Source organism: Massilia sp. NBRC 108631, from assembly GCF_059704565.1.
Genome location: NZ_BAAKJE010000271.1, coordinates 1 through 57033 on the forward strand (window position 1 = coordinate 1; position 57033 = coordinate 57033).

Annotated in this window: 49 protein-coding genes and 1 tRNA gene; 21 read left to right on the plus strand and 29 right to left on the minus strand. The window is 65.3% G+C overall.

The features are described 5' to 3' along the window. The 3 genes from AC6H42_RS29925 to AC6H42_RS29935 form a co-directional block, all read left to right on the plus strand. On the plus strand, positions 1 to 477 hold a 477-nt coding region (locus tag AC6H42_RS29925), incomplete at its 5' end, for an FMN-dependent NADH-azoreductase (protein ID WP_497549617.1). A gap of 56 nt (positions 478 to 533) precedes the next feature. Further along, positions 534 to 1127 (plus strand): gamma-glutamylcyclotransferase, encoded by a 594-nt coding sequence (locus tag AC6H42_RS29930; RefSeq protein WP_497549618.1) that lies wholly within the window; start codon positions 534 to 536, stop codon positions 1125 to 1127. 109 nt (positions 1128 to 1236) lie between these two features. Next, entirely contained in the window at positions 1237 to 2259 is a 1023-nt protein-coding gene (locus AC6H42_RS29935; protein WP_229418204.1) for a sensor domain-containing diguanylate cyclase, read from the plus strand. 240 nt (positions 2260 to 2499) lie between these two features. Here the strand turns inward: AC6H42_RS29935 and AC6H42_RS29940 are convergent, their stop codons facing one another. Further along, positions 2500 to 3669, minus strand: a complete 1170-nt coding sequence (locus tag AC6H42_RS29940) for a PA0069 family radical SAM protein (protein ID WP_057155875.1) — start codon at positions 3667 to 3669, stop codon at positions 2500 to 2502. Between the two features lie 134 nt (positions 3670 to 3803). On the opposite strand from AC6H42_RS29940, the gene AC6H42_RS29945 reads away from it, so the two are divergent. From AC6H42_RS29945 to AC6H42_RS29960, 4 genes are all read left to right on the plus strand, one after another. Next, a complete protein-coding gene (locus AC6H42_RS29945) occupies positions 3804 to 5987 on the plus strand; it encodes a methyl-accepting chemotaxis protein (protein ID WP_082551860.1) in 2184 nt (727 codons plus the stop codon). Between the two features lie 248 nt (positions 5988 to 6235). After that, the gene (locus AC6H42_RS29950; RefSeq protein WP_497549619.1) at positions 6236 to 6871 is read left to right on the plus strand and encodes a DUF2760 domain-containing protein; all 636 of its coding nucleotides are present in this window, start codon (positions 6236 to 6238) and stop codon (positions 6869 to 6871) included. Beyond that, positions 6868 to 8754, plus strand: a complete 1887-nt coding sequence (locus tag AC6H42_RS29955; RefSeq protein ID WP_497549620.1) for an Hsp70 family protein — start codon at positions 6868 to 6870, stop codon at positions 8752 to 8754. Before AC6H42_RS29950 ends, AC6H42_RS29955 begins: the two co-directional genes overlap by 4 nt. Beyond that, entirely contained in the window at positions 8754 to 11690 is a 2937-nt protein-coding gene (locus tag AC6H42_RS29960) for an Hsp70 family protein (RefSeq protein WP_497549621.1), read from the plus strand. Before AC6H42_RS29955 ends, AC6H42_RS29960 begins: the two co-directional genes overlap by 1 nt. A 20-nt stretch (positions 11691 to 11710) precedes the next feature. Here AC6H42_RS29960 and AC6H42_RS29965 read toward each other — a convergent pair whose 3' ends face one another. From AC6H42_RS29965 to AC6H42_RS30005, 9 genes are all read right to left on the minus strand, one after another. Continuing rightward, positions 11711 to 12340, minus strand: a complete 630-nt coding sequence (locus tag AC6H42_RS29965; RefSeq protein WP_497549622.1) for a tRNA-uridine aminocarboxypropyltransferase — start codon at positions 12338 to 12340, stop codon at positions 11711 to 11713. Between the two features lie 30 nt (positions 12341 to 12370). Continuing rightward, on the minus strand, positions 12371 to 13999 hold the full coding sequence (locus tag AC6H42_RS29970; protein WP_057155878.1) for a methyl-accepting chemotaxis protein: 1629 nt from the start codon (positions 13997 to 13999) through the stop codon (positions 12371 to 12373). A 116-nt stretch (positions 14000 to 14115) separates the two neighbouring features. After that, on the minus strand, positions 14116 to 15180 hold the full coding sequence (gene tssA, locus AC6H42_RS29975; RefSeq protein ID WP_229418207.1) for a type VI secretion system protein TssA: 1065 nt from the start codon (positions 15178 to 15180) through the stop codon (positions 14116 to 14118). Between the two features lie 12 nt (positions 15181 to 15192). After that, on the minus strand, positions 15193 to 17820 hold the full coding sequence (gene tssH / locus AC6H42_RS29980; RefSeq protein ID WP_497549623.1) for a type VI secretion system ATPase TssH: 2628 nt from the start codon (positions 17818 to 17820) through the stop codon (positions 15193 to 15195). Next, positions 17817 to 18281 carry a type VI secretion system baseplate subunit TssE gene (gene tssE / locus AC6H42_RS29985; protein ID WP_057155880.1) on the minus strand — a complete coding sequence of 155 codons (465 nt, stop codon included), beginning with the start codon at positions 18279 to 18281 and terminating at the stop codon, positions 17817 to 17819. Before tssE ends, tssH begins: the two co-directional genes overlap by 4 nt. Before the next feature lie 64 nt (positions 18282 to 18345). Next, complete coding sequence (locus AC6H42_RS29990) at positions 18346 to 18837, minus strand: Hcp family type VI secretion system effector (protein ID WP_057155881.1); 492 nt, start codon at positions 18835 to 18837, stop codon at positions 18346 to 18348. A gap of 20 nt (positions 18838 to 18857) precedes the next feature. Then, positions 18858 to 20348, minus strand: coding sequence for a type VI secretion system contractile sheath large subunit (gene tssC, locus AC6H42_RS29995; RefSeq protein WP_057155882.1), 1491 nt, complete (start codon positions 20346 to 20348; stop codon positions 18858 to 18860). 1 nt (position 20349) lies between these two features. Then, a complete protein-coding gene (gene tssB, locus AC6H42_RS30000; RefSeq protein ID WP_057155883.1) occupies positions 20350 to 20853 on the minus strand; it encodes a type VI secretion system contractile sheath small subunit in 504 nt (167 codons plus the stop codon). Positions 20854 to 20871: 18 nt separating this feature from the next. Continuing rightward, positions 20872 to 21450, minus strand: a complete 579-nt coding sequence (locus tag AC6H42_RS30005; protein ID WP_307188282.1) for a hypothetical protein — start codon at positions 21448 to 21450, stop codon at positions 20872 to 20874. A 189-nt stretch (positions 21451 to 21639) separates the two neighbouring features. Between AC6H42_RS30005 and tssJ the strand changes: the two genes are divergently transcribed. From tssJ to AC6H42_RS30020, 3 genes are read left to right on the plus strand one after another with little or no spacing between them, the layout of a single operon-like run. Beyond that, positions 21640 to 22191, plus strand: coding sequence for a type VI secretion system lipoprotein TssJ (tssJ, locus tag AC6H42_RS30010; RefSeq protein WP_057155885.1), 552 nt, complete (start codon positions 21640 to 21642; stop codon positions 22189 to 22191). Between the two features lie 48 nt (positions 22192 to 22239). Then, positions 22240 to 23571, plus strand: a complete 1332-nt coding sequence (gene tssK, locus AC6H42_RS30015; RefSeq protein WP_057155886.1) for a type VI secretion system baseplate subunit TssK — start codon at positions 22240 to 22242, stop codon at positions 23569 to 23571. After that, a complete protein-coding gene (locus tag AC6H42_RS30020) occupies positions 23568 to 24344 on the plus strand; it encodes a DotU family type IV/VI secretion system protein (protein ID WP_497549624.1) in 777 nt (258 codons plus the stop codon). The genes tssK and AC6H42_RS30020 overlap by 4 nt, the downstream gene beginning before the upstream one ends. 20 nt (positions 24345 to 24364) lie before the next feature. Here the strand turns inward: AC6H42_RS30020 and AC6H42_RS30025 are convergent, their stop codons facing one another. From AC6H42_RS30025 to AC6H42_RS30040, 4 genes are all read right to left on the minus strand, one after another. Continuing rightward, entirely contained in the window at positions 24365 to 25150 is a 786-nt protein-coding gene (locus AC6H42_RS30025; protein WP_497549625.1) for an OmpA family protein, read from the minus strand. Positions 25151 to 25160: 10 nt separating this feature from the next. Further along, positions 25161 to 26156 (minus strand): type VI secretion system-associated protein TagF, encoded by a 996-nt coding sequence (gene tagF / locus AC6H42_RS30030; RefSeq protein WP_497549626.1) that lies wholly within the window; start codon positions 26154 to 26156, stop codon positions 25161 to 25163. Further along, positions 26153 to 29926 carry a type VI secretion system membrane subunit TssM gene (gene tssM, locus AC6H42_RS30035; protein WP_497549627.1) on the minus strand — a complete coding sequence of 1258 codons (3774 nt, stop codon included), beginning with the start codon at positions 29924 to 29926 and terminating at the stop codon, positions 26153 to 26155. The genes tagF and tssM overlap by 4 nt, the downstream gene beginning before the upstream one ends. An 83-nt stretch (positions 29927 to 30009) precedes the next feature. After that, positions 30010 to 30762, minus strand: a complete 753-nt coding sequence (locus tag AC6H42_RS30040) for a M15 family metallopeptidase (RefSeq protein ID WP_497549628.1) — start codon at positions 30760 to 30762, stop codon at positions 30010 to 30012. 127 nt (positions 30763 to 30889) lie between these two features. On the opposite strand from AC6H42_RS30040, the gene AC6H42_RS30045 reads away from it, so the two are divergent. After that, positions 30890 to 31633: a hypothetical protein gene (locus AC6H42_RS30045; protein WP_497549629.1), complete on the plus strand. Its 744-nt coding sequence runs from the start codon at positions 30890 to 30892 to the stop codon at positions 31631 to 31633. A 22-nt stretch (positions 31634 to 31655) separates the two neighbouring features. Here AC6H42_RS30045 and AC6H42_RS30050 read toward each other — a convergent pair whose 3' ends face one another. Genes AC6H42_RS30050 through AC6H42_RS30060 form a run of 3 tightly spaced genes read right to left on the minus strand, consistent with a single transcriptional unit; the run spans position 31656 to position 34102 of the window. After that, a complete protein-coding gene (locus AC6H42_RS30050; RefSeq protein WP_057155892.1) occupies positions 31656 to 32033 on the minus strand; it encodes a VOC family protein in 378 nt (125 codons plus the stop codon). Then, positions 32030 to 32800: an alpha/beta fold hydrolase gene (locus tag AC6H42_RS30055; protein ID WP_497549649.1), complete on the minus strand. Its 771-nt coding sequence runs from the start codon at positions 32798 to 32800 to the stop codon at positions 32030 to 32032. Before AC6H42_RS30055 ends, AC6H42_RS30050 begins: the two co-directional genes overlap by 4 nt. A gap of 30 nt (positions 32801 to 32830) precedes the next feature. Further along, positions 32831 to 34102, minus strand: a complete 1272-nt coding sequence (locus tag AC6H42_RS30060; protein ID WP_497549630.1) for an MFS transporter — start codon at positions 34100 to 34102, stop codon at positions 32831 to 32833. Positions 34103 to 34193: 91 nt separating this feature from the next. On the opposite strand from AC6H42_RS30060, the gene AC6H42_RS30065 reads away from it, so the two are divergent. Next, on the plus strand, positions 34194 to 35402 hold the full coding sequence (locus tag AC6H42_RS30065) for a citrate synthase family protein (RefSeq protein WP_497549631.1): 1209 nt from the start codon (positions 34194 to 34196) through the stop codon (positions 35400 to 35402). Positions 35403 to 35414: 12 nt separating this feature from the next. Here AC6H42_RS30065 and AC6H42_RS30070 read toward each other — a convergent pair whose 3' ends face one another. The 3 genes from AC6H42_RS30070 to AC6H42_RS30080 all read right to left on the minus strand — a co-directional run bounded on the left by AC6H42_RS30070 (position 35415) and on the right by AC6H42_RS30080 (position 38975). Then, positions 35415 to 36218 carry a ParA family protein gene (locus AC6H42_RS30070; RefSeq protein WP_057155896.1) on the minus strand — a complete coding sequence of 268 codons (804 nt, stop codon included), beginning with the start codon at positions 36216 to 36218 and terminating at the stop codon, positions 35415 to 35417. Between the two features lie 65 nt (positions 36219 to 36283). After that, complete coding sequence (locus tag AC6H42_RS30075) at positions 36284 to 38194, minus strand: DUF6351 family protein (RefSeq protein WP_497549632.1); 1911 nt, start codon at positions 38192 to 38194, stop codon at positions 36284 to 36286. Positions 38195 to 38219: 25 nt separating this feature from the next. Then, entirely contained in the window at positions 38220 to 38975 is a 756-nt protein-coding gene (locus AC6H42_RS30080) for a substrate-binding periplasmic protein (protein WP_157200961.1), read from the minus strand. Between the two features lie 162 nt (positions 38976 to 39137). On the opposite strand from AC6H42_RS30080, the gene AC6H42_RS30085 reads away from it, so the two are divergent. Then, the gene (locus tag AC6H42_RS30085) at positions 39138 to 39692 is read left to right on the plus strand and encodes a YdeI/OmpD-associated family protein (protein WP_229418209.1); all 555 of its coding nucleotides are present in this window, start codon (positions 39138 to 39140) and stop codon (positions 39690 to 39692) included. A 13-nt stretch (positions 39693 to 39705) separates the two neighbouring features. On the opposite strand, the gene AC6H42_RS30090 is transcribed toward AC6H42_RS30085, so the two are convergent. From AC6H42_RS30090 to AC6H42_RS30110, 5 genes are all read right to left on the minus strand, one after another. Continuing rightward, positions 39706 to 39939 (minus strand): hypothetical protein, encoded by a 234-nt coding sequence (locus tag AC6H42_RS30090; protein ID WP_057155900.1) that lies wholly within the window; start codon positions 39937 to 39939, stop codon positions 39706 to 39708. A gap of 46 nt (positions 39940 to 39985) precedes the next feature. Then, positions 39986 to 41503, minus strand: coding sequence for a S8 family serine peptidase (locus tag AC6H42_RS30095; protein WP_497549633.1), 1518 nt, complete (start codon positions 41501 to 41503; stop codon positions 39986 to 39988). 147 nt (positions 41504 to 41650) lie between these two features. Beyond that, positions 41651 to 42748 (minus strand): S41 family peptidase, encoded by a 1098-nt coding sequence (locus tag AC6H42_RS30100; protein WP_497549634.1) that lies wholly within the window; start codon positions 42746 to 42748, stop codon positions 41651 to 41653. 136 nt (positions 42749 to 42884) lie between these two features. Further along, positions 42885 to 43637: a LytR/AlgR family response regulator transcription factor gene (locus tag AC6H42_RS30105; protein ID WP_057155903.1), complete on the minus strand. Its 753-nt coding sequence runs from the start codon at positions 43635 to 43637 to the stop codon at positions 42885 to 42887. Continuing rightward, positions 43637 to 44968 carry a sensor histidine kinase gene (locus tag AC6H42_RS30110; protein ID WP_497549635.1) on the minus strand — a complete coding sequence of 444 codons (1332 nt, stop codon included), beginning with the start codon at positions 44966 to 44968 and terminating at the stop codon, positions 43637 to 43639. Before AC6H42_RS30110 ends, AC6H42_RS30105 begins: the two co-directional genes overlap by 1 nt. A 485-nt stretch (positions 44969 to 45453) precedes the next feature. Here AC6H42_RS30110 and AC6H42_RS30115 point away from each other — a divergent pair, with 485 nt between their 5' ends. The 6 genes from AC6H42_RS30115 (at position 45454) to AC6H42_RS30140 (ending at position 48273) form a co-directional block, all read left to right on the plus strand. Beyond that, a complete protein-coding gene (locus AC6H42_RS30115) occupies positions 45454 to 45912 on the plus strand; it encodes a hypothetical protein (protein ID WP_497549636.1) in 459 nt (152 codons plus the stop codon). A gap of 168 nt (positions 45913 to 46080) precedes the next feature. Then, positions 46081 to 46503 carry a DUF695 domain-containing protein gene (locus AC6H42_RS30120; RefSeq protein ID WP_497549637.1) on the plus strand — a complete coding sequence of 141 codons (423 nt, stop codon included), beginning with the start codon at positions 46081 to 46083 and terminating at the stop codon, positions 46501 to 46503. A 97-nt stretch (positions 46504 to 46600) separates the two neighbouring features. Further along, the gene (locus tag AC6H42_RS30125) at positions 46601 to 46984 is read left to right on the plus strand and encodes a DUF2314 domain-containing protein (RefSeq protein ID WP_497549638.1); all 384 of its coding nucleotides are present in this window, start codon (positions 46601 to 46603) and stop codon (positions 46982 to 46984) included. 4 nt (positions 46985 to 46988) lie between these two features. Then, complete coding sequence (locus tag AC6H42_RS30130; RefSeq protein WP_497549639.1) at positions 46989 to 47084, plus strand: hypothetical protein; 96 nt, start codon at positions 46989 to 46991, stop codon at positions 47082 to 47084. An 86-nt stretch (positions 47085 to 47170) separates the two neighbouring features. Further along, positions 47171 to 47641 (plus strand): DUF4844 domain-containing protein, encoded by a 471-nt coding sequence (locus tag AC6H42_RS30135; RefSeq protein WP_497549640.1) that lies wholly within the window; start codon positions 47171 to 47173, stop codon positions 47639 to 47641. Between the two features lie 176 nt (positions 47642 to 47817). Then, the gene (locus tag AC6H42_RS30140) at positions 47818 to 48273 is read left to right on the plus strand and encodes a hypothetical protein (protein WP_497549641.1); all 456 of its coding nucleotides are present in this window, start codon (positions 47818 to 47820) and stop codon (positions 48271 to 48273) included. Positions 48274 to 48756: 483 nt separating this feature from the next. Here AC6H42_RS30140 and AC6H42_RS30145 read toward each other — a convergent pair. From AC6H42_RS30145 to AC6H42_RS30155, 3 genes are all read right to left on the minus strand, one after another. Then, positions 48757 to 48832, minus strand: a tRNA-Asn gene (locus tag AC6H42_RS30145). 87 nt (positions 48833 to 48919) lie between these two features. Beyond that, positions 48920 to 51139: a TonB-dependent receptor gene (locus AC6H42_RS30150; protein ID WP_497549642.1), complete on the minus strand. Its 2220-nt coding sequence runs from the start codon at positions 51137 to 51139 to the stop codon at positions 48920 to 48922. 206 nt (positions 51140 to 51345) lie between these two features. Further along, positions 51346 to 54687: a DUF748 domain-containing protein gene (locus AC6H42_RS30155; RefSeq protein WP_497549643.1), complete on the minus strand. Its 3342-nt coding sequence runs from the start codon at positions 54685 to 54687 to the stop codon at positions 51346 to 51348. Between the two features lie 83 nt (positions 54688 to 54770). On the opposite strand from AC6H42_RS30155, the gene AC6H42_RS30160 reads away from it, so the two are divergent. Beyond that, complete coding sequence (locus tag AC6H42_RS30160) at positions 54771 to 55688, plus strand: transporter substrate-binding domain-containing protein (protein ID WP_157200963.1); 918 nt, start codon at positions 54771 to 54773, stop codon at positions 55686 to 55688. A gap of 15 nt (positions 55689 to 55703) precedes the next feature. Here AC6H42_RS30160 and AC6H42_RS30165 read toward each other — a convergent pair whose 3' ends face one another. Then, positions 55704 to 56390 (minus strand): DUF3334 family protein, encoded by a 687-nt coding sequence (locus AC6H42_RS30165; RefSeq protein WP_057156114.1) that lies wholly within the window; start codon positions 56388 to 56390, stop codon positions 55704 to 55706. A 308-nt stretch (positions 56391 to 56698) separates the two neighbouring features. Between AC6H42_RS30165 and AC6H42_RS30170 the strand changes: the two genes are divergently transcribed. Then, entirely contained in the window at positions 56699 to 57028 is a 330-nt protein-coding gene (locus AC6H42_RS30170) for a DUF2322 family protein (protein ID WP_057155907.1), read from the plus strand. Positions 57029 to 57033 lie beyond the last annotated feature (5 nt).

Genomic DNA, 57033 nt, shown 5'->3' on the forward strand with positions numbered 1-57033 from the left:
TCGCACGTGAACGGCCCGCTGATGCAAGTGATGCGCTCCGAATGGAACACGGCGCTGCCGATGAACGCCGAGCTCAGCGCGGAAGCGCTGCTGACCGAGTCGCTGCTGGCCGAGTTCATGGCCGCCGACGTGCTGGTGCTGGGCGCGCCCATGTTCAACCTGTCGGTGCCGTCCACGCTGAAGGCCTGGCTGGACCGCGTGCTGCTGCAGGGCCGCACCTATGACGTGGGGCCGGACGGCCGCACCGTCGGGCTGGCGACGGGCAAGCGCGTGGTGCTGGTCTCGACCCGTGGCGGCCAGCCGCACGAGATGCTGGCAGACCACCAGGAGTCCTACCTGAAGGCCGTGTTCGCCATCATGGGCGTGGCGCAGGTGGACGTGGTGCGCGCCGAAGGCATTGCGCTGGGTGCGGAACTGCGCGCGCAAGCCATCCAGGGCGCGCTGCGGCAGGCTGCCCAATTGCGTGTGGCGGGATAGCACGCCGGCGTCCCGCAGCGGCTGCCGCGCGCGGCGCTGTTCGCTATAATTTGCCCATGTCAGCCAACACTATCGAGATCAACCGGCAGATGGACAAGTTCGCCGGACACCACAGCGTGTGGGTGTTCGGCTATGGCTCGCTGATCTACAAGGCGGACTTCCCCTATCTGCAGCGGCGCCCGGCCAGCATCGCCGGCTGGTCGCGGCGCTTCTGGCAAGGCTCGCACGACCATCGCGGCACGCCCGCCGCGCCGGGCCGGGTGGTCACCATCATCCCCGAGGCCGGCGCCATCTGCCATGGCATGGCTTACCTGATCACGCCGGCCGTGTTCGAGCACCTGGACTACCGGGAAAAGAACGGCTACTTGCGGGTGGCGGTGGAGATGGCGTTCGACGACGCGGCGACGGCGGGTGCGGCCGACGCCGCCGAAGGCGTGGTGTACGTGGCGCGCGAGGACAACGAAGCCTTCCTGGGCGAAGCGAGCGAAGAGGAAATCGCCCGCCACATCGCCCGTTCCGCCGGCCCCAGCGGTCCCAACAGCGACTACCTGACCCACCTTGCCATCGCCCTGCGCGAACTCGGCAAGCACGACGCCCACGTCTTCACCATCGAGCAATACCTGCTGGAACTCATCGCCAGCAACACCTAGCACGCGGCGGGCAACCGACCGGCGGCAGCGTGAGAATGTGTGCATTTTCCATGTATACAAGCTGATATTCTCTCGTTACCGGCCAGGCTAGGCCATCTGAGGGCGCGCGATGAAACTACCTCCCCTGACCCACGGTATTGCGCAGCTGAGCGTTCATGAACTCGTGCAAGCCATGCAATGCATGCCCGTGGGCGTGACCATCATCGACAGCGCTTTGACGATGCGTTTCTGGAACGATGCCTTCTGCCGTCTGCTGAACTTTACGGCAGACGTCATGCGTCCCGGCGTAACGCTGCCGGACTTGTTTTACTTTAACGCCCGGCGCGGCGAATTCGGGCCGGGCGATCCGGAACGGCAAGTCGAGGAGCGCATTCAGCTCAGCAAACAATTCCAGCCCCATCATTTCACCCGCACGCGCCCCGACGGCACGGTGCTCGACATCACCGGCAGCGTCATCCACGACGAGAACGGCGAGGCCCAGGGTTTCGTCACGATCTATCAGAACGTGACGCTGGAACACCAGCACGAGCAGCGTCTGCTTGCCGCCAACCAGGAACTGCAGATTGCCTATGACGACTTGAAGCAGGCGCAAATCGGCTACGCGGAGATGGAGGAGGACAGGCGCCGCTATTATCAGCTGGCGGCGCGCGATCCGCTGACCGGTTTGTTTACGCGCTACTACATGGAAGATGCGGCGGCCCGCATGATCGAATTGCACGAGCGCGAGGAGTCAGCGCGGCTGGCCTTATTACTGTTCGATATAGACCATTTCAAAGACATCAACGACGCGTGCGGGCACCTGAGCGGCGATGTCGTGCTGCGCCGCGTGGGCCAGCTGCTGGGCGGCTTGTCGCGCCGGGCCGATGTCGCGGTGCGCTACGGCGGCGACGAATTTGCCATCTTCCAGTCCGGCGTCAGCGCCAACGATTGCCTGGCCTTCGCCGAGCGGTTCCGCGAAGCGGTGCAGGCACTTCGCTTCGACGGCAACCTGGCCGGGCGCCGGCTCTCCATCAGCGCCGGCGTCGCCGAGCACCGCATCGGCGAATCCATGAACGACCTGATCGAGCGCGCCGACGCCGCGCTGTACGTGGCAAAGCGCGCCGGCCGCAATTGCTCGCGCAAGGCGCCGTAAGCCCTTAACGCATCGAAACCAGTACCACCGGCAAACCACCCCAGGCGATAGCTATCCCGTTCAACTTGCCTGCCGTACCGCTCGGCAGAGCACGATCACACGGATCACACGGGTGTGATCGCGCAATTTCGTACAGGGCCGATGCGCAGAATCCGATTGCCACCCAGCAGAGCTGGCCATCGGCGCTAGCAGCGGCAGGATGATACTGATCCATCGCCAGCCCATCTATCCTCCCCTTGCTCAGAACAGGTCCATCTGCCCCGCCGCCGCTGCGGTCCTGGCTTTGGCGCCCAGCGCCGGGACCACCAGCGGGCGCTTGAACTGCGTGGCGTCGAGCTGGCTGAAGCGGCTGCCGCGCTTTTCCATGCCGAAGCGGCGGATGGCCTTCTCGGCGCGCTGCCGTATCAGCTCGGCCCACACGCCCTCGCCCTTCATGCGCTTGCCGAAATCGCTGTCGTAGTCCTTGCCGCCGCGCATGTCGCGCACGCGGTTCATGACGCGCTGGGCGCGGTCCGGGAAGTGCGCTTCCAGCCATTGCTGGAACAGCGGGTTCACTTCCCACGGCAGCCGCAGCACGATGTAGTTGGCGTGCATGGCGCCAGCCTCGAAGGCCGCTTCCATCACCCGCTCCAGGTCCGGCTCGGTAACAAAGGGAATTACCGGCGCGATGCTGACGCCCACCGGTATGCCGGCCTCGGCCAGCATGCGGATGGTGCGCAGGCGCCGCGCCGGGGCCGCCGCGCGCGGCTCGAGCGTGCGGGCGATGGCCGGGTCCAGCGTGGTGATGGTGATGGCGGCCGAGGCCTGCCCCCTGGCCGCCATGGCCGCCAGCAGGTCGATGTCGCGCTCGATCAGCGCGGACTTGGTGATCAGCCCCACCGGATGCCCGCATTCGTGCAGCACCTCCAGCACGCGCCGCGTGATGCGCAGGCTGCGCTCGCAGGGCTGGTAGGCGTCCGTGTTGACGCCCAGCGCGATTGGCTCCGGCACGTAGGCCGGCCGCGCCAGCTCCTGCCGCAGCAGCTCGGGCGCGTTCACCTTGGCGAAGATCTTGCTCTCGAAGTCCATGCCGGGCGACAAGCCCAGGTAGCTGTGCGTGGGCCGCGCAAAACAATAGATGCAGCCGTGCTCGCAGCCCCGGTAAGGGTTGAGCGACACGCTGAACGGAATGTCCGGCGAGCTGTTGCGGGTAAGTATGGACTTGGCCACTTCGTCCGTGACGTGCGTCTTCCACACGCGCGGAGCGGCGGGGTCGTCCTCCTCGTGTTCCCAGCCGTCGTCGAACTGCTCGCGCCCGTAGGCCTCGTAGCGGCCCTGCAGATTGCTGAGCGCGCCGCGCCCCTTCTGCGCGCGCAGCGGCGCCGGCGGCAGCATGGCTTGCCCTTCAAAGTCGTCTTCATCCATGGCCATTCCAATACTGTATGCATATACAGCATTCTATGCCGCATGGCGCGTCCGCGCAACAGTGATTATTGGAGAGATTTCCCCTCCGGACGGCAGCGCATAATCACCGAGGTCACTCGATTATCCGACAGGGAATTCCCATGCTGAAAAACCTGAAGATCGCCACCCGCCTGGGTTTCGGCTTTGGCAGCGTCGTTTTGCTGCTGCTCATTTTGTCCATCATAAGTGTCCAGCGCCTGGGCACCATCAACGAAAGCACGCGCGTCATCTACGAGGAACACTACGCCAAGGTAGTGCTGATCAACGGCGTGCTGACCAACAGCATGGACAACGCGCGCCAGATGCGCAACATCCTGCTCTCCACCAGCGATGCCGAAGTCGAAAAATACCGGCGCCTGGTCGATGCCAACCGCAGCGAAATGACGGACGGCCTGGGCAAGGTGCAAAAACTGCTGAGCACGGACGCCGGCAAGCAGATGTACAAGAACATCATCGACAAGCGCGAACTGGTGGCCGCCAAGTACGAGCCCTTCTACGCGCTCGTGAAGAGCGACCGCAAAGCCGCCATCGACTTCCTGAAGACCGATTTCGTGCCCACCAACGACGTGTTCTGGGCCGCGCTGGAAGCGCTGGCCAAATCGCAGGGCGAGCTGATGGACAAGGCCGCCAGCGAGGCCGCCGCCACCTACGAGTCGACCCGCACGCTGGTGATCGCGCTGGCGGCGCTGGCCATCATCCTGGCGGTGGCCATCGCGGCCTGGATCACGCTCAGCATCGTGCGCCCGATCCGGCAAGCGGTGCAGGTGGCCGAACGGCTCGAAGCGGGCGACTTGTCGATTGAAATCAACGACAGCTCCAAGGACGAAACCGGTCAGCTGCTGCGCGCCATGCGCAACCTGGTGGCCAAGCTGAACCAGGTGATTTCCGGCCAGAAGCGCGCCGTCGAGGCCGCCAACCGGGGCAACTTCGACAGCCGCATCGACCTGAACGGGCTGCAAGGCTTCCAGAAGGACTTGGGCGAAGGCCTGAACCAGCTGATGGTGACCACCGGCGCCAGCATCGACGACGTGGTGCGCGTGATGGGCGCGCTGTCGGAAGGCGACCTGAGCAAGACCATCACCAAACCCTACGAGGGCGCGTTCGACGACCTGAAGCGCTACGCCAACAACACGGTGGAGAAGCTGGGGCTGGTGATCGACGGCCAGCAGCGCGTGGTGGCGGCCGCCAACCGGGGCGACTTCCAGGCGCGCGTGGAACTGGCGGGGCTGCAAGGCTTCCAAAAGGAACTGGGCGAAGGCCTGAACCGCCTGATGGTGACCACCGGCGCCAGCATTGCCGACGTGGTGCGCGTGATGGGCGCGCTGGCGGACGGCGACCTGAGCAAGACGATCGACAAGCAGTACGAAGGCAGCTTTGCCGAGCTGAAGGAATACGCCAACAACACCATGGCCAAGCTGCTGCAGGTGGTGACGGAAGTCAATTCCGGCGCCCAGTCGCTGGCCAGCGCGTCCGAGCAAGTGAGCGCCACGGCGCAGGCGCTGTCGCAGGCTTCCAGCGAACAGGCCGCCAGCGTGGAGGAAACCAGCGCCTCCATCGAGCAGATGACCTCCTCCATCGCCCAGAACACCGACAACGCCAAGGCCACCGACGGCATGGCGGCCAAGGCTTCGCAGGAAGCCAGCGAGGGCGGCGAGGCGGTGGACGCCACCGTGGCGGCCATGAAGCAGATCGCGCGCAAGATCGGCATCATCGACGATATCGCCTACCAGACCAATCTGCTGGCGCTGAACGCGGCCATCGAGGCGGCGCGGGCCGGCGAGCACGGCAAGGGCTTCGCGGTGGTGGCGGCCGAAGTGCGCAAGCTGGCCGAGCGCAGCCAGGTGGCGGCGCAGGAGATCGGCGAAGTGGCCACCAGCAGCGTGGAACTGGCCGAGCGGGCCGGCGTGCTGCTGGAACAGATGGTTCCCAACATCAAGAAGACGTCGGGACTGGTGCAGGAGATCGCCGCCGCGTCCGAGGAGCAGTCGGCCGGCGTGGCGCAGATCAACTCGGCGGTCAACCAGCTCAGCCAGACCACGCAGCAGAATGCCAGCAGCTCGGAGGAGCTGGCCGCCACGGCCGAGGAGATGAGCAGCCAGGCCGAACAGCTGCAGCAGACCATGGGCTTCTTCAAGGTGAACGCGGCGCCGCAGGCGCCGCGCCGGCAGGCCCAGGCGCCGATGCGCAAGCCGACCGCCGTCAAGATGGTGCGCAACCGCGACCTGTACGCGTCGGCGGCGCCGGCCGGCGAAGAGCTCGACGAGGCCGAGTTCGTGCGATTCTGAGCGGCCCCGCCCTGACGCGGGGCCGCTCCGTCCTGCGTTTTCCGCTGCGTTTTCCCTTGCCCGCCCCGCCACGCAGCGGGGCGGGAGCTTCGCTGCCGGGCCGCTAGCTGGTATCATGCGCACTGTCCCAGGTGCCGTGCGCCCGGCGCCGATGCGCCGCGCACGCTATCCGATGTCACCAACACCGCCAGCCCATGGCCGCGCTCCCTGCTGCGGCGGGCTGCTTTTTGACCCGAATCGACCACAACATGACCAATACGAACAACAATCTGCCTTCGCTTGGCGCCCGCATCGCGCTCGCCTTCGGCACCTTCTTCCGCACGCTGTCGGACCCGCAGTTCGCCGCCCGCCTGCAGCGCATCAACTCGCGCGTGGCCGGCGCCACCGCAGCAGCGCCCACCGCCGCGCCCACTGCCGCGCCCACTGCCGCACCGACCGCCGCCCCCACCCCGGCGCCAACGGCCGCGCCCACCGCGCCGCCGGCCCCCGTCATCCTGCGCGAAGCCACGCCGGACGCCGCCTTGCAGCTGCTTAGCCTGCTGCAGCGCGAAGCGCGCCTGATCGACTTCACCCAGGAAAACCTGAGCGCCTACGCCGACGCCGATATCGGCGCCGCCGCGCGCGTGGTGCACGAAGGCTGCGCCAAGGTGCTGCGCGAGCACTTCACCATCGAACCGGTGCGCGCCGAAGCCGAAGGCACGCGCGTCACGCTGGAGGAAGGCTTCGATGCGGCCGCCGTGCGCCTGACCGGCAACGTGGTCGGCAAGGCCCCGTTCAAGGGCAGCTTGAGCCATCGCGGCTGGCGCGCCACCAGCGTGCGCCTGCCGAAGCTGGCCGAGGCGCATGACGCCAAGGTACTGGCACCTGCGGAGGTGGAACTGTGAGCGAGAATCTGAATAACAACGCGCACACCCCGCGCTACGCCATCGGCATCGACCTTGGCACCACCCACAGCGCGCTGTCCTATGTGGACCTGCAGGCCAGCGACGGCGAGAAGACCGCGCAATCGGTGCTCGGCGTGCCGCAGCTGACCGCGCCAGGCACGGTGGAAGAACTGCCGCTGCTGCCCTCCTTCCTGTATCTGCCGCACCCGGACGAAATGGCGCCGGGCCAGTTGGCGCTGCCATGGCAGGCCGACGGCGAAGGCGAGGCACCCACCGCCGTGGCGGGCGAAATGGCGCGCAGCCGCGGCGCCACCACGCCGATCCGCCTGGTGTCCAGCGCCAAAAGCTGGCTGTGCCACCCCGGCGTGGACCGCCGCGCCGCCATCCTGCCGAACGACGCGCCGGAAGAAGTGACGCGCGTGTCGCCGCTGGAAGCGTCCACGCGCTACCTGTCGCACCTGCGCCAGGCATGGGACGCCGCCCATCCGGATGCCCCGTTCACGGAGCAAGCCGTCACCGTCACCATCCCGGCCTCGTTCGACCCGGCCGCGCGCGAGCTCACGGCCGACGCGGCCAAGGCCGCGGGCTACCAGGCATTGACCTTGCTGGAGGAGCCGCAAGCGGCCCTGTACAGCTGGATCCAGGGCAGCGAAGGCCGCTGGCGCAAGGAAGTCAAACCCGGCGACATCATCCTGGTGGTGGACGTGGGCGGCGGCACCAGCGACTTCTCGCTGATCGCCGTGCTGGAACGGGACGGCGTGCTGGAACCGCACCGCGTGGCCGTGGGCGACCATATCCTGCTGGGCGGCGACAATATGGATCTGGCGCTGGCCCACCTGGTGGCGCGCAAGCTGGCCGCCAACGGCACCCAGCTGGACGCCTGGCAGCTGCGCGCGCTCACCTACGGCTGCCGCGCCGCCAAGGAAGCCCTGCTGGCCGACGCCAGCGTGGAAAGCTGGCCTATCGTGGTGCCGAGCCGCGGCTCGAAACTGATCGGCGGCTCGATCCGCACCGAGCTGACGCGCGCCGAAGTGAGCACCTTCATCCTGGACGGCTTCTTCCCGCAGGTGGAAGCCTCGGCCCGCCCTGCCGTGCGCACCCGCGCCGGCTTGACGCAGCTGGGCTTGCCGTATGCGCAGGACGCCGCCGTCACGCGCCACCTGGCGTCCTTCCTGGCGCGCCAGCTGGGCGCCACCAGCGAACTGCAAGGCTATGAAGGCAGGCAGAGCGCCGATGCCACGTTCCTGCACCCGACCGCCGTGCTGTTCAACGGCGGCGTGTTCAAATCCGAACTGCTGGCCAAGCGCGTGATGGACACCATCAACGACTGGCTGTACCTGGAAGGCGCCGAACCGGCCCGCATGCTGGGCGGCGCGGACCTGGACCTGGCGGTGGCGCGCGGCGCGGCCTACTACAGCTACGTGCGCCGTGGCAGCGGCGTGCGCATTCGCGGCGGCACGGCGCGCTCGTACTACGTGGCGGTGGAATCGTCGATGCCGGCCATCCCCGGCATGGAGCCGCCGATCCAGGCGCTGTGCGTGGCGCCGTTCGGCATGGAGGAAGGCAGCGAGATGGAACTGCCGGGCCAGGAATTCGGCCTGGTGGTCGGCGAGCCGGTGGACTTCCGCTTCTTCGGTTCCTCCACCCGCCGCCAGGACCAGATCGGCGACATGCTGGACTTCTGGGGCCCTGAGGAACTGCAGGAGCTGAACGCGATCCAGATGACGCTGTCGCCGGAAGGCCGCCAGCCGGGCGACGTGGTGCAGGTGCGCCTGCACGCCCAGGCAACGGAGTCGGGCACGCTGGAGCTGCTGGCGGTTTCCAACGACAATGGCCAGCGCTGGAAGGTGGAGTTCGACGTCCGCGCAACCGTCGGCGAGTAATGAAGCCTTACCTCGTCAGCATCGACCTGGGCACCACCAACACGGTGCTGGCCTACTGCGAGCCCGGCTCGGACGAGGTCAAGCTGTTCGACATCGACCAGTTGGTGGCGCCCGGCGAGATAGGCACGGCGCCGCTGCTGCCGTCGCTGCGCTACCACCCGGCCGAGGGTGAGCTGGCGGCGGGCGAGCTGCAGCTGCCGTGGCGTGAGCCCGACGTGGCCGGCGTGGCCGAGGTGGCTAGCGGGCGCCTGGCGCGCAAGCTGGGCGCGCAGGTGCCGGGCCGGCTGGTGGCCAGCGCCAAGAGCTGGCTATCGCATCCCAATGTGGACCGCATGGCGGCCATCCTGCCGTGGGGCGCGGAGCCCGACGTGGCCAAGGTGTCGCCGGTGGCGGCCAGCGCCGGCTACCTGGCGCATCTGCGCGCGGCGTGGAACCAGCGTTTCCCCAAGCAGCCGCTGGAACAGCAGCAGATCGTGCTGACGATACCGGCCTCCTTCGACGAGGGCGCGCGCGCGCTGACGCTGGAGGCGGCGCGCATGGCGGGCCTGCCCAAGCTGCGGCTGCTGGAAGAGCCGCAGGCCGCATTCTACGACTGGCTGTACCGCCACCGCGCCACGCTGGCGCAGGACCTGGCGCAAACGCGGCTGGTGCTGGTGTGCGACGTGGGCGGCGGCACCACGGATTTCAGCCTGATCAAGGTGGAACTGCCCGCCGGCGGCGGCGATCCCCTGCTGACGCGCATCGGGGTGGGCAACCACCTGATACTCGGCGGCGACAATATGGACCTGGCGCTGGCGCGGCGGGTTGAAGCCCGCCTGGCCGGCAGCGACGCGGGCAGCACGCCTGCGGTGCGCCTGTCGGCGACGCGCATGGCGCAGCTCACGGAGCGCTGCCGCGCCGCCAAGGAACAGCTGTTGGCGGCCGATGCGCCGGACAGCGTGGCCGTGACGATGCTGGGCTCGGGCTCCAAGCTGGTCGGCGGCTCGCGCTCGGTCGAGCTGACGCGCGAGGAAGTCGAGGCCATGGTGGTGGACGGCTTCTTCCCGCTGGGCGCGGCGGACGAGGAAGCCAGGCGCACGCGCGGCGGCATCGTGGAGTTCGGCCTGCCCTACGCCAGCGACCCTGCCATCACGCGCCACCTGTCCAGCTTCCTGCACCAGCACGCGGCCGCCGCACGCGCGGCCTTGGGCGCGGCGCCGCACGCCAGCCTTGCGGTGCCGGACACCCTGCTGCTGAACGGCGGCGTATTCAGGGCCGACGCGCTGGCGGCGCGGCTGGAGGCCACGCTGTCCGCCTGGCGCGGCGCGCCGGTGCAAGTGCTGCACAACGATAATCCGGACGTGGCTGTCGCGCGCGGCGGCGTCGCTTACGCCATCGGCAAGCAAGGCCGCGCCCCCACCATTGGCGGCGGGTCCCCGCGTTCCTACTTCCTGCTGCTCGACAGCGATGCCGCCAGCAACGGCGCAGCAAGCGGCGCAGGCGCGGCCGCTGCGGACGCGCCCGCTGCGGCCGATGCCGGAGACGATGCCGGGGCGCTCGTGCGCCACGCACGCCGGGCCGTCTGCATCCTGCCGCGCGGCGCGCAGACCGGCAGCGAAGTCCGTCTTGCGGAACGCACCTTCGCGCTGCGCCTTGGCCGGCCGGTACGCTTCCACATCGTCTCATCGACCGCCGATTCGGGCGCCGCGCCGGGCGCGGGGGAGCTGGTTGAACTCGATCCATCCTCCTATGTGCGCCTGCCGCCCATCGCCACCGTGCTGCGCGACAGCGGCGACGCGGCGGCACGCAAGGAAATCCCGGTCCAACTGGCCGCGTCGCTGAGCGAAGTGGGCACGCTGGAAGTGCATTGCGTAGCCAGCGAAGGCGGCAAGCCACAGCGCTGGCTGCTCGAATTCCAGCTGCGCGCCCACGGCGCCCCCGCGGCCGAAGATGGCGCCGATGAGATCACCCTGCCGCCCCGCTACAAGGACGCGCTGGAGAGAATCGAGCGCATCTTCGGCAGCCGCGCGCAGCAGGTGGACAGCAAGGAAGTGCGCCAGCTGGGCCGCCAGCTCGACCACTTGCTGGGCGCGCGCGAGTCCTGGCCCACGCCGCTGCTGCGCCACCTGTTCGACGCGTTGCTGCAGCGGGCCAAGGGCCGCCGCCGCTCTGCCGAGCATGAACGCGCCTGGCTCAACCTGGCCGGCTATTGCCTGCGGCCCGGCTTCGGCCATACGCTGGATGCCTGGCGCATCGAGCAGCTGTGGGCCATGTTCGACAGCGGCCTGCAGCACCACAAGGACAGCCAGGCCTGCTCGGAATGGTGGACCTTGTGGCGCCGCGTCTCCGGCGGGCTGGACGCCACGCAGCAACTGCGGCTGCTGGACGATTTCGCCTTCAACCTGCAGGCCGACGAGCAGGAGCGCGGCCGCCGTCCCGTCACGCTGGTCAACGGCAGCGAGGAAGACATGCTGCGCCTGGGCGCATCGCTGGAACGCATCCCGTCGGCCTACAAGGGCGAGATCGGCGAATGGCTGCTGGGCCAGGTGCAGCAGCTTGCCACGGCGTCTGCAGCCAAAGCCGACAAGGCCGAAGCGGCGCTGGGCCGCTTCCTGTGGGCACTGGGCCGGGTGGGCTCGCGCCAGCCTTTCCACGGCAGCGCGCACGACGTGGCGCCGGTGGAAACGGTTGAGCAGTGGCTGGCGGCGCTGCTGACGCTGGACTGGAAGAAGGTGGAACCGGCAGGCTTCGCCGCCGCCCACCTGGCGCGCATGACGGGCGACCGCACGCGCGACATCAGCGAAGAACTGCGCGCGCAGATCCTGCAGCGCATGGAAGCGACGCGCGCGCCGGCCGCCTGGAGCGCCATGGTGCGCGAGGTGGTGCAGCTCGACCAGGCCATGGAGAAGCGCATGCTGGGCGAGGCGCTGCCGCCGGGGCTGAAACTGCTCAGTTGATCGCCGGCCCGGCTGATGCTCTACTCAACCGGGCGCCCCGCCCGGACGTAGCCTTGCTGCTGCGCCACGAACCCGTCGAACGCCGCGATCAGCGGCGCGAACTTTTCCTCGTCGCCTTCCAGCTGCGCCAGCGCGTACGCCGTGGCTTCCAGCGTGGACAGCTGGTCCGGCGCGTGCGCCTTGCGGATCAGGTAGTGCGACGCCGGGACCTCGCGCAGCGGCAAGCGCGGCAGGCGCTGCAAGGCCGGGTTCAGATAAAGCATCTTGCGGCTCTTGCGCCAGGTGGCGTCCAGCACCACCAGCTTCAGGGAGGCCGGCTCGCCGGCCCAGGCCGGATCGAACGGCGGCGCGGGGGCGATGCCCAGCGAGGCGCCGCCCGGCGTTTCAGGATACAGCAGCAGCGCACGGCGCGCGCCGCCCAGCAAGGCGTCGAGCCGCTCCGGCTCGAAACTCTCGCCCACTTCCAGGCGGCTGTCCGGCAGGGACAGATGCAGCAGCCGCGCGCTGTTCTTGGCATTGGCCACTTCCAACGGATGCTGGAGTATCAGCACTTCGGCGGCGCTGGCGAGCGGCGCAATCCAGCGGCAGATGCAGCCCGATTGCGGCCGCAGGCAGGCCGCGCACATGGGACGTTTGTTTGAGGAAGACATGTGCGATTGTAGCGCATGCCCTCCCGGCGGCTAAGTCAGCCGCGCCAGTTCGCGCCCGGCCACCGCGCGCCGCGCATGCCGTCCCGGCAGCGCCGCGCCGGCCAGGCCGCCAGTCTGCGATTCGGACAATTTGAACACGCTGACCGACTGCGCCAGCTGCGCCGACTGCTCCTGCATGGCCGCTGCCGCAGCGGCAGCCTGCTCCACCAGCGCCGCATTCTGCTGCGTCACCTGGTCCATCTGCGTGATGGCGAAGTTGACCTGCTCGATGCCGACGCGCTGCTCCTCGCTGGCGTCCGCGATCTCGGTCATGATGCCGGACACCTTGGCAATGCTGGCGACGATATCGTCCATGGTGCGCCCCGCCTTGTCCACCAGTCCGGTGCCCGCCTCCACCTGGTGCACCGAGGTGTCGATCAGCTGCTTGATTTCCTTGGCCGCCGAGGCGGAACGCTGCGCCAGCGTACGCACTTCGGACGCCACCACCGCGAAGCCCCGGCCCTGCTCACCGGCGCGCGCCGCTTCCACGGCCGCGTTCAGCGCCAGGATGTTGGTCTGGAAGGCGATCCCGTCGATGACGCTGATAATGTCGACGATCTTGCGCGACGAATCGTTGATCGAGCCCATCGTCGCCACCACTTCCGACACCACCGCGCCGCCGTGGCTGGCGATCTCGGACGCCTCTACTGCCAGCTGGCAGGCCTGGCGCGCGTTCTCGGCGTTGATCTTGACGGTCGCCGTCAGCTGCTCCATCGAGGACGCCGTCTCCTCCAGCGAGCTGGCCTGTTCTTCGGTGCGGGCCGACAGGTCCAGGTTGCCGGCCGCGATTTCGCTCGACGCTTCAGCCATATTGTCGGTGCCGCCCCGCACCTGGCCGACAATATTGACCAGGTTGGTGTTCATATTCTTCAGCGCGTGCATCAGCTGGCCCGTTTCGTCATTGGACGCCACCACGATGTCGCTGGTCAGATCGCCGGCGGACACCGATTCGGCCACCTTCACCGCTTCGCTGATCGGCCGCGTGATGGTGTGCGTGATGTACCAGGCAAAGCCCACCCCCAGCGCCACCGCGGCCAGGCCCAGCATGATGAGCATATTGCGCCCGCTCTCATAACCCTGCTGGATTTTGGCCGCCATCTCGTCGAGCTGGCGCTTCTGCGTGTCGGCCAGCTTCTGCAGCGCGGCCAGGTAGACGATGCGGTTGCGCTCCATGTCCTGCTCGAAGATGCGCTTGCCCAGTTCCAGGTCGCCGTCCGCCTTGGCCTTGAAGACCACCTTGCGCGCATCCACGTAGGCCTTGCGCGCCGCCAGGATGGCGGCGTGTTCAGCCTTGCCGTCCGGGTCCTGCAGGATGGTGCCGAGCGCGTCCTGCAATTCGGTGGCGCGGCCCGAGGCCTGTGCCATCTGCTGTTCAAAGCCTTTCTGGTCGGCCGCGTCCTGCACCTTCCAGGCGGCCGTGGTGCGGGCGGCGTTCACTTCCACCACCTTCTGCCACTCGGCCACCATGCGCTCCACCCGCACGTGGTCGCGCAGCAGCGCATCGGTCATGGCGCTGGCCTGTTGCATGCGCACGATGCCGACCAGGGTCAGCGCCGTCAGCAACAGCAGCACGACAGTGAAAGCCAATCCCAGCCGGACCCCGATCTTCAGATTCTTCATCCCAGTCTCCTCGTGCCAAGTTTTAGTGTCTTTTAGGCAGTCTGAGCGCATTTCTATTGGAATGCAACAATTAACTGAAAGCAATTTTTCCAGATTGACCAGGACAAAGACGCAAACTAGGCTGGCGGCGGGACGGTGCCCAGCAGTTCGTCCATGTGTGCAAGGACGCCGGGGTCCTTCAGCACCGCGCGCAGCCACAGGTGCAGCGGCAGGTCGCCCCAGCCGGCGGCCTTCTCGGCCAGGTACGCCACCGGGCTGTGCGGCTCGGTCTGACGGAAGAACGCCGCCACCTGCCGCAGCTGGGCCAGCGCTTGCGCGCGGTCCAGGGGTGGGCCGCCGGCTTGCGCGCCGTGCGCGCTGCCCGGCGTGCCGGCCGCGTTTGCGGCGGCCTGCACGCCGGCACCGGCTGCGGGTGTGGCCAAGGGCGCGACAAAGTCGATGGCGTTGAGCAGCGCCTCGCGCGCGGCGCCAAAGCCCGGCCCGTCCGCGCCCAGTTGCGTCTCCACCACGCGTTCCAGTTCCTGCAACGAGGCCAGGCAGTAGCGCGCGTCGGCCAGCAGGGCGTCGTTGAACCGGGGCCGGTTGCGGCGCCGCTCCGCATCCAGTTCGGCCAGGCCCGGCCCGGCCGGCGCCGCCAGCGCCCGGGGGCTCCAGCCGGCATGCTCGGCGCCGGCCGCGCAGGCGGCGTTCAGGCGCTGGCGCGCCGCATCGAAGCTGGCCATGCACACGGCGCCGTCTTCGGTCACCGCGATCTCTTGCACCAGCTGCGGCGTGCGCGCCAACAGCCAGTGCAGGTTGCCGGCGCGCTGTTCGGTGTCGCCATCCTCGATGGCGGGATGCAGAGCGTCCCAGTAGCGCTGGCACAGGCCGGCCAGCAAGGCATAGCCGTCGCCCAGGCCCCGAAAGCCGCGCGTGCGCGCGTGCGCCTCCGCCAGCCACACGGCCAGCCGCAGGTCCTTGCTGCGGCACTCGATCAGCGCGGCGCAGCGCACAGCCACGAAGGGCCAGTCGGCCTCTTTCAGCGCCGTCACCCACTCGCCCTGGTCCAGGGTGGGATCGTCCGCCAGCCGCGCCCTGACGATGTCGTCCACTTCGCTGCTGAAGGAAATGTCTTCGCCGCAGGCTTGCGACGTGCTGATGGGTTGCAGTAGTTGCGCGAGGTTGAACACAGGCGTCGGCATGGCGCGCTCCCTTTACTTGATGATGTATTTGAACTGGCCCTGGCGCGTGGCGCCGGCCTTGATGCCGGTGATCGCCACGCCGTCCGCCATGCGCGCCAGCACCGCCTCCGCCAGCGCCGGCAACAAGGCGCCGTTCAGGATGTGGTCTACATTGCGGGCGCCGGAATCGACTTCGGTGCAGCGCGCCAGCACCGCTTCGACCAGCGCCTGGTCGTAGCTGAATTCGGCCTTGTGGCTGCTGCGGATGCGCTGCCCGATGCGCTCGAGCTTGAGCGCGACTATGCGGCCCAGCACCTCGTCGGCGATCGGGTAGAAGGGCACCAGCTGCATGCGCCCCAGGAAGGCCGGCTTGAAGTGCTTCATCAGCTGCGGCCGGGCCAGCAGCTCCAGCTCGGCCGGGGCGGGCCGCTCCGCAAGCGGCTTGTTCAGGCACGCCTGCATGATGGCCGCCGACGCCACATTGGAGGTGGCGATGATGATGGTGTTGCGGAAGTCGATTTCGCGTCCCTCCGCGTCATCCAGCACGCCCTTGTCGAACACCTGGTAGAACAGCTCGGCCACGTCCGGATGGGCCTTTTCGATTTCGTCGAGCAGCACCACGCTGTAGGGCGCGCGCCGCACCGCCTCGGTCAGCACGCCGCCTTCGCCATAGCCCACATAGCCGGGCGGCGAGCCTTTCAGGCCCGACACGCTGTGCGCTTCCTGGTACTCGCTCATATTGATGGTGATGAGCTTGCGCTCGCCGCCGTACAGCAGGTCGGCCAGCGCCAGCGCCATCTCGGTCTTGCCCACCCCGGACGGGCCGGTGAATAAAAACACGCCCTTGGGCTGGTCCGGATCGGCCAGGTTGGCGCGCGCGGTGCGCACGCGCTGCGCCACCGCGGCGACCGCTTGCGGCTGGCCGAGAATGCGCGCCTGCAGTGCCTGTTCCAGTTTCTGCACCGCCCGGATCTCGTCGCGCACCATTTTTCCGAGCGGGATGCCGGTCCAGGCGGACACGATGGCGGCCACCGTATGCGCGTCCACCTGCCGCGGCACCATCGGTTCGCCGCCCTGCAAGGCCAGCAGCTCTGCCTCCAGCGCGGCCATGGGAACGCCGCCGCCCACCGGTGGATGGCTGTTGCGCTGCACCTCCATGGCCGCGTGCAGCGCCTTCTCGCGCTCCCAGCGCTCGCTGTGCTTGCGGTATTCCTGCTGCAGCGTTTCGCGCGCCACGCGCAGTTCGCGCAGGCGGGCGCCATGCCTGCCATCCTTGCCTGCATCCCCGTCCTCGCGCTCCAGGGCGGCGATCTCGTAGCCGATACGCTCGACGCGCCGCTGCGCCTGCTCCACCAGTTGCGGCGCCGCGTTCTGGCCCAGCGCCACGCGGGCGCAGGCTGTGTCGAGCACGCTGACCGCCTTGTCCGGCAACTGGCGGCCGCTGATGTAGCGGTGCGACAGGCTGACCGCCGCCACCACGGCGTCGTCGCAGATGCGGATGTTGAAGTGCTTTTCCATCAGCGGCGCCACAGCGCGCAGCATGGCGCAGGCGGTGTCCTCGGCAGGTTCCTCCACCTTCACCACCTGGAAGCGGCGCGCCAGCGCGGCATCCTTCTCGAAGTACTTCTTGTACTCGCTCCAGGTGGTGGCGGCGATGGTGCGCAGCTCGCCGCGCGCCAGCGCCGGCTTGAGCAGGTTGGCCGCATCGCCCTGGCCGGCCGGGCCGCCGGCCCCTATCATGGCGTGCGCCTCGTCGATGAACAGCACGATGGCATGCGGGCTTTTGCGCACCTCGGCGATGACGTCCTTGAGCCGGTTCTCGAACTCGCCCTTGACGCTGGCGCCGGCCTGCAGCAGGCCCAGGTCCAGCGCGCGGATTTCCACGCCGCGCAGCACCTCGGGGACGTCGCCCGCCGCGATGCGCAGCGCCAGGCCTTCCACCACGGCGGTCTTGCCCACGCCGGCCTCGCCGGTCAGGATGGGATTATTCTGGCGCCGCCGCATCAGTATATCCATGGCCTGGCGAATCTCTGATTCGCGTCCGATCACGGGATCGAGCTTGCCGTCACGCGCCTGCTGCGTCAGGCTGGTGGTGTACTGGTCCAGCGCGGGCGTGGTCACGTTCAGCTGGCGCACCTGGTCGCCGCCGGCTGCCTCCGCGTGGGGCGCCTCGGCGCGGCCCTCCTCCTGCGAGCCGCGGGTGTACTTGTCCATATTGTGCTTGAGCTCATCGACCGGGAACCGCGCGAACAGCTTCGAGCCGCGTGCCGCCAGCTGCGCCAGGTCCGGCTCGGTCAGCAATGCCAGCAGCAGGTGGCCGCTGCGTATCAAGTCCGGCTGCGGCAGCGACAGCGAGGCAATCAGCCAGGCATGTTCCAGCAACACCGGCAAGTGCCTGGAAAACACCGGCGTGCGCGCGCTGCCGTTCTTGAAGCGCGCAATCTCGCTGCGCAGATCGCCGTCCAGCGCCTCCAGGCTGATGCCGCATTTGCGCGCGATCAGCACGAAGTCGCTCTGATCCTGTTCAAGCAGCGCCAGGAACAGATGTTCGATGTCGACTTCGTACTGCCCCAGGCCGACACAGATGCTGGCGGCGCGGGTGGCCGCCAGGCGCGTGGTGTCGTTCAGTTTTGCGATCAGGGTTTTCAGGTTGATGCTCATGCATGTGCTCCGCTGTGGTGGATGGCGTAGTGCAGCGTGGACGGCTGCAGCACGGCGTCGAAGTTGACCTGTTCGAAAGCGGGAGAGACCGCCAGCACGCCGCTGATGACGAAGTTGACCCGGTTGATGCTGCCGGCCTGCAGTTCGATGCGCGTCCGCACCTGCCCCAGGCGCGGCTCGTGGCGCTCGATCGCCGCCTTCAGGCTGGCGCAGATGCGAGCCCGGTCGTCGCTGCTGCTCAGGCACATGCCGGCAAAATCGACCAGGCCGTAGTTGATGATGGAGGCGGCGCACTCCGGATAGTCTTCCAGCAGCGACTCCGGCAGCGCGGCGCGCGTGTTCAGCAAGTCCTCCAGGTCGCGCGCGACGGCCTCCTTCAGTTGGCCGGCCGCAGCACCGGCCGCCGCCTGGCTGCGCGCGCCCATCAAGCGGTCCATCAGGCCGGGAACATGGGTACCCATGGCTGCTCCTCTCAAAAAAAAATACCGCAGTGGCTTGCACTGCGGCGTTGCGCTTGCCAGGCGCTCAGGCGATGCGGTTGGCGGACAGGTCCCAGCCGCCGGACGTGTTGCCGCCCGCGCCGCCGGTGATTTTCTGCTGCGTGTATTTCCAGCGCACCTTGGAGAACTTGAAGCCGACTTGCTCGGTCAGGATGTCGCCTTCTTCCACCGATGGCGCCACTGCGCCGATCAGCACGTTCTCGATCTCGATCTCGAAGTACTTCACGCGCTCGCCCTGCGCGTCGGCCCGCATGAACTCGAACTTGGCCTTGGGGATGGTGCGGCCGGCCGAGCAGGTTTGCAGCAGGATGGGCGAGGCCAGGTCGGCCAGTTTGGAGATCACGATGTCGCGGTGCTCGCAGCGCTCGGCCGTATGGCCGCCGCCGGTGGAGGCGGTGGCGGACTTGGGCTGCTCGACACCGAAATTGACCGACTTGCATTCGATCCAGTCCTTGTGGCGGTCATCCGCCGATTCGCCCTTGATGCCATCAATGTACAGATAGACGTCGATTGCCATTGCATGCTCCTAGGTGAGGTTTAGGTGTTGGTCGATTGAGGCAACTCCGCGACCAGTCGGAGGGAAACGGAGAGTTCGTCAAGCTGGAAATGCGGCCGCAGGAAGGACACCGCGCGGTACACGCCGGGCCGCCCAGGCACTTCATGCACCTGCACCGACGCCTCGCGCAGCGGGAAGCGCGCCTTCTGGTCCTGGCTGGCGCTGTCGTCCAGCAGCACATACTTCATCAGCCAGCGGTTCAGGAAATCCTCCACGTTGGAGGCGGCGGCAAAGCTGCCGACCTTGTCGCGCATCATGGCTTTCATGTAGTGGGCGATGCGCGACACGGCGAAGATGTACTGCAGCTGGGACGACAGTACGGCGTTGGCGTTGGCCGCATCGGAGCTGTACTTGCGCGCCTTCTGCGCCGACTGCGCGCCGAAAAAGGCGGCATAGGCGGTGTTCTTGCAGTGCACCAGGGAGATGAAACCAAGGTCGCTCAGCTCCTTCTCGCGGCGGTCCGTGATCGCCACCTCGGCCGGGCACTTCAGGGCGACCTCCCCCTCGTCGGTCTTGAAGGTGTGGGTCGGCAGGTCGTCCACCAGGCCGCCGCCTTCCACCCCGCGGATGGCGGCGCACCAGCCGTAATCGGCAAAAGCACTGGTCAGCTTGGCGCCGAAGGCGTAGGCCGCGTTGCACCACAGGTATTTGTGATGGTCGGTGCCGTCCACTTCCTCGACGAAATTGAAGCCTTCCACCGTATTGCCGTCGACCGGGTTAAATGGCAGGCGGCCCAGGAAGCGCGGCAGGGTCAGGCCCACGTAGCGCGCATCTTCGGATTCGCGGAACGCTTTCCACTTGGCGTATTCCACCGTATCGAATACCTTGGCGAGGTCGCGCGGCCGCCCCAGTTCGCCATAGCTTTCCAGCCCGAACAGCTCGGGCGAGGCGGCGCTGACGAAGGGGGCGTGCGCGGCGGCGGCCACGTGCGACATCTGCTCGACGAAGTAGATGTCCTCTGGCTGGCGCGAGATTTCGAAGTCGCCCAGCAGGGCGGCGTATGGCGCGCCGCCGAAGGTACCGAATTCTTCCTCGTAGACCTTCTTGAACATGCTGCTCTGGTCAAACTCCAGCGCGCCCTGGAAGTCCTTCACCAGTTCGCGCTTGGTGGCGTTGAGCATGCGGATCTTCAGGTTCTGGCCGGTGGTGGAGTTCTTCACCAGGTAATGCAGGCCGGTCCAGCTCTGCTCCAGCTTCTGGAACGCCGGCGCATGCATGATGGCACTGAGCTGCCTGGAAATCATCGCGTCCAGTTCCGCCACGCGCGCGTCCAGTGTGCCGCTCAGGTTGTGCGATACCGGCATGCTGCCTTCCAGTACCTGGTTCACCAGCTCGGCGATGATGTCCTTGGCGCGTTCGTGTTCCACGCTGGACTTGGCCACCTTGCTTTGCTCGACGATCTCGTCGAGCAGGCCGGCGCTGTGTCCCGCGCCCGTTGGCGCGCCCTGCGGCTGCTGCAGTTGTGCCGACATGTCATTCCCCCTTGTCCGCAGGCGCGGCCAGGCTGTTGAGCTGGTCCGTGTTATTCAGCACATTGTTCAGGATGTCTTCCAGCCTGTCGTTGCCGGCCAGTTTGTTGCGCAGGTCGGCCAGCTTGCTGCGTGCGTCCAGCAGCCGGCTTAACGAGGGCACCTGCCGCACCACCGATTCGGGACGGAAGTCCGCCATGGCGTGGAATTGCAGCTCGACCGGGAAGTAGCCGCCGCCGGCCAGCTCGTTGGCCACCTGGAAGCGCGCCACCGGCGCCACGCCGGCCAGCACCTCGTCGAAGTTGTCGGCATCGATGTTGACGAACTTGCGCTCCTTCAGGCGCTTTGGCCCGGCCCCGGCGCTGCCGCCGAAATCGCCCACCACGCCAACCACGAAGGGCAGCTCCTTGTGCTCGATCGCGTCGCCGATCTCGACGTCGTAACTCATCTGCACGCGCGGTGCGCGCACCTTGCCCAGCCGTTTCTGGACGCTGTCGCCACTAGCCATTTTGGTTCTCCTTCAGGGTTATTTGAGCGCGCCGAACGGATCGGCAGCGTTGGATGCGGCCGGTTTCGCCGCCGGCTGCGCGCGCCGCGCCGGCGCCGCCACCGGCCTGCGCGGAGCGGCAGCCGGCGGCACCAGCACTTCCTCGCCCAGGCTGGTGCGCAGCAGGCGCGCCAGGTCCTTGGCCTCGGTGCGCAGCGAGCCGCTCAGGTTGTTCTGCTGGCTCAGATCCGCCAGCGCCTTGGTCGACAGGCGCAAGCCGCTGACGGCGATGATGCTGTTGCCAAGCTGGTCGCCGGGGTCGCGCTGCAGCGCTTCCTGCGCGTCCAGGATGGCTTCGCCGTAGCTGGCGCGGTCGAACTTCATCTGCGCCATCGACAGCCACGGCCCTTTTTCAGCCGGATAGCTGCCGGCCGCGCTGCGCAGCAGGCTCAGTGCCTTGTCCTGCTGGCCGGAGGCGGCCACGCGGCTCGCTTCGGTCAGCGCGCCGGCCAGCGTGGCGGCGGCAGGTGGGTCGGGTCGCAGCGGCGGCCCCTCGGCGGCGCAGGCGGACAGCAGCAGCGCGCATGCAAGACTGGGGAGTGTCGTTCCGGGCTTCAAGATGGTCTCCTTCGATGCTGGTGAAGGTCATTATTGAGGCAAGAATGACAACGGCGATTGCGATTGCGCAAGACCGGCGCCGGTCCATGGGAAGCGTGGCGGCGCGGCTTGCGCTGGCTCAAACACGCGTCGGCGCCGCTTGGTTTTAATGAATCCACGCCAAGCCCGCGCGCGCCAAAGGGAGTCCTCATGAAACACACCGCAGCAGCAGCGATCCTCTCCGCCCTGGCCTTGTCCGGTTGCGCCGCAGGCACGATAGCCGGCGCCGCCATGGAGCTGGCCGGACTGCGCAAGGCGCCCGAGCTGCCCGAGCTGCAAAAGCCGCCGCGCCAGGTGGCGATACGCCTGCATGCCAGCGGCAACCTCAACGCCGGAGGCGACGGCCAGCCGCTGGCGCTGTCGGCGCGCATCTACAAGCTGCGCCAGAGCGCCGCCTTCGAGCGCGCCAGCCTCCACGGTTTTCTCAACGCGCTGACCGAACGCGAGCTGCTGGGCGCGGACCTGGTCGAAGTGAAGGAAGTGCAGCTGATACCGGGCCAGCGCTACGAGGCGCTGGAAAGCGTGAGCCGCGAGGCGACGCGCATCGGCGTGGTGGCGCTGTTCCGCAAGCCGGCGCCGCAGCGCTGGCGCGCCGTCTTCTCTGCGGCGGAGGCGGAAAAGAGCGGCATCACCATCGGCCTGCACGCCTGCGCGCTGAGCGTGCCGGGCCAGCCGCTGGCGGGTACGCGCTGCCAGCCCTGACGCAATCTGTCACTTCATCCCGACAAAACCCATGAGCAAGGAGAACCTATGAGCACCGCGGCAAAAGTACTTTGGGGCGAAGGCCTGTTCCTACGCCCGCAGCACTTCCAGCAGCAGGACCGCTACCACGAGACGCGCTTGCAGCGCACCGCGCAGGCGCTGCAGCCCTACCTGTGGGGAGTGCTGGCGCTGGAATGGGACACGCCGGCGCTGCAAGCGAACCTGCTGCGGCTGCGCGCGCTGTCGGCCATCTTCCGCGACGGCGAGTTGAGCGACGCGCCCGCCAGCGACCCGCTGCCGCCGGCGGTGGACCTGGGCGCGCTGCCGCCCAGCGTGCAGGAAGTGACCTACTACGCCGCGCTGCCCTCGCTGGCGCCGGACAGCAGCAACTGCGCCCCTGCCGGGGCGCGCTACGCGCAAACGGAGCGCAGCACGGCCGATATCTACACCCAGGCGGCGCCGGCGGAGTTGAGCTATCTGCGCAAGGCGGTGCGCCTGGTGTCGGATCAGGAGCCGCGCGGCGGTTTCGAGTGCTTCCCGCTGATACGGCTGCGCCGTGTGGTTTCCGGCGTGTTCGAGCCCGATCCCGCATTCATCCCGCCCAGCCTGTCGGTAGCCGCCGCGCCGCGCCTGAAGATGCAGCTGGAACAGCTGATGGATGCGCTGCAGGCCAAGCTCAACGCGCTGCAGGGCCACATGCGGGAACCGAGCCGCAACGTGATCGAGTTCCGCTCCGGCGACGTCTCTGCCTTCTGGCTGCTGCATACCGTGAGCACCGCCAGCGCCACGCTGACGCACTACCTGCGCCATCCAGCGCTGCATCCCGAGCGCCTGTTCGAGGCCATGCTCGGACTGGCCGGGGCGCTGATGACCTATTCCAAGGCCTACACGCTGGCCAGCCTGCCAGCCTACCAGCATGACCATCCCGGCCCCTGTTTCGCGCAGCTGGACGGCATCGTGCGCGAGCTGCTCGACACGGTCATTTCGGCGCGCTACTTTTCGATCGCGCTGGACGAGGAAAAGCCCTGCTACCACCGGGGCAAACTCGACTCGGGCAAGATCGACCACAAGACCACGCTCTACTTGGCCATCGGCGCGGCCATGCCGGCCCTGGAGCTGGTGGAGGCGGCGCCGCTGCGCATCAAGGCTGGCGCGCCGGACGACGTGGACCAATGCGTACTGACCGCCATGCCCGGCGTGAAGCTGACGCACGCGCCGCAAGTGCCGGCCGCCATCCCGCTACGGCCGGACACCTGCTACTTCACGCTCGAGAACAAGGGTGTGCTGTACGAACAAATGCTGAAGGCGCAGTCGATTTCGATTTACGTCCCGGCCGGCATCCGCGAGCTGCGCCTCGAACTGATCGCGGTGACGGCATGAGCGCCCAGATCGAACGGCGTGCCGCACCGTCCCTGTTCGGCAATCGCGCAGGGCCGGCGGCCGGGCCGCGCATCGCATCCTTGCTGGACCTGATGCACGAGGGCTTCTACGTGCTGTTCATGCTGAAGAACGGCTCGGCTCCGCCCGGCGAGCAGGAGTTCGCGGAAAAGGTGCTGACTTTCCTGGCCGGCTTCGAGAACGAGGCGCGGCGCCTGCGCGCGCACGGAACCGACATCGAAGCGGCCAAGTATGCCTACTGCGCCGCGCTGGATGAGACCATCCTGGCATCGGGCTTCCCGATCCGCGGGCCGTGGGAGCGGCGCCCGCTGCAGTTGCGGGTGTTCGGCGACCAGCTGGCCGGCGAGCACTTCTTCGACCGGCTGGAGGATCTGCGCGCCAAGGGCGGCGTACGGCTGCAGGCGCTGCAAGTGTTCCATCTGTGCCTGCTGCTCGGCTTCAAGGGCAAGTATGCACTTGACAGCAGCGACAAGCTGGCCTGCCTGACCGCGCGCCTTGGCGACGAAATCTCCCACATCAAAGGCCGCAGCCGCGGTTTCGCGCCGCGCGCCGAGCGGCCGGACCAGGTGGCGCACAAGCTGCGCAGCGACGTGCCGCTGTGGACGCTGGCAGCGGTGTTCTCGCTGGCGGCGCTGGGGGTGTACGCCGGCATGAAGGCGTCGCTGGAGCATGCCACCCGGCAGGGCATGGCGGACTACGCTGGCCTGGTGAAGCTGGCGCCGCGCCAGGCCAGCCTCACCATCACCCTGCCCTGACCCAGGGCCGCTGCTCCGCACTACTGCGCAATCCGGAACTCGATGCGGCGGTTGCGGGCACGGCCCTCGCTGGCCGCATTGTCCGCCACCGGCCGGTCCGGCCCCAGGCCGGAGACGGCCACCATGCCAGGGCTGACGCCCTTCTGCGCCAGATAGGCCCGTACCGCCTCGGCGCGCGCCAGACTGAGCGCCAGGTTGGCGCCGCGCGGGCCGACATTGTCGGTGTGGCCGATCACTTCGACCATTTTCCCCGTCAGCTGGTGCAGCGCGCCGGCCATCTGGTCCAGGATCTCCCGGCCCGACGGCCGTATCGCCGCCTGCCCACTTTCAAATTCGATAATCCGTTTCGCCAGCGTCGCGTCCAGCAGCTCCTGCTCCGCCGTGCTCACGCGCAGGCCGTTGTTGACGGTGTAGGTCGGATTCAGGCTGGTGGCGGCATCGCTGGCGATCTGCTGCCGCAGCGCCTCGCTGGCCACCTCGCCGCGCAGGCTGACGCTAGTACCTTCCACTTTCAGCTCGCCCTTGCTGATCAGCTTCAGATTGGGGCCGATCAGCTTCTGCACATGGCCGCTCCAGTTGGGCGGCAGCGCCACGTTGCCGATGCCGATCTGGTCCACCACGTGCTCGGCGCCATACAGTTCGCGCAGGCGCCGCAGCATGGCCGCCTTGCTCGCCTCGTCCGGCAAGGTTCCGCTAACCCGCACCTGGCCGGATTTCGGCGCGGCCGGTTCGGCGGGCTGCGCATGCACCGGTCCGGCGCCTGCAATGGCGGCGCCGCACAGCAGCACGGCGGTAACGTAGCGCATGGCTTGCTCCTCAAGTGAAGGTTTCGTAAAACAGCGCGCAGGCAGATTCCAGCGTGAGCAGTTCCTGCTCCAGACAGGCCGACAGGCGCAGCACCTTGTGGTCGCCACGGATCATGTCGTCCACCCAGGCGGTGCTGTCGAAAGTGATCTGCTGCGTTTCCGCATATTGCGGGTCGATCACGCCGCGCAGCGTGGCCGGCGACGCGCCGGCAAAACCCAGCACCAGCGCGGGCCGGCCGGACAGCTCGCACATCAGCAGCGCCAGTTCCACGTCCACCTGGCGCAGGAAGGGCTCGGCCAGCGACAGCCACAGGGCCGCCACGGCCGGCCGGCAAAGCGGATCGCGCGGCAATGGCAGCGCCAGGCTGCGCTCCAGCCGCGTGCTGCCGCTCCAGCCGAAAGGCTGCAGCAGCAGTCCCATCGCAAGCATCGTCCGGCGCGCCGAGATGCTGCTACGCTCCCGCGTCAGCATCGCATCCAGGCCGGCCAGCGTGGTCCGCCCGAGGAAATCACTTAGCAAGGCAGCGTGCGCAGGGGCGTGCGGATCGATTTCCAGCGCGTTTGCAGACAAGGCATGCAACTGCGGTGCGGGATGCATGGCGGACGTCAGCGGCGCCATGCCGGCTGCCATCGCACTCCAGAATGGCCTTAGCACGATGGGACTGTGGCGCAGGAAGGCGGGGGCGTCATCAACCTCCAGCACGCTCATTGCCAGGAAAGGAAAGCGCCGCTGCGACTGGTCGCTGCTGGCCACCAGATGACCCGCGATGGCACGACTGCTGCGCGTGCCGACGAAAGCGAAATGCAGCGGGCGCATGGCGTCGTAGTGCAGCTTCCAGCGCGGCTCCGCAGTCAGCCCGGTCATGGTGTCGGCCAGCCAGCCGTCCAACAATTCGACCAGCGCATGGTTGTCGCCGGCTTTGATAAAGTCGCTGCGCGCCGGAATTTTGCCGAAGTAGCCGATGCGGGCCAGTTGCGGCGTGCGTAACGGAGCAAGGCGGCTCATCGCGCGCCTCCCTGCGGCAGCGCGGCCAGGGCGGCAGGTGCTGCCACCGCAGACGCTGTACCGACTATGGATTCCGGCAGCGTCATGCCGCGCATGCCTTGCTCCTGCGGCGCAGCGCCGTTACCGGCTTCAGGACTGCTGGTGATCTTCAGATCCAGCGCCACACTGATGCCAGCATTGGTCCAGCGCAGCTCGTGCACGCCCTCCTCCTTGCGCGTGCGCACCGCGGCGTCGATCATGCGTTTCAAGCCAAACTGGCCCGGCTCATTGAACAGCTCGACACTGCGGCCATCGAAGGCCACTGCCGTGATGCGCGCGCCCGGAATGCCTTGCGGGCCGGGGTGGACCATGCCGGTCCATTGCGCCGGCGTGTTCCGGTAGCGCAACTGCTGTCCGTCGATCTCCACCGTATATTCCAGCGTGCCCGGCGCGGGCAGCGGCTGGATCTGGAACACCGTTTGCGCGGCGGCGCTTGCGGCACCGACGCCGCCTGCGCCCAGCGGCGCTATCCAGCCTGGAAAGCGCGACACCGCCTGCGGCGACAGTGCAATGCCCATGTCGGCCCAGGTGCGCGGCGCCAGCGCGTCGCCGCGCCGCACCACCAGCGGTCCCATGGCCGTGGTGACGAATTTGGCCACCAGCCCATCGGGGCCAAAGAACTGGGCTATTTCCAGACTGCTGGCCTCTATTTTCGCGTCCGGCGAGAACGGATACTTGGCCGCCAGCGTGCGCTGGAACGGCTGGTACACCTGCGCCAACCAGGTCTGGTTGAGGTCCGCCTCGGCCGGCCCGATGATCACGGCGAAGGTCTGCATCAACGGCCGCACCAGCAACGGCCGTATGGCGAGTTTCTGCTCGTCGCCCATCCCGGTCAGCATCTGCTCATCGACAAAGCGCAGTGCATCGGCCAGTTCTGAGCCGGTGCCTTCCAGCGTCTGCTGCATGAACAGGCGCGCCCCTGGTCCGGGGTCGCCCTGGTTCTTCAGCGTGTTCAGGCGGGTGCGCAAGCGCGACAGCGCTTCCATGTAGCCACGCAGCAGCGTGGCGTTCTTGTCCCTGGCGGAGACCAGCCTGGCCACCGCCGCGAACGCGCGCCCCACCGTCCCCATCGGCCGCTCGAAACGGGCCGGGTCCAGCGGCACGGATACCGGCGCGGGCGCGCGGCGCAGCAGGGTATGCTCGACCCACTCGGTGAAGCCGCGCTGCGCCTTCCGCGCCTCCGCGTTCGCCAGCGTGGGGTTGTCCCACGAGGTCTGCTCGTTGATGGTGTTGAGCACCTTGACGATGGGCGAGGACTGCGGATCGCCCAGCCGGTTCATGGCCGCCACCGCGCCGTTGAAACCGTCCAGGTCCGTCACGGCCACACCCTGGACGAACTTTTTCCACGCCCTGGAGAAGTCGCTCTTGTACATTTCCACCAGGTGCTTCTCGATCTGCTCCGGGCTGCCCGCCAAGGTCAGGTCGTCCTTGCTGGCTGTCCTCAGCACCCAGTCCGTGCTTTGCAACTCGCCGCTGGCAGCCTCGCGGATGGCGCCCTGGATATACTTCTCCCATGCCTCGCGCGTGAACGCGCCGGGGACGGCATGGCTGCCCGCCATCAGCGCCTGGTCCTGCTCGCCGACGATACGCACCACCGTCATGGCGGGGAAACGCGTGCCGGCGCGGGCACGGATGTCAGCATACACGCGGTCGCGCGCTGGCATGCCGCGCACCACCCGCCGCAGGTTCTCGCGCGCCTGGTCCACCAGCGCCAGCTTCTGCTCGATGCGCGGCCAGGACGGATCGCCCGACTGCGCCAGGTAGAAGGTCAGCAGGCGCTCGGCGCTGCGTATCATCTGCTCACGCGGCATGGCGCCCCGGTTCGCTTCCAGCCAGCCGCGCCAGTAGCGCGTGAGCTGGTCGTTCAAATGCCCGGCCTCGGCACGCGGCGGGTCGGCCAGCATCAAATAAGTCTTGAGCGCGTTGTAGGCGTCGTCAACGTTGAGCGGATCGGCATCGGCATACTGGCGGGAGGCAGCAGGCGCAGCCGCTACGGCTGCGGGTGCGGGCGCAGCCGCCGGCTGCCCCGCCACCACAGGCGCCGCCAGTTGCTCCGCATTGGCGTTCATCTCGAACAACAGCGCTTCCAGCCTGGCCGCCACCGGCATGACCATCACCTCTTTCACGCCCGCGTAGTATTCCTGGCGCAGCTTGCGCTCCAGCAGGCCGCCCTGGTACAAGCCCATGCTGATAGCCCATGGCCGCTCGCGCGCGAACTTTTCCAGCTGTTCGATCCGGTCCTGCAGGATCTCCAGCGCCTCCAGGCGCGGCTGCAGGTCCACCCGCCCTTCCTGTAGCTTCGCCACCTTGTCCAGGTCCGCCTGCACATTGGCGGCCAGTTGGCGGTTGCCCATGTAAGACCAGGTCCAGCCGCCCAGTGCCCCGCCCAGCAGCACAACCGCGCCAAAGAACGCCGCATAGCGCAAGCGCGCGCTGGCACGGCTGGCGTATTGCGACACCAGCGCCTTGTCGGCGAACACCACGTCGCGAAACAGCTTGAAGAGAAAATAGCCGCCAGCCGAGCCATAGGGCATAGCTGCAACCTCCTGCCGTGCAGGACCGAGGGCCAGCTCGTAGCGCTCGGCGATGCGTTGCGACTGCGCGCTCAGGGGCTGCCCTTCCTGCAGGGCGCTGGAAAAGTAGAAGCCCCGGAACACGGGTTGGAACTGGAAGGGATTTTCCTCGAACAGCGTGGCCAGGAAGGCCCGTAGCGGCGCGCGCATGGATGCGAACTCCATCGGAAAAGTGAAAATGCCCGGCGCCATGCGCGTGCGGCGCGGCTGCGCCATGTTCGCCATGCCCATATCGACCAGGCCCGTGTGCAGCTCATCAAAACCCTGGTCGAAGAAGGCCAGCAACTCCTGGCTGCCCGCCCTGCGCTTGTAGGGCATGGTGGCGCCCCAGACCCGCTCGCGCTCGCTGCTTTCGCCTTGGCAGAAGAAGTCGCTGAAGCCCGCGATCAGGTCGGCCTTGGTGAACAGCACGTACACCGGCGCGAACACCTCCAGGCGTTCGATCAGGTCCTGCACCCGCTTGCGCAGGCTGCGCGCCAGCCTGAGCGCGCCATCCGGGTCGCTGCGCAGTTCCGCGACGCTGACCGCGACGATGATGCCATTCACCGGCGCACGCTTGCGGTGCTTCTTCAGCAAATCCAGGAAACCACGCCACTCGTCCAGGTGTTCGTCCTCCACCGCGTAGCGGCCCGCCGTATCGAGCACAATGCCGTCGGCGGTAAAGAACCAGTCGCAATTGCGGGTGCCGCCCGCGCCGTGCACCGCGCGCGCGTCGGCAAACGGAAATTGCAGGCCGGAGTTGATGATGGCGCTGCTCTTCCCTGCCGATGGATTTCCGATGACCATGTACCACGGCAGCTGGTACAGCGCACGCGATCCCGGCATGCGGCCCAGCTTGGAACCCTTGATGGTGGCGATCGCCTTCAGCATGCCGCTGCGGACTGCGTCCACTTCCTGCCGGCCGGCGCCCACATCCTGTACCTGAGCTTCCGCAGGCGCCCTGGCCGCTTCCAGGCCGACAGTGGCGCGCGCCGTCTTCCTGCGCTTCAGCCAGCGCGCCAGCAGCCACGCCAGGACGGCCGCCGCCAACGCCGCCACTGCCCAGATCAATGCCAGTTCCAGCAGTTCGGCGCCGAGATAACACAGTGCCGCCGTGGCAATGAACCCGGCAATGGTGAGATTGCGGGAGTCGGTGAGGAACAGCCAGATTCGTCGCATGATGATAGCTCCGTGGCGCCTGTGGGCGGACCAGAACTATGTTGCCACCTGCCCCGCCTTGCATTGTTGACACAGAACAAGACTCAACGTTTGCGCTGCATCGCCTCCGGCAAACGCAGCTCGGCGTGGCCGAAATCCATCATGGTCCAGCGGCCTCCCCAGGTCAGGCCTGCCGCCTCGGCGGCCTCGCCGTACAGGCGATAGCCGCGCATGGCCCAAGGATCCCTTTCGGAGATCACCAGTTTGCCGTCGCGCAGAAAGGCGCAGTCGGCGGCCAGGCCGAACTGGTGGTAGCTCTGAAAAGCCCTGGCATTGGTGACACTGGCGCCAGCGCTGGCCAGCAGGTCCTGCCGCTCCGGGCTGCGGTAGCCCTCTAGTAGCGCCATGTCATAACCATGGCGCTCCTTCATGATGCGGAACACCAGCAGCAGACGCTGTTCGAAGCCGGGATGAAGCTGTTGCCAGCTGCGGTTGGCGCCCGCCAGCAGGGGCCGCACGCGCACCACCTCCGTCGCCGCGAATGCCAGCGGCGGCACGGGCGGCGGGGGCGCCAGCTGTTCACCCTTGAGCAAGACGGCCACCTGGCCGTTGGCTTCATAGCCTGCGCTATCGAAGGCAGGAAGCGCCAGCCGGCGGCCGGCCACCAGCGCCAGCGTAGGCGGCAGCAGCGTCAGCAAGGCGCCGCTAGCCAGCAGCCAGGCATAGCGCCCCCGCAGCAAGGCGCGGCAGCGCAACAGCGCCAGCTCGAACAGGGCATCGCGGCCGGCCGGGAATAGCAGCAGCCATCCGCCAAGGCACACCAGCAGAAACAACAGCAACAAGGAAACGGCAAGCATGGTGCGCTCCGTCAAAGCGTGGCCGGGCGGCTGGCCGCACACTGAAGGCGGCCGTACCGGGATCGCTCCATCGTATGTCGTCCGCCGCCGCGCGGTTCCGAAGCAGATCAAACCATGGGAGGATAGATTGGATAAATCCACACCACCTCAAAGACCGGACCTGTTCGCCGCCGTGCAGCCGGGCGATGGCAGCCGGCGCATCCTGGCCAGGCTGGAGAACAGCGGCAAGGCGAATACGCCGGGCGCGCGCCTGGCACGGCTGCAGCCCGGCCAGCTCGTGATGCGCCTGGCGCTGCTGGCCATGGTTGCAGCGGCCATCGCTGGCGTCAGCTACCATGGACTGGCACCGGCCCAGCGTAGCCAGCCAGTTGTGCTGGTGGCGCCCGTGGCGCCGCTGGTCATCGCGCCGGACGAAGTGGAGCGGCGCGCCGCGGCCATCGTCAACGAGCCGATGCCGGCTATCACCCCGCTCCGGCGCAAGCTAGCTGCGGTCGCCATTGCTGCCGGCCCGCGCGCCCCGCAGGTGCGCCAGGGCCACCAGGCCAGTCAAGCACCCGCGGCCCCGTACTCCCCCACGCACTCCGCCACCAGCCCTGCCTCACGTTCCGCCGCGCCGGTCCATACGGCCGCCATGCCGCCAGCGGACAGCGACTTGGCGCTGCTGACGGCGCTGGTGGCCCATAGCGGCAACCAGCCCGACGCCGGCCCGCACAGGCGCGACGAGGTCGAACGCAACGACGGCGACAGCACCGACGCCCTGCTACGCCGTTGCCAGCGCCTTGGCGGGCCGGAAGCGGGCCTGTGCCGCGCACGCATCTGCAACGGACAGTGGCTGCACGCGGCAGCCTGCCGCACGCCGATCAACGACTGAAAGCGCCTGCCGCCGGCTCGACTCAGGCGCGTTCGGATATCTCGATCAGGTTCTGGTCCGGGTCGCGCACATAGACCGAGCGGATCGGCCAGTTGGCGCCAGTGCGCGCCACCGGCCCCTCCTCTATCGGCACGTCCAGCTGCGCCAGCCGCGCAATCACGTCGTCCAGCGGAATGGACGCGATAAAGCACAAATCCAGCGAGCCAGGCGTGGGCTGCGCCGCCTTCGGCAGGAACTCCTTGCCATATTCATGCAGGTTGATCTTTTGCGCGCCGTACTTGAACGCCACGCGGCCTGCGCCGAAGGTCTCCAGCTGCATGCCCAACACCCGCGTGTAGAAATCGATGCAGCGCTCGCGCTCGCGCGTGGTCAACACCAGATGATCCAGGTGGTCTATCATTTCGCCTCCAACTCCTGCAAGAAATCCGATACGGCGGCCAGCACCGCCTCCGGCTGCTCCAGGTGCGGCGTGTGGCCGCAGTCCGCCAGCATGGCCGTGCGCGCGCCAGGCGCCTGAGACTCGATGGCGCGCAACTGCGCTTCCGTGCCGTACTGGTCGCCGCTGCCCTGCAAGGCCAGCACCGGGCACGCGACCGACGGCAGCAGGTACTCGATGTTCCAGCGGCTGAACGCCGGCCGCAGCCAGGTGTCGGCCCAGGCGCCGAAAATCTGGTCCGTCTTGTCGCCGTGGTAGCGCGACAGGCCACGCAGCTTGCCGGCGCCGTACGCCGCGCGCGCCTCGCGGATGCCGGCCAGCGTGACTCCCTCCACGAACACATGCGCCGCCTCCGTCACCACGCCCAGCAGGCCGGGCGGCTGGTCCGCAGCATGGATCAAGGCGATGCTGCCGCCATCCGAATGACCCACCACGACATAGGGCCGCCCGTCCAGCAGCGCCAGCATCTGCGGCAGCTCTTCCAGCGCGTAGCGGTGCAGGTAATGCACGCTGCGCCCGGTGCGCAAAGGCACGGACTGCCCGTAGCCGCGCCGGTCGAACACCAGCCCCCGGCAGCCGGTGCGCGCGCACAGCCGCGCGGGAAAGTCCTTCCACATCGCGGTGCAGCCCAGCCCTTCGTGCAGGAAGACCAGCACCGGCTTGCCGGCGGCGCCACTATCTTCGGCGATCCATTCGTAGTACAGCTGGCCCCCTTCGGCCAGTTCCAGCATTGCCATCTTCTTCTCCTCCGCTTTGCCAGGCTACAGATTACACTGCCACGGCTGCACGCGGCGCAGCAGCAGGGGCGCCAGCAGCGACAGTGCGTACAGCACCAGGCCAGCACCCGCGAAGGTCATGGCATGCCGCACCCCGGCCAGCCCGGCCGCTGCGCCCCATAGCAGGCTGCCGCCGGTCTGGCCGAGCGCCATCGCCATCAGGTAGACCGAGAGTGTGCGCGCCCGCACCTCGCTGGGAAACGACGACTGCGCGGCGCCGTTCAAGGTGGTCACCATGGCGGACCAGGCCACTCCCCCCGCCGCCGACAGCGCCATCAGCGCCGGCCAGGACTGCACATGCGGCAAGGCCAGCAGCATGGCGCCGAACATGGCCACCGCGCCACCCAGCAATTGGCGGCGCGCGAGGCGGGCGCGCAGCTCGGGCAGCAGAAACGCGGCCAGCACCGCACCGACGCCGACGCAGGCCATCAGGCTGCCGAATGCGCCGGCTTCGCGTCGCAGCACGTCGCGCACGAACAGCGGCAGCAAGGCCGTGTAGGCGATGGCGGCGCCGAACACGCAGACGGTATGGCGCAGCAGCCGGCGGTAGGCGGCCGAGCCGAAGGCGGCCTGCAGGCCAGCACGGAAGCCGCGCCAGCTGATGCCGCCATCCGCAGCCGGCGCCTGCTCCGGCCCGGCCCCCGGTGCGATGCCGCGTATCCAGTCCAGGTACACCAGCAGCAAGCCGCCGAAAGACACGGCGTTGAACAGGAACAGCGGCGCCGCCCCCATCCACACAAACAGCATGCCGCCCAGCGCCGGACCGGCTGTGGCGGCGAGATTGAAACTCAGGTTGTTCAGCGACGCTGCAGCCTCCACTTCCTCCGGCTGCACCAGTCCGGACATGGCGGCCTGCCAGGCCGGCCACATGAAGGCCGAGCCGGTGCCCATCATGAAGATCAGCGCCAGCACGGCGGCCGGCGACGCCATGCCGCTGGCCGCCAGCGACGCCATGCCGGCAGCCGCCAGCGCCATGAAGAGGTTCACTGCGAACAGCAGCTTGGGACGCGGCACCGCGTCCGCCACCACGCCTGCCAGCAGGCCGAACATCAGCATGGGCGCGTAGCTCGCGGCCGGTACCAGCGCGGAGGTTTGCGCCGCCGGAGAAATGGTGGCCACCAGCCAGGCGGCGGCGAACGTTTGCGTCCATGTGCCCAGGTTGGACAGCAAGTTGGCCAGCCAGAGCTGGCGGTAGCGCCGGTGCCGCAGCGGCTGCAGCATGGGGACCTTGCGGCGCGCCGATGGCGCGGACGGCATTGCGAGTGGTGTAGGCTTGTGCATACAATGAGTCTATGCGGCGCCTGAAAACGGCGTCAATCTTGACTCCGGCAATCAACACAAATAAAGCATGAAGAAAGAGCTCTCATCCAAGGAAGCGGCGGCCATACTCGGCGTGTCGGCCGCCACGCTGTACGCCTATGTGAGCCGGGGCATGCTCACCTCCATCGCCGACGGCAAGGCGCGCAGCAAGCGCTATGCGCACGAAGAGGTGCTGCGCCTCGCCGCGCGCAAGGCAGACGGAAAACGCGCCGGGCACGCGGTGGCCGCGGCCATGAGCTGGGGCGTGCCGGTGCTGGAGTCGCGTATCTCGCTGATCGCGGACGGCAAGCTGTTTTACCGGGGCCAAGACAGCAGCGCGCTGGCCGCACACGCTACGCTGGAGCAGGCCGCAGCCATCCTGTGGGGCGCGACCGGCACGCTGGCGGCGCCATCACCACAGGCCGCAGCGCCTTCGCAGCCGGCGCCCTCCCCGGCTGCACCGACTCCGCTGCCTCCTGCCGTCGCCGAGCTGGCGCGCGACATGGCGCCGCTGCAGCGCGCCATGGCATACCTGCCCCTGGTCGCTGCGGCGCCGGCCGGCCGCGAGGCAGGCACACCACCCGCGCAGCTGATGCGCATGCTGGCCGGCCTGTTGCTGAATGCGGAGATCACCGCCGAGCCGCTGCACCGGCAAGTGGCGCGTGCATGGGGCGTGCATGGCATCGGCGAAGAGCTGCTGCGCGCCGCACTGGTGCTGATGGCGGACCACGAACTGAACACCTCGGCCTTTACTGTGCGCTGCGTCGCCTCCACCGGCGCAGCGCTGCCGGCAGTGCTGTGCGCGGGGCTGGCCGCGCTGTCGGGCCCCGAGCACGGCGGCCATTACCTGATGGCGAAGGACGTCATCGTGGCGCAATTGAACGGAACGGGCGCTGCGGAATTGGTGCCCATGCGGCCCGGATTCGGCCATCCGCTGTACCCGGACGGCGACCCGCGCGCCACGCAGTTGCTGGAAATGATGGAGCCTTTGCCGCAAGCCGCAGGCGTGCTGGCGCTGGCGGCCAAAGCGGCGGCAATCAAGGGCGCCGAGCCGAATTCGGACTTCGCACTGGCAGCGCTGGAACTGGTGCTCGACCTGCCGCCGCACAGCGGCATCGTGCTGTTCGCCCTGGCCCGCTCCGCAGGCTGGCTGGCGCACGCGGCGGAACAAGCGGCGGACGGCGGCATGATACGGCCGCGCGCCCGCTACGTCGGCAAGTTCGGCGAGTTCGGAGAATCTGCCCCATCCGGGCCTTGAACCGGCCCGTGCTCAGCCGCGCTTGCGCTCCTTGGCCTGATTCTGCTGCGCGAACTCCAGCTCCTCGTACAGCGCGAGGAACTCCTGCGACAGCTTGTGGCGGCTGTCCAGGTGGATCATCGGCAGGCAGCGCTCGTGCGACTCGCGCACCTTGATGGAGCTGGACAGCTTGCTCTGCAAAACCGGCAGGCCCTCCGCCAGCAGCTCGTCCACCATGCGCTGCGGCAGATTGGCGCGCGGCTGGAACTGGTTGACGATGATGCCCTCGATCTCCAGCGCCGGATTGTGGTCCGCCTTGATCTCGCCCACGTTGTTCATCAGCGTGTACAAGGCCTGGCGCGAAAAGTCGTCGCAGTCGAACGGAATCAGGCAGGTGTCGGCTGCGATCAGCGCCGACTGCGTGAAAAAGTTATAGGCCGGCGGCGTATCGATGATGATCTCGTCGAACTCCTTGGACAGCTCGTTGAGCGCGTCGCGCAGCTTGTAGATCTTGTGGCGCGACTCCAGCTTGGACTGCAACTCGCCGATCTCCGGGTGCGACGGCATCAGCGACAGGTTCTCGAACCTGGTCTCATGCACATAGCCGCGCGCCGACAGCGAGAACACCATGAAATTCAGGGTCTGCTCGAAGTAGCCCGCCACCGTGGGCTCGATTTCCTTGGCCGCGTCGCCCAGCAGGTAGCGGCTCGAATTGCACTGCGGGTCGATATCGATCAGCAGCGTCTTCTTGCCATGGTAGGCCGCAATGGCGGCGAGATTCACGGCTATGGTCGATTTCCCGACGCCGCCCTTCTGGTTGAATATCACACGTTTCATGCCTGCTCCAGTTCCGGTACATAGGGTATGCGAAGGGGATGCCACAATTTTAGCAGATTGCCAACTCAGGGCCGCCCGGCGTCCTTCTGCGCGTAGTCGCACACGCCCTGCGGGAAGATGCGGCGCAGCCAGGCCGTTTGCGCAGCAGAGAATTGCACGGCCGGCGGATACGTGCCATCGGCCAGCGCCGCATCCACCGGCTTCAGTGCGCACTTGAATACGTCGCCCTTGATCGAACCGCCCGCCACCATGCGCGGGCTGCTGTACACCGGAAACGCCCTGGTGCAGGCGCCGGCCGGGTTGCGGTCCAATACGCCGTCCCAGACGGACGGCCCGGAAGCGATCAGCGTATTGCCATTGTCGAAGCACTTATCCGTGAAGTCCGCCGCAGCGGCGCCGCCGGCCAAGTGGCGCTCCAGCACCGGCAAGGCCTCCATCACGCGCGCGCTCAAGTCCTCATCCAGGCGCGTAAACCAGATCACCTGCTGCTTCGCCTCGGCCGGATTGGCGTCCAGCAGGCGCTGGCGCACCGAGAAGGACTGGCGCGCGTTGTGCATGTCGAGCTTCGGCTCCAGGTAAGGCCGCAGGTCGATCACCGGCATGCCCAGGCGCTGGCCGGTGAACACATGGCCGGACGCATACGCCTTCTGCATGGCCGCAAGGTCGCCCGCGCGGCGCGGCGACGGCGTACCGGCCGGGTCGCGGCAGGTGGCGCTGCGCTTCATGTTGCGGCTGTCGAACGGGTCGGCGTCCTTGTCCCAATTCACGAATTCGGCCTGCTCCTTCCAGCCGCCCACACACGCATTGATACGCAAGAACTCCTCCGCGCCAATGCGCCCCTGCGCCAGTGCCGCCAGGCCGTACTGCACGCCCACGTTGTCGACCGGGATGGGCGCGTAGCCGGCGGCATCGGCGCCATACACCTCCGCCAGGTCGTTCCAGTGCGTCCATTTCACACGCGCGAACACACTGGAAGGATAGCCATACTGCCTGGCTCCGGCGTCGAATTTCGGATCCTTGTAGACGGGATTGAGCACGGTCGGCATCGCCATGCGCCAGCCGGCGATGCACTCGGTGGACGAGTCGCTGGCATTCATACCCTGGATCAGCGTGTGGTTGCGCCACTTCGCCCACAGCGAAGCCGGGTTGCGCTCCGCTTCCTCCTTGAAGTACTGGCCCAGCAAGGGGCAATCGGAGATGGGGATGGTCTGTGTCACCATGTCCGGATAGGACTGGATGGCGATGCCGGCATCCAGCAGGCCTGGCTGGTTCTGCGCAAACATGTACTGCTGCACCGCGCCGCCGGAGCCGCCTATGCCTATCGTGGCCTGCGGCTTGCCGTAGGCCTCCACGAAGCGCGCCTTGGTCAGCAAGGCTGTCTGCGCCGCCAGCAGCATGTTGTAGTGCACGCCGGTCTCGTTACCGGAGGAGCTGGCCACCGCGTAGCCCTGCTCCAGCAGCTTGGGCATCAGCAAGCGCTCGGAGCTGTTCAGGCGTTCGTTCACCCACATCGGTATGCCCTGCTGGTGGCCGATACCGACGCCGCCGCGCATCCAGTAGACCAGCTTGCGGTTCCAGGCGGCCGGCTCCAGCATGGCGATGGTGTAAAGAAAGCGGTTGATGCTGCCCACCTCCACCCGCACCACGAACGGCACCTTGGCGCCGTTGACGGCGACGGTGCGCATGTCCGACGGCGGATCGGCCGCATCGTAGGTCTTGAAGCGGCTGCCGTTGTAATAGAAGCGCAGCACGCGGGTGTGGATGTTGCAGTGCTGGCTGTGGCCCAGCAGCTTGCGGTCCGCGTCGAACACCGGGTGGCCTATGCCCTGCTGGTTGTCCACCAGGGGCTGGCCCAGCCCGGCCTCCTCGGTGCGGCAAATGAAAGGCTGCTGCAGCGGCTGGGCCCACGCCTGCCCGCAGGCGGCCAGTCCGATCAGCGCCGCAGTTCCGGCGGCCCAAAGTCTCGAATCTGCCATCGCATGCTCCTTGTTATGGTCTGCGCTACTTCGCCAGCGCCGGCGCCAGCTCCGTCCATTCGCGCGAGGCGCGTATGCGCCGTATCCCTTCCCATGTTGCCGCCACCACGGCCGGATTGGACTGTGCATAACCGTTGCCAAACGCCAGATAAGCGTCCGCCACCAGGAAGGCCGGCGCCAGAACACGCAAGGACCTGAACTCGTCCTGCGCCAGAAATCCCCTGGCGTCGGCTTCGCGTATCACCACTGCCTGCAGGCGCTGCGCGTTCAGCATCTGCATCAACTGCAGCGCCGTCTTCGCACTGTCCAGGTGGCGGATGCCGAGATTGTCCAGCGCATGCCGCAGCACGTTGACGCCAGCCGGATAGGAAACCGGCGTGGTGATGCCCTTTAGCGCCTTGCCGTCCCAACTGACGCCGCTGCCGGGCGCGGTTACCACCACCCAGGTGTCCACGCCCAGGGCGAACACGGGGTCCGGTCCGCCGTTCTTGAGCGGGAAGCGCAAAAAATCCTTGTAGGCGTGGAAGGCCTGCACGGCGAGCACGCCGTCGACCTGGCCCGCCCGCGCCGATTCGATGCAGCGCCGCCAGGGCAGCACCACGAAACTGGCTTCCGCCCCCGCCACGCGCACGGCTTGCCGCACCAGATACTGCGCCTGGCCTTCATGGTCGGGAAAAGTGAGCGGCGCAGCAGGCCGATCGCTGACGCACAGCGTAACGCCAGCGGCCTCCGTCGCGCACGACAGCAGGCAGCACAGCATGAAGGTCGGGACGATTTTCATCTATCGGGAGACGGGCTATGCGATGTCCCAGCATAGCATACCAGGCCGTTTTAGCAGCCCCGGAGCTATGCTATATTGACAATCTTTCTGCCGACTTTATCGCTCGCAACGGGACAACAGACTATGAAGAAAAAAGAGACGAACCCAAAGGTTGACGCGTATGTGGAACAAGCCACGACCTGGCAAGCCGCGTTGCGCAAACTGCGCGCCATCATCCTCGACTGCCAGCTCAACGAAGAGCTGAAATGGGGCGTGCCCTGCTACACGTTCAACGACGCCAACATCGTCCTGATCCATACCTTCAAAGAATACTGCGCCATCCTGTTCTTCAAGGGCTCACTACTCAAGGACGAAGAAGGCGTGCTGATCCAGCAGACCAAGAATGTGCAGGCAGGGCGTCAGATCCGCTTTACCAGCGCCAGCCAGGTCGACGAGATGCAAGCCGTCGTGAAAGCCTATGTCCAGGAAGCCGTCGCTGTCGAAAAAGCGGGCCTGAGCGTGGAGTTCAAGGAGACGGCGGACTTCGACATGCCGGAAGAGTTCCAGGCCAGGCTGGACGACTCGCCGCAGCTGCAGGAGGCGTTCGAGGCGCTCACGCCGGGACGGCAGCGCGCCTACCTGCTGCACTTTGCCGAAGCAAAGCAGTCCAAGACGCGCACGGCCAGGGTGGAGAAATGCGTACCGCACATCTTGGCAGGCAAGGGGCTGAAGGACTAAATCAGGGAGGCGGCTACGAAATGTGCCGGCGCGTGTCGGGTACGGGAATGCGTTCCCCCTGCGGCGACACGATCCAGCCGTCCAGCTTCTGCCGCAACTCAGCCACATTCTCAGGCGCGATATCGGCCAGGATATTGTTCCCGCTGTGATGTATGACGCGCCCCTGCGGCAGCGTGCCGAGCAAGGCAAGCGCCTCCTCGGCCGACACCGCCGCTGCATTCGTGCGTCGTAAGATAAGCTGGCTCATATCTTCAATATAGCACGCCGGCCGGCAACCGCCGGCCGCACCGGCATCAAGGCAGCAGCCCCAATCCCTCCAGGTCCTTGGGAAAGCCCAGCGGCTTGGCAGCCGCGTTGATCACCGCCAGCATGGCGGTGGTCCGCTTGCGGTCGCGCGCCATCGCCAGCACTTTCGGCTGCGCAGCCAGCAGCACGGCGGCCGCCCCCGCCGCCGCAGGGCAAGCCATCGAGGTGCCGCTCATCACGCCATGCCCTTTGCCCGGCAACGTGGAGACGATGCCCACGCCCGGCCCGGTCAGATCGATTTGCGGGCCGATGTTGGAGAACTGCGCAATGAAGGTTTCCTTATTGCTCGTTGCCGCCGGCGGCGCGACATCGAGCTGCTCGGACGAATCGGCCGGGAAGGTGCCCTGCTTGCCTGCCGCCGACACCGCAACCGACTCGGCCCATGCAGCAGGGTAGGACACCGGCTGGCGGCCATCGTTCCCCGCTGCCACGATGCACAGGGTACCCTGGTCGAAGGCGGACTTGATGGCGTCGCGCACGGCTTCATCGGGCGTATCGCCGCCCAGGCTGAGGTTCAGCAGATCGCACTTGTCCGCCACGCCCTGCTCTATCGCACGCAGGATGTCGTAGTTGCTGGCCCCGCCGCCCGCATTCGGAAACACCCGGTAGCTGTACAGCGTCGCGCCCGGCGCCACGCCCTGCTTGCCGCTGGGCTGCTGGCCGCGCGCGCCAACGATGCCCGCCACATGCGTGCCGTGCTCGCCTTCCAGCTTGGCCGGTCCCCAGCCGCCGGCATCGTTCTCGTCCGCGACGAAGGCGGCGCCACCCGCGACCGCCAGGTCTGGATGAGCACCATCGACGCCGGTATCGATCACGCCCACCCGCACACCGGCGCCGGCATCGGCCGCATGGTGCCCATACAAGGCATCAAGATAATCCGGCGTGGCCAGGTCGACCGGCGCGATGCTCTTCACACCGCCATCCTTGATCGTCACCGACCGCTCGCACAAGTCCCAATAACCGGCAGGCCCGTAGATCAGCAACAGTTCCAGCTTCTTGCTGGTGGTGGTGAACTTCAGGCTCACCAGGCCTTTGGCATTGGTGGTTCCCTGCTGCCCCACGCCGGCCGCCAAGTCCGTAAACGCCACCACCTGCGCACCCTTCACCGGCTTGCCCGTGCCGGCGTCCGTCACCTTCAAGCCGATGCCGGCTACCGGTTTGGCCTGCGCCTTGCCGGTCGATTGCTTCACGATCTGCAGCCTGGGGCTGCGCGCCACGTGGTAACGCACCTCGGGCACCAGCTTGATGCCCGCGTTGCTGGCCTTGAGCGCCGCCGCCTCCGCATCGCTCAGTTCCACCAGCTTCGGCCCCGTCTCCGCCGTCGAATGGACCACTTTCACCGTCTTCGGCTTGGCCGCCTTGGCCGTGGTCTGCAACCCCGTCCGCACGAACAGGGCGCGGTTGAATTTCTCCTCGCTGGTGACGGTCAGCTTGAGCGCCGGCGAATACAGCCCGCGGTTGGACAGCAGCACATAACGTTGGACATTGGATGGTTTGACGGCCATTGCGATCTACCCTTCTGAATGGAAACGAGATCTGGGGATAGTACCGCCTTTGGCAAGGAGTTGCTAACACGATAAATCGGCGAAGGACGCTCGCGCGTCTGGTATCCATATTGGCGCGGACGCAAGCATCCGCACCTTTGTTCAGATTTACAAAGCCGTTTCCAATTCCGCGAGCTTTTTCTCAAGCATTGACCGCTCGTTCGGGTTGCTGATTTTCGGTAGCACCTGACGCAGGGCCAGCGCATTTGCTTTTGTCAGAGCCTTCTCTGATGCAACGGCCACATCAGGTTTCACGCCGGTCCCCTCCCAATCGCCTTGTGTGATCAGGTTGATCGAGCGCCCTACCGGTATGACGGCGACCAAGTTCGGATCGATACGGAACGGCTGGATTGGATGCGCACCGCCGCCGGTGGTTTCACCGACTACCGTGATGCGCTTGATCGCTTGGAGGTTGTATGTGAAATCTTCGGCTGCGGAGAAAGTTTGGCCGCTGGTTAACACGTAGACAGGCTTGTCTGCGCCAAAGCGCGCTCCGGGAACGGCTGGATCGCTCCAGAAGGAATTGGTTTCATTGTCAGCCCGGAAGTATATGTCCGACAGATGTACCTTCTTGTCGCCAAGCAGGTAGCTTGCCACATGCGCCACCATGCGCGGGTCGCCGCCCCGGTTTTCACGCAAGTCGATGATCATCGCGTTGCCATTGGCTGCCAGATTCATGGCGGCTGTGGCAGCCGCATTGGCGATACCCGCATCAAAGAACCCGTTGAACTTGAGGTACATAATATTGCCGGGTAGGCGCTCTACCTTTTCAAAGGAGAAATTGAGGTATTGCCCCATTTCGGTCATACGCTGCCGAACCTCGGCAGGCATGGCCTGGTTGAGAGAGGGCCGCGGGCGGTCAGGCTGCGCATTGGGAACGTAGCGGATGCTCAGGTGTTTGTCCGGGTGGGCAGCCTGGATATGTGTTGTCAGCAAGCCTGCAAATTCCGTCTCCGTCGCAGCCTTCTGGTAGTCGCCCTTGAGCAAATGATTGCGGACGGCGGCAGCCATCTTCTTGCCTTCGTCGGCGAAAACATATTTATCGGATAGGCGTTGGGCTAACAGGTCTACGGCAGCGGCCTTGTCTGCCGCGCTCAACGACCGCGATTGTTGCGCGGATGCGGCGGGCTTTTGTTCTTGTGCGCTGGCGGTGGGGAGGGCGATGACGCAGAAGATCATGGCTGCGGCGGGAAGGATGTGTCGCATAGTAGGATTTGGCTCCATATGGGATGAATGAATCAAAAGGTGCAAACGCTGTAATGCTCTTGTGTTGCCTGATGCCGTCGGCATCGACTGTGCCACGATGCCGCGTGCTACTTGAACGCTTCCTGTCCGCTGCCAGCTACATCTGGCGGAACTGCCTGGTGTACGCTTCACTAACGGTCAAGCGCTCAGCCCGGCCCTTCAGGATCACCTCCAGGCCGGCGCCGCCGCGTCCCCCTTGTTCGCTGCGTTCGATCCGGTCGACAGCCTGCAGGTTGACGATGGCGCTGCGGTGGATTTGCGCGAACAGCTGTGGGTCCAGCTGCTCGAGCAGGGACTTGAGAGGCAGCCGGATCAGCGCATCGCCGTTCTCCGTCACCACCCGTGTGTACTTTTCGTCCGACTGGAAGTACAGCACTTCGCTCACCATCACCAGCCGCACCGTATTGCCGCTCGAAGCCTTGATCCACTTCAGGTATACAGGCGCGCGTTCCTGCTCGAACAGCTTTTCCCACACGGCCGGCGGCGGGCTTGCGACCACACGCGACTTCAGGCGACGGATCGTCTGCAGCAGGCGCGCGGTCGTCAGCGGCTTGACCAGGTAGTCGGACGCGCCGGCATCGAAAGCGGCCAGGGCATAGTCCGCGTAAGCCGTAACGAACACCACCTGGCAGGACTCGGGAATATGGCGCGCCACCTCCATGCCGTTCAGGCCGGGCATCTGGATGTCCAGGAACACGATGTCTGGCTTCAGCGCATCGATGCCCGCCACCGCGTCGATGCCGTTTTCGGCTTGGCCGGCGATCTGCAGCTCGGGCCACAGGACGCGCAACTGGTCCGTCAGTTCCGCCCGCAGCAGAGGCTCGTCTTCGACGATCAGGGCGCGGGGCATCAGGCAGGACTCCCCGCCACCGGCACCGTCAGCACGGCGCGCACGCCTTGTCCGTCGCCGGGCGCCACGAACAGGCTCGCCTCGCGTCCATACAACAGCTGCAGGCGCTCTGCGATATTGGCCAGTCCCGTGCCCTGCCCGGCCTGTTCAGTCAAGCCGACGCCGTCGTCAACCACAGACACGCCCAGCAACTCGCCGCTCCCCTTGCTCTCACACCTTGCGCTGATGGTGATCAGGCCAGGCCGGCTGGCCCGCTCCAACCCGTGTTTGACGGCGTTCTCCACAAGCGAGATCAGCATCGCGGGCGGGAACGGCAAGCCGCGCAAGTTCTCTTCCACGTCGACTGCGAAGCGTAGGCGCGTGCCCATGCGGATGCGCATCACCGCCAGGTAGTCGCTAACAAGATCCATCTCCCGTCCCAGGGTCGAGGACACCGAGCGCATATCCGGTAACGCGTTCTGCAGATAGCCGACCAGGTGGTCGAGCATGTCCTGCGCACCCTGCTGGTTGGTGCGGATCAAGTACTTCAGATTGGCCAGGGTATTGAACAGAAAGTGTGGCTCGACCTGGGCCTGCAAGGCCGACAGGCGCGCCTGCAGCGAGGTGCGTTCCAGCTCGCGTTCACGACGCGCCGCATCCAATACGTTTGCATGGCGCGCGAGGTGCTGGCGCAGCTGGACGCACACCATCTCGGCGGCCTTCAGCGACTCGCCCTGCTGGATCGCGAACCAGGCCAGGCCCGGGCGGCAACGCAGTTCGATGTGGCAACTGGGCCCCAAATCGGACGATACCCGCACCTCGACATGGCGCCCCAGCACCATCGGGCGCCATCGGCCCAGAACGATCCGGCCCTTGAAAGGATCGTGGAAGAACGCCGGTGGGCCTGAGTAGCCAAGCGCCGTGCCGAGCGCGAGTCCCGACAAGGATTCGGTGCACAGGTCAAAGGTGATGCTGGAATTGAACGGCGCATCGATGCGGCGCGCCACCGAGGAAGCCATCCCCTCGGCACACAGCGCCTTGCCCTCCTCGCCCAGCCGGACCAGATAGCTGCGCGCGATCCCGCTCGACAGCAGCGCGAACCAGGCCATCACCGCCAGCACGATGCCGCCGATCATGTACGGACTCAGCTTGCGGGCCTCGGATTCGCCCGGCGCAGCCGTGCCGAAGTTCAGCCAGAGCGGCAGCAGCGCGATCGCCAGCGACAGGAACAGCAGCGAGCCGGCATTGAAGCGCAGCGCCGATTGCAGCAGGTAGCGGCGCACCAGGCGGCGGTCGTGCTTGACTTCCGGCACGGGAGCAGCGTTGAATGGCAAAAATCCGGGAGAACTCATTAAATTCCTCGTGTTGAACCTGTCCCGCCATTCTAGCGGCTCGGCTGCGCGTGTTTTGCCCATGCGACGAACACCCGCAAACCGGGGAGGAAACCGGCGCCAGCGGGATGAACACCGCCGACCGAATCGCCGACTGGGCCTGGCGGTCCAGACGAATATCGGCATGTGCCCACCTCGGCGGGAAAGCCGCAACTGGCGCGGGCATGAGGCAACCGCACTAAATGCAAGCGACGCGCCGCGACGGCGCCTCTGACCAGGCCATGCCGCCTCGCGACGAAAGACGCATGCTAGTGCCCCCAACCAAAATTAAATTCTCAGTGCGATCCCATCTGAGTCACGTCCGTGCCATGCCCGTCCTGGCGGGAACACGTGTTTGTTTGGATTGGCAACATGCTATCCTGTGATCAAGGACCGCATTCGGCCAAAAGCAGCCGCTCTTGAGTTGCCTTTGTCTCGCAAACCGCGACCGCATACATGGAGAAACAGTGCCTCTAACTATCAAGTCGGTGTTCCGTACTGCGTCGATGCTTGGCGTCGCTGCGGTTATTGGCGTGACTGCAGCTACATTTAGCACCTGCGGCGTTGGGCTTGCCCATGGAACGGGCACTTGGTGCGCGTTGCCGCTGGTTTGGTTCATCGGGTTTCCTATCGCGATAATTGCCGCGCTTATCTTCGGATTACCGCTTGCGTTTTTGTTTTGGAAGTTACGTCTAACGCGTTGGTGGCAGTTCGGAATGGCCGGCTTTATCTGTGCCATACCTATCTGGATCGAGCTTGCTGGACCGTTCACATCTGTCCGCTGGGCGCAATCCGGTCTTTATGATTCTCTGAATTATCTGGGATCGGGGCTCGCAAGCGGACTCGCCTACTGGTGGATATGCCAGAAAGTAGGCATTCGTAACGGCACTGATGAGATGGCCCAAGAATTCGATCGGCCCGCGTGACCGTCCGCTGCGGGGCGCGTTCTGCCGGGTGTGACATTTCGTGACTTTTCCTTTTCGGCAACATGCTATCCTGAGCGCCAACGGCCGGGTCCGGCCAACAACGGACGTTTCCATACCCCCCAAGTGTGAGTACTTTTCTCAGCGATGACCATTAACTCAGAATCACTCGTGCGCGTCGTTGAAACGATGAAAGACGGTCTGCCAATTATTTGGACGTACGTTCCACATATGCCGGTGGAGGCGACACGGCATGCCATCCCTTGGCTGACCGTAGTCCGGTGGGAATATGATGGATTCCCAGACAATGGCATGCCTCGGACCGAGGAGAACCAACTAATGCTGTCACTTGAGATGGCACTTGAATGCATCGAGCGTCCGGAGTTTTGTGTTGAAGTCTATCGTCGGGTCGGCGCGGGGTTGAGGGAATTTGTTTACTACATCGCGAATCGCGACAGATTCCTTGAGGAATTCAATGCCCACGCCGCCGGAAAACCGCGTTTCCCGATTGAAATCAAATTCTACAAGGACGAAACATGGTCCGAACTTCGAGACCTCATCGATGACTTCAGCGCAATCAGCGGCGCGAGTTGAGTATGCGGACTGTTAGCGGCCAAGAGACTGACATTGGCTTTGGTTTTTCTTGTGAACTGGGCTGTCTAGCTAGCCAACTATTTCAGTGAGCACTTGTATGATGAAATTTGCATTGATGCTGTTGCCGCTGTTCTCCGGCCTTAGCTATGCCGACGACAAAATCGCCGACAAGCACCAAATGGTCAGCGTTCAAGATAAGAATATGGCCATGGCAATAGAAAAAGCACGAAGCACGTTGGACAGCTTCCTTGCCATATCCAGAAATCCGCCTGCTGGCGCGATGGGTTTCAAGTTAAAGGTGATGATGTCCGACAACAACGGCGTTGAACATTTCTGGATGACTCCATTCAAAGAAGTCAACAGCGGATTCGCAGGCATCCTCGCGAATGAGCCAAAGGTAGTCAAATCAGTGGAATGGGGGGGGGTTATACGAATTCAAGCGAGAGCAAATTTCCGACTGGGGCTACGAACGGGAAGGTAAGCAGATGGGCAGTTTCACCGTCTGCGCTCTCTTCAAATCTTTGCCTAAGGATGACGTCGCCAGGTATAAGAAGGACTATGGATTTACCTGCGAGAATTAGCGTTTCAACTTTTAATCACGTTGGGCCGCTACCGGCCAATAGCCGCCATACGTTGAACTTTTGCGAACTAATAAATAGGAGTCAAGTTGTTTTTGAAGATATTTGCAGGTGCGCTTTTATTCCTCTTGACGATCATACTTGCCGGGATGTACGGACTAACTTTTTATGTTTGGCCCACTGGCTTTAATGATGAGAAATTGGTTGTAACACCTGAGGTTATGCAGCGCTTGCGTAGTTTGCAGTTGGAGCATAAGTTTGGACCAGATACCAGTACGTTCTACCCTGGGGCAGTCAATGAGTCGCAAAGGTCAGCTGCGCAGGCAGCAGTGGATTCGGCAATTCAGTCACTGATTGCTGAGCTGCCCATGCGGCCACAACGTTCGACCGTGCTTAAAGCAATGAAAGCTACGCTGGCTAATTTCGATACTTCAGAATCTGAGGAACGTGATCAAATTCTGGCGTACCTGACGAAAGTGATGCAAATTTGTGGAGTTGAGAGTTCCTCTGAGCTATTCAATGTGTGGCGGTACGGATTTCCGTATGGCTGGTTCCTCTAACGGCCAGAAGCAGCCCACTGGCCGCTAAAGTTTTCCACATCATTTCGCAATAACCAGTACCAGGTTTCAAGACCCGCTTCATAAGCGGATTCGAATATATGGACATAGTCAAAATTACAAGCAATTAAAAATGTCGAGCGAGCAGGGCGAGACGCCCGATTAAAGCTTTCGTAGAATTGTATGAAGCCACTGACTCTGCTTTAAAAGAAGTGGTCGAACTGGGCGCAAGCGAAGCGACTATAGAGACTCTTGTAAAGAGTCATGTTATCAACGTCGTGACAGCAGTCGAGGTCTATTTTCGCGATATGCTAGATACCATTTTCAGATTATGCAGAGCTGAGGCATTTGAAAAAAATAAAAAATTGCATGATAAAAGTTATAAGATAGATGACCTTCTAGCTATATATGTGAATCGCATTCATTCGCTAGAGTTAGTAGCGGATGGGTTGAGTTTTCAAAATATAGAAAATATTGAAAAGACCTTCTCCATTTTGCTGGAGAAGCCATTCTTCAAGCAAACCAAGCAGCTCGCGTGGAAATTGAAAAATGCACCTGAAACTGAATCTACAATACAATATTCGGATATTGAAAATCTTGAAGGTATTTTCAGGAGCGTCATTTTTAATACATAATCCCAACAGAAATCTGAGCATGTCGTTAATCTTAACGCAGGAGCGAATTAACTCGGTACTTAGCGTAGTCATGGCCTCGGATTTGGTTTTAACAAACTTTATCAACGAAAATATTGACCCCGAACTTTTATCCTCTAACTCAAACAGCGCGGGCGCCGATTGAACCACGACCAGCTTTTAACGCATCGCGCGTAATCATCGCGTATTGTTCACGGTCTGCTTAGGGGCGAGAACGGAAGTTGCAGGCAGGTCAGACCGAGATCGATAATAATCTGTGACGGCCCAGACTCCCTATCCGCTCCTGCTCGGCCCAGCATCCGCGGTCCCGTCAACCGCCGCCCGGCACCATGCGAACCTCGCCTCAGGAGTAGCCATCCCCTCGCACAATAGCCTCACTGCGGCCCGCTATGCGCGAACAGAAGGCATCTGAAACGCAAAAAGCCCAACCTGTTAAGGCTGGGCTTTTTGTTTGCTGCTGAATTCTGGCTCCCCGACCTGGACTCGAACCAGGGACCTGCGGATTAACAGTCCGTCGCTCTACCGACTGAGCTATCAGGGAAAAGAGGCCACATTATAGTGAGCCTTTTTCAGGCTGTCCAGAGCAGGTTGAAAATATTCTCCCGACCCCGGACAGCTTGCGGGCTGCTTAGAAGCTGCCCTTGAACTGCACGCCCCACTGGCGCGGCTCGTTGATGAAACCGGTCAGGTTGTTGAAGTCGATGGCGCCGGTGATGCGCTGGGTGTCGGTGATGTTGCGGCCGAATGCTGCCACTTCATACTTGCCGCCCGCCCAGTTGTAGCCCACGCGCACGCCGCCTTCGGTCAGCGGCTTGCCGGTGAACTCTTTGGCTTCGTACAGGAAGAAGTTCACCTTGCTGCGGTAGGACCAGTCGGTCAGCACAAACAAGTTGCCTTCGGCCAGCGGCCAGTTGTAGCGCGCGCTGGCGTTGAAGATCCACTTCGGCGCCTGTGGCAGCGCATTGCCGTCGATGACCACGCGGCCGGCCGCATTGATCGGATCGGTCACCGTACACTGCGCACACTTGTTCACCGACAGCGAGGCGTCGTTGATTTCGGTGAAGTTGTACGAACCGCTCAGCGCCACCTTGAACTGGTTGGTGATGAAGCCTTCGATCTCGCCTTCCAGGCCATGACCCTTGGTCTTGGCCGCGTTGATCAGCTTATTGACGTTGGAATTGCCGCCGACAACCGTCAGCTGCTGGTTCTTCACGTCATACTGATACACGCTCAGCGATGCGCGCGCGCGGCGGTTCAGCAGGTCTGCCTTCACGCCGGCCTCGACCGAGGTGATGGTTTCAGCGTCGGCCACGGTGATTGGCACCGAGGTCGATGCAGCGGCGATACTCGGAGCACGGAAGCCGGTCGCCAGGCGCGCGTATACACTCACGTCCTTGTTCAGCGCGTAGGTGCCGCTCAGGTCCCAGTTGATCTTGTCCTTGCTAGCCTCCACCGACTTCGGACCGACCAATGTGGTGTTGATCGCTTCCAGGGTGTTGAAGTCCTTCTTGTCCTTGGTGTAGCGCAGGCCACCGCGCACGGTGAACTGCTCGTTCACGGCGTAGTTGACGGAACCGAACGCCGCCCAGGCGGTGTTCCTCTGCTGGCTGGTGACGCGGGTGGTGCGCACGCCGGCGGTGTTGAAGTTGTCGGTGCCGCCGGTGGCATCTTCATTGAAGTAATACACGCCCGCCTGCCAGTTTATCGGACCGGCATTCTTCGACTCCACGCGGAACTCTTGCGAGTACTGCTTCAGGTCTGGAATGCTGCCTGCAGTCTCCACCTGGAACGGCACGGCCGGCGCGTTGCCCGGGTTACCGCCGTCGATGTCGCCGCGGCTCAGGTATTCGCTGATGGCTTCGTAGCCGGTGATGGAGTACAGCTTGACGGCGCCCAGGTCCCAGCTCAGGCGCACGTTGCCGCCGGCGGTTTTCAGGTTCTGGAAGTTCTGGCCGTTGGTGTAGATCTTGTCGGCGTCGAAACCATCAACCAGGTCGTTGGTGCCCTTCTTGATGATATTGGCGCGGAACAGGCGCGAGCTGCCGCTGGTGACGCGCTGGTGCACGTTGAACAGCGCGTTGAAGTCGGCGTTAGGCTTGTACAGCACTTGCACGCGCTCGGCGTGTTCGTTGTAGCCTTCCATCGAATCGTCTTCCTTGGTGAAGGCGTTCGAGACGTAGTCGTCGCGGTGCTGGCGCAGTGCGGACACGCGCATCGCCCATTCGTTCGACAGCGGAACATTGACCGCGCCTTCGACGTTGGTGGTGCCGTGGCTGGCGTAGGACAGGTTGTAATAGCCTTCCATGCCTTTCAGGCTAGGCTTGGCGGATTCGAACTTGACCACGCCGGCCGGGGTGTTACGGCCGAACAGCGTGCCTTGCGGACCGCGCAGCACTTCCACGTTGGCCAGGTCGAACATCGGATAGCCCTTGAGGATAGGGTTCTCTTGCACGACGTCGTCATAGATCAGCGACACGGGCTGGGATGCGAAGGTGCTGAAGTCGGCGTTGCCGTAGCCACGGATATAGAAGCGCGGGAACACGCGGCCGGTCGACGATTCCACGTTCAGGCTAGGCACTTTCCCAGCCAGTACGCGGATGTCCTGTCCGCCGGACAGGATCACGTCCAGCTTTTCATCCTTGAGCGAGGAGACCGATACCGGCACGTCGCGGATGTTTTCGGTACGGCGCTGCGCGGTCACGGTGACCGTCTCCAGCTGGCCGGCTTGCGCTTGCTGTGCATCTGCCGATTGGGCCATGGCCGCGCCGGCTGGCACCAGCGCGCTCAGCGCCAGTACGGCGCTGCCGGTGCGGGAAAAACGCTTCTGCATCTTGGACATCTTAATCATTCACATTCCTGTCTGGGTCGTGCTTGGTTAGAGAGAGTGTCTCCGCCCCTCCCTTGCCGGGAGTGTTATGTTGTGCAAAACGCAAAAGGCCGCGCTAGTAGCGCGGCCCAACACCTTGCATCAAAGAGCGCGAATTATATATGCCCTATATAAACGCGAACAACATTTTTTTCATGATATGTGTTATGCAAGACCAAAGAGAGCTATCAGCGCAGCGCGAAGTCCACGCCGCAGAATGACGGCGAAGCCTTGGCTGTGACGATGAAAACCCGCTCCGCCGGCACCGCGCCGGTGGTGATCAGCCACTCCTTGGCAGCTTGCGCGCGGCGTCCGCCCAAGGCCAGCACATCGGCTTCGGAGACGGCGGAATTGGCCAGCATCAGCTTTTCCATCTCCGCCTGCGGCAACGTCTTCTGCAGGCCGATGGCGTTCTTCGGCTTGGCAAAGGTTTCATCCTTGTACACGCGCGCCAGCAAAGCCGGGTACTCGTCCTTGCCCACCTCCACGCCGCCTTCGGGCACCGCGCCACGCGCCTGCAGGTCGCGCGTTTTCAGCTGGCGCACCTTGCGTTCGATGGCGACGTGCTTGAGCGCTTCCAGATCGGCAACCGGATCCACGCGGCCGGTGATGTCGAGCTTCAGGCCGGGACGCTCGGTAAGCGCCTTGGACAGGGAGCGCAGCCGCGTTTCGCTGGCCGGCAGCAGATTGGCGCGGCCGGCGTCGAAGTCCAGCTTGGACAGTTCTTCGCCGCCGCCGAACAGGGAGCCGATCAGCGCGAATGGCGAGGTCACCGTCTTCACGATGGCATTGCCGATGATCTTGAGGATGATGCCGCCCACCGAGAATTCCGGGTCGTCCAGCGAGCCGCCGATCGGTACGTTGATGTCGATCACGCCATTGCGGTCGCTCAGCAGCGCCACGGCCAGGCCCACTGGCAGCTTGGTCGCGTCGGGGTTGGTGCTTTCGCTGCCGAAGGTCAGCTGGTCGAGCACCAGGCGATTTTCGGCCTTCAGCGCGCGGTTTTCCAGCTGGTAGCCTACTTCGAAGGTCAGCTTGCCTTTTTCGATGCCGTAGCCGACATACTTGTCCGCGTAGGTCGACAGCTGCGCCAGCTCCATGCCACGCACCTCGGCCTTGAGGTCCAGCGACAGGTCGCGCTTGAGCGGGTTGACGCGGCCGGAGATCAGCAGCGGCGCGCTGTTGACTTCACCGCGCAGCGATACGATGGCATTGCTGTTGGCATCCGATGACAGGCCGGTGACGGTGCCGCCTATGCCTTTCAGGTTGGCGGTGTAGTTCGGTTTGATGAAGTTGTCGGTGAAGCGCACGCGTCCACCGGACAGCGTGAACTGGCCGATGCGGATGGGAGGCAGCGGCGTTGTATCGGCGGCCGGAGCGGCGGCCAGCGCTGCACCGGCGCCAGTTGCGGGGGCGGCCTTGGCTGCGTCGGCCTTGGCGGCCTTGGCAGCCTTGGCCTGCGCAATGGCGTCCTTGGCGCGCGAACCAGCTTCAGTCAGGCTGCGGTCTTCGTTGGCGGCGCTGCGCTTGATGTCCTGCACGTTGAGGCGGCCGGTTGGGTCGATGATTACGCGCGCGAAGAAGTCGCTCAGCGCCACCTTGTCCACGCTCATGGCGAACGGCTGCAGCTTCAGGTCCATGCCGCTGAACGACAGCGCTTTCCAGCTCAGGAAGTCGTTCGAGCTGGATTTATCGATCGTGGCCAGGTTGTTCAAGCCGACATCGCCCTTGAAGCCGCCCGCCAACGCGCCATCCTTACCGGTATCCAGCAGCAGCTTGCCCCTGGTGCTGAGTGCCGCCTGCGTGAAACGCAGGTTAACGTAGTCGGTGGCGTAAGGCTGCAGCGGCAGCAGGCCGATATTCTTCAGGTCCAGCGCCAGGTCGGCGCTGAACGGCGACAGGCCCAGCGTGCCGGCGATACCAAGCTGGCCGGTCTTGTTCACGGTCGCCTTCAGATCGAGCTTGCTGCGGCTGGCGGGAGCGCTGGAGACGTCCTGCAGCGCCAGGCTGACCGGCGACAGGGCAAAGACCGAAGGTTCGGCATGGCTGCGGTCGTCCACCCGCAGCGACCAGTCCTGGATGTCCAGGCGGCCCACCGTCACCAGGTAGGGTTCGTCGCCGTCCCGGGCCTTGCCGGCGGGCTTCCCGGCCGCAGGCTGTGCGGCGGCGCGCTTGCCCTGCGTGTAAGCGAGGTTGGCGCCCGTGGATGCCATTTCGGCGATTGCCACGGTCTTCTTGCCGGTATCGGCTACGATGCCCCGTATGGTCGCGGCAAACTTTTCAACATCGGCCTTGGCGGCCGCTTGCGGCGTGTCGTCGGCGTAGCGCAGCGAGGCATTGGTGAACTCCAGTTCCTTCAGCGATACCAGCGTGCCCGCCGGCGGCTGCGCGGGTTTGGCGGCGGCCACCGCAGGCGCCGCTGCGCCAGCCGGCCCTGCCGCAGCGCTTGCAGATATTGCAGGCGCCGCCGACGCGGCAGATGCTGCAGGCACCGCGGACGCCACTTTTGCAGCGGGAGCCGCCGGCAGCATCAGCTGCCCGAAATTGAGTTGCCCCTTGCGGTCGCGCGCCACTTCCACGTCCAGCCCGTCGAAGGCCACGCGTGCGAGGTCGTAGCGGCCGGCGAAGATATCCAGGCTGGCCAGCTTGGCGTCCAGTGCCGCCAGCTTCAGCAAGGGCTTGCCATCCGGCCGGGTCAGCGCCAGGTTTTTCAGGCTGGCGTCGCCCCGTATCACCAGCGCGGCCGCCTTGTCCTTGGGCTGCACAAAGCTGGCCGTCAGCCGCGTACTCAGCGAAGCGCTGGGCAGCTTGAAATTCGGCTTGCCCGGCAGGTAGTCCAGGTAGCGCGGCAGCGCCACGTCGTCCAGGTTCAATTCCACCTGCACTTCCTTCGCGGCGCCGAACGGAAGCGCCTTGCCCTTCAGGAGCAGCGGCGCGCCATTGATCTTCGCGCTCAGCAAAGGCTCGACAAACACCTGCACGTCGGCCGGCATGGACGACACGAACGGCACGCCCAGCTTCAGCCCCTCCACCGTATGCGTGGCGCGCGCGGGCATATCCTCGAACGCGATGCGCCCTCCTTCGAGCTGGATATTGTTCACCGCATAGCGCGCCGGCTCCGGCGACGGCGGCTGGCTGGCGGCCAGCGCGATGATGTCGTCTATGCTGTAGTGGTTCGCATCGGTGCGCACCAGGTGCACGTAAGGCTGCGCCAGCCGCACTTGCTGCACCACCGGCGCCATGCGCCACAGCGTCTCACCCGCCAGGTCCAGCGACAGCGCATCGAAACTGGCGAAAACGGCGCCGCCCTGCGGCTCCATCAGCTTGAAGCCGCGGATCTCCATCGCCAGCGTGAACGGATTGAATGTCACATCGTCGATGGTGAGCTGGCGGTGCAGCTTGTCGGCGACGAGCTGCACGGCCTGGCTCTTGACGATAGCAGGCAGCGCCAGAAAGCCGATGCCGGCATACAGCGCCAGGGCGCCAGCGGCGACTGCCGGCACGACGCGTAGTAATGTTGTCTTTTTCATTGAATCATATTAGCCAATCCGCTGGCTTATTGAAAGTTTGCATTGTTGGACAGCCGGCGCGATCATGCAGTAAGGTGGCCCCCATGCGGAAATCGATAGCCCGTCTTTGCATTCGCGCCTTGCTGGCAGCAGCCCTGCTGGAGGCAGGCCACGCTGTTGCCGTCGATGTCGTCATCTTCGACCAGCCTGTCTCCAAGGCCGACCGGCGGCGAGAATACGCGAATGCGCTGCTGACCGCCGTACTGGAGCGCACCGTGCCCGAATTCGGGCCCTATCAAATCCGGCATGCGGTGGCGCACATGGAGCGTCCGCGCCTGTTCCAGGCACTCAAGGACGGCGACCTGGTCAACCTGACGGCCTACCCCGCCACGCCCGACTGGATGCGCGAACTGAAGCCGGTGCCAGTCCCGATCGACTTGGGCTTGCAATCCTGGCGCATCTTCCTGATCGACGCCAAAAGCCAGCCCGCACTGCGCGCCACGCGCACGCTGGCCGACCTGGCGCGCCTGAAGGCCGGTAGCGGCAGCGCCTGGGCCACGCTGCAGTCGCTGAAAGAGGCTCATCTCACGGTGGTCACGGGTAGCAGCTACACCGGCCTGTTCCAGATGCTGATGGCCGGCCGTTTCGACTACCTGCCGCGCGGCGTAAACGAGATCTTTGCCGAGTACGATACCCACAAGCCGGACTATCCCGCCCTGGCAGTGGAAGAAACCCTGCTGCTGCACGACCGGATTCCGTCGCTGTTCTTCGTGGCGCCGCGCGAAAAGCGGCTGCACCGCCGCATCACGGCGGGCATGGAGGCACTGCTGGCGGACGGTTCGCTGGAACGGCTGGTACTGCAATATCACCGCAACGACCTGCGGCGCGCCAAATTGTGCACCCGTAAACGCTTCGAGCTGCCCAACAGGCAGCTCGACCCCGCCCTGTTCGGGCGCAAGGAATTGTGGCTCAACCCCTTCGAAGCGCGCCACGGCTTCTGCCCGGCACTGCTGCCGCGCTAGGGCCCGCCGGCGAATTTACATGCCCAGGGACTTGAGCAGCTCGTCGTTGTCTTCCTGCGCTTGCGAGGCGGCGGCGCTGTCGCTCGACGGGCTGGAATGGTCCATGTCCATCAGCGCGTCCGGATCCGGCGCTTCATGCGGGTCGAAGTCGTGCAGGCGGATGAACTCCGTGCGGTCGATCGCCAGCTCCAGGTAGAACACGTTATTCTTCTCGGTGTAGAACGACACGCGGCGCATCTCAGGACGGTCCAGCGGCGTGTCCACGTTCAGCATCACCTGCTTGGTCAGCACCAGCATTTTCGGCTGGTTCTGGGTGATGTTGGTCTGCAGCTCGCGCCGGATCTTGCCGGTGAAGTCGCCCACGATCTGGTTCATCAACTCGCCCAGGATGTTGGACACTTCGTCCGAGGTGTGCGAGCCGGCCAGCTCGGACTTGGGCATGCCCATGTGCAGCATGTAGCGCTCGTACAGCTCCATCGCCGTGTCTTTACCGAAGTTCAGCACCACCAAGCCGGTAAAACCGCCGTCGAACAGCACGAAGCAGCCGATATCGGGCTTCAGGCCAACCTTGGTGATCCGCTGCACCATCGCAGAATAGTGCACCGTGCTTTGCGTTGCGATGTTCAGCACCCGCGTGACCGAGTCGCACAGACTGGTCAGCAAATCCTCAGTGCCATATACAACCTTCTCATCCGTTACCATCTTCATCCCTTTTGTTTTTTCCATTCGCGAAACCTGCCCGCGTGTACATAGTGCAAGGATACTGGCCGGTGCAGCAGCCGTCCACCTCATTCAGCCATCCAGGGCAATTGCCGTTGCCATAATGCGCATGGTGTGCGGGAATTTGATAGCGAAAGCCGATCAAAAGTTACGTTTTGATAGCCGGTAAGGGAAATGGTCCATCGCAAATCGTGATTGCCGCCGCGTTGGTGTCGACGATGTGCGCTGCCGCGAGCTAAAACATGTGACAAAATGCTGCTTTATCCACATGAAAACTTGCAAGAGTACCTATGCAGCTACCAAACTTCAGCGAAAAATTTTCCGACAACCTCTCCCTGCTTCCCTCAAGGGATGCGGTTGCCGCAATCGAACTGGTCGACCACTCTGGCGCGCCAGCGGCAAAGATCGAAAATGTGCAAGGCCAGGCGGGATCGCTCCGGGTCTATTGCTGGCTGGCCGAGACCCTGGGCGCGATTACTCCCGAGGCGGCAGAACTTGGCTTGAAGATTTATGCCGAACACACCCAGGATGCCCGTGCCAATCCGGGGAAGCATCCCAACATCGACCGTCTGTTCAACATCAAGACGGCAGATCAAACCCTGCAGGTGAAGAGCGTGTAAGCTCG

What these genes read in the sequence shown, in the direction of transcription:
- AC6H42_RS29930 (WP_497549618.1), top strand. Translation starts at nt 534, where the DNA reads ATGTCAGCCAACACTATCGAGATCAACCGGCAGATGGACAAGTTCGCC.
- AC6H42_RS29935 (WP_229418204.1), top strand. Translation starts at nt 1,237, where the DNA reads ATGAAACTACCTCCCCTGACCCACGGTATTGCGCAGCTGAGCGTTCAT.
- AC6H42_RS29940 (WP_057155875.1), bottom strand. Translation starts at nt 3,669, where the DNA reads ATGGCCATGGATGAAGACGACTTTGAAGGGCAAGCCATGCTGCCGCCG.
- AC6H42_RS29945 (WP_082551860.1), top strand. Translation starts at nt 3,804, where the DNA reads ATGCTGAAAAACCTGAAGATCGCCACCCGCCTGGGTTTCGGCTTTGGC.
- AC6H42_RS29950 (WP_497549619.1), top strand. Translation starts at nt 6,236, where the DNA reads ATGACCAATACGAACAACAATCTGCCTTCGCTTGGCGCCCGCATCGCG.
- AC6H42_RS29960 (WP_497549621.1), top strand. Translation starts at nt 8,754, where the DNA reads ATGAAGCCTTACCTCGTCAGCATCGACCTGGGCACCACCAACACGGTG.
- AC6H42_RS29965 (WP_497549622.1), bottom strand. Translation starts at nt 12,340, where the DNA reads ATGTCTTCCTCAAACAAACGTCCCATGTGCGCGGCCTGCCTGCGGCCG.
- AC6H42_RS29970 (WP_057155878.1), bottom strand. Translation starts at nt 13,999, where the DNA reads ATGAAGAATCTGAAGATCGGGGTCCGGCTGGGATTGGCTTTCACTGTC.
- tssA (WP_229418207.1), bottom strand. Translation starts at nt 15,180, where the DNA reads ATGCCGACGCCTGTGTTCAACCTCGCGCAACTACTGCAACCCATCAGC.
- tssH (WP_497549623.1), bottom strand. Translation starts at nt 17,820, where the DNA reads ATGAGCATCAACCTGAAAACCCTGATCGCAAAACTGAACGACACCACG.
- tssE (WP_057155880.1), bottom strand. Translation starts at nt 18,281, where the DNA reads ATGGGTACCCATGTTCCCGGCCTGATGGACCGCTTGATGGGCGCGCGC.
- AC6H42_RS29990 (WP_057155881.1), bottom strand. Translation starts at nt 18,837, where the DNA reads ATGGCAATCGACGTCTATCTGTACATTGATGGCATCAAGGGCGAATCG.
- tssC (WP_057155882.1), bottom strand. Translation starts at nt 20,348, where the DNA reads ATGTCGGCACAACTGCAGCAGCCGCAGGGCGCGCCAACGGGCGCGGGA.
- tssB (WP_057155883.1), bottom strand. Translation starts at nt 20,853, where the DNA reads ATGGCTAGTGGCGACAGCGTCCAGAAACGGCTGGGCAAGGTGCGCGCA.
- tssJ (WP_057155885.1), top strand. Translation starts at nt 21,640, where the DNA reads ATGAAACACACCGCAGCAGCAGCGATCCTCTCCGCCCTGGCCTTGTCC.
- tssK (WP_057155886.1), top strand. Translation starts at nt 22,240, where the DNA reads ATGAGCACCGCGGCAAAAGTACTTTGGGGCGAAGGCCTGTTCCTACGC.
- AC6H42_RS30020 (WP_497549624.1), top strand. Translation starts at nt 23,568, where the DNA reads ATGAGCGCCCAGATCGAACGGCGTGCCGCACCGTCCCTGTTCGGCAAT.
- AC6H42_RS30025 (WP_497549625.1), bottom strand. Translation starts at nt 25,150, where the DNA reads ATGCGCTACGTTACCGCCGTGCTGCTGTGCGGCGCCGCCATTGCAGGC.
- tagF (WP_497549626.1), bottom strand. Translation starts at nt 26,156, where the DNA reads ATGAGCCGCCTTGCTCCGTTACGCACGCCGCAACTGGCCCGCATCGGC.
- tssM (WP_497549627.1), bottom strand. Translation starts at nt 29,926, where the DNA reads ATGCGACGAATCTGGCTGTTCCTCACCGACTCCCGCAATCTCACCATT.
- AC6H42_RS30040 (WP_497549628.1), bottom strand. Translation starts at nt 30,762, where the DNA reads ATGCTTGCCGTTTCCTTGTTGCTGTTGTTTCTGCTGGTGTGCCTTGGC.
- AC6H42_RS30050 (WP_057155892.1), bottom strand. Translation starts at nt 32,033, where the DNA reads ATGATAGACCACCTGGATCATCTGGTGTTGACCACGCGCGAGCGCGAG.
- AC6H42_RS30055 (WP_497549649.1), bottom strand. Translation starts at nt 32,800, where the DNA reads ATGCTGGAACTGGCCGAAGGGGGCCAGCTGTACTACGAATGGATCGCC.
- AC6H42_RS30060 (WP_497549630.1), bottom strand. Translation starts at nt 34,102, where the DNA reads ATGCCGTCCGCGCCATCGGCGCGCCGCAAGGTCCCCATGCTGCAGCCG.
- AC6H42_RS30065 (WP_497549631.1), top strand. Translation starts at nt 34,194, where the DNA reads ATGAAGAAAGAGCTCTCATCCAAGGAAGCGGCGGCCATACTCGGCGTG.
- AC6H42_RS30070 (WP_057155896.1), bottom strand. Translation starts at nt 36,218, where the DNA reads ATGAAACGTGTGATATTCAACCAGAAGGGCGGCGTCGGGAAATCGACC.
- AC6H42_RS30075 (WP_497549632.1), bottom strand. Translation starts at nt 38,194, where the DNA reads ATGGCAGATTCGAGACTTTGGGCCGCCGGAACTGCGGCGCTGATCGGA.
- AC6H42_RS30080 (WP_157200961.1), bottom strand. Translation starts at nt 38,975, where the DNA reads ATGAAAATCGTCCCGACCTTCATGCTGTGCTGCCTGCTGTCGTGCGCG.
- AC6H42_RS30090 (WP_057155900.1), bottom strand. Translation starts at nt 39,939, where the DNA reads ATGAGCCAGCTTATCTTACGACGCACGAATGCAGCGGCGGTGTCGGCC.
- AC6H42_RS30095 (WP_497549633.1), bottom strand. Translation starts at nt 41,503, where the DNA reads ATGGCCGTCAAACCATCCAATGTCCAACGTTATGTGCTGCTGTCCAAC.
- AC6H42_RS30100 (WP_497549634.1), bottom strand. Translation starts at nt 42,748, where the DNA reads ATGCGACACATCCTTCCCGCCGCAGCCATGATCTTCTGCGTCATCGCC.
- AC6H42_RS30105 (WP_057155903.1), bottom strand. Translation starts at nt 43,637, where the DNA reads ATGCCCCGCGCCCTGATCGTCGAAGACGAGCCTCTGCTGCGGGCGGAA.
- AC6H42_RS30110 (WP_497549635.1), bottom strand. Translation starts at nt 44,968, where the DNA reads ATGAGTTCTCCCGGATTTTTGCCATTCAACGCTGCTCCCGTGCCGGAA.
- AC6H42_RS30125 (WP_497549638.1), top strand. Translation starts at nt 46,601, where the DNA reads ATGATGAAATTTGCATTGATGCTGTTGCCGCTGTTCTCCGGCCTTAGC.
- AC6H42_RS30130 (WP_497549639.1), top strand. Translation starts at nt 46,989, where the DNA reads ATGGGCAGTTTCACCGTCTGCGCTCTCTTCAAATCTTTGCCTAAGGAT.
- AC6H42_RS30150 (WP_497549642.1), bottom strand. Translation starts at nt 51,139, where the DNA reads ATGATTAAGATGTCCAAGATGCAGAAGCGTTTTTCCCGCACCGGCAGC.
- AC6H42_RS30155 (WP_497549643.1), bottom strand. Translation starts at nt 54,687, where the DNA reads ATGAAAAAGACAACATTACTACGCGTCGTGCCGGCAGTCGCCGCTGGC.
- AC6H42_RS30160 (WP_157200963.1), top strand. Translation starts at nt 54,771, where the DNA reads ATGCGGAAATCGATAGCCCGTCTTTGCATTCGCGCCTTGCTGGCAGCA.
- AC6H42_RS30165 (WP_057156114.1), bottom strand. Translation starts at nt 56,390, where the DNA reads ATGGTAACGGATGAGAAGGTTGTATATGGCACTGAGGATTTGCTGACC.
- AC6H42_RS30170 (WP_057155907.1), top strand. Translation starts at nt 56,699, where the DNA reads ATGCAGCTACCAAACTTCAGCGAAAAATTTTCCGACAACCTCTCCCTG.